The organism is Brucella anthropi ATCC 49188, assembly GCF_000017405.1.
Taxonomy (GTDB): domain Bacteria; phylum Pseudomonadota; class Alphaproteobacteria; order Rhizobiales; family Rhizobiaceae; genus Brucella; species Brucella anthropi.
Genome location: NC_009667.1, coordinates 2,777,193 through 2,834,863, shown reverse-complemented (window position 1 = coordinate 2,834,863; position 57,671 = coordinate 2,777,193). Strand labels below are relative to the sequence as shown.

Here is a 57,671-nt window from a genome sequence, read left to right as displayed (position 1 = left end):
GGGCTTTTTCCATTGTGCCGCGCGCCAACTTGCCGCCGCCTTGAAAATAAGTCACTTTCCGCGCGGACAAATCGTCGGAACAAGGGGAGGGAAGTCATGTCCGAGGAAAAAGTCGCCAAGGAAGTCGTGAAAGGCCCTGCATCCTATTTCCCGTCCATCGAGAAAAAATACGGGCAGCCTGTCCAGCATTGGCTTTCGCTGATCGAGCAGCGAAAGGGCGACAAGCATATGGAAATCGTCAACTGGCTGAAGTCGGAATTCGAGATGGGGCATGGCCATGCCAATGCCCTTGTCGCCTACGCCCTCGCCAAACCGGCGAAGGCGTGACACTGGCACCTTCTACCGTTTGAAGCCGCCGAGAATGCCGCGCACAAGTGCGCGGCCAAGCGAATTGCCGACCGAGCGGACAACGGACTTCATGGCCGTTTCCGCGACCGTCTGGCGACCGGAGCGGCGACCAGTACCAAGTGCGGTGCCGACGAGGTCGCCAAGGATACTACCGCCGCCTTCTTCCTCTTCCTTGGTCTTTTGCTGGGCTGCTGCAGCATTCTGCGCCTTGCGGGCCAGCATTTCGAAAGCGGAATCGCGATCCAGTACCTGATCGTACTGCCCGGCAACCGGGCTTGCGGCGATGATCTTCGCGCGTTCTTCCGGCGTCAGCGGGCCGATACGCGATGAAGGCGGGCGCATAAGCGTGCGCTGCACGATTGAAGGCACCCCCTTGGCTTGCAGCGTCGACACCAGTGCTTCGCCAGTGGCGAGATTGGTGATCGCCTGAAACGTGTTGAAATCCGGGTTCGGACGGAATGTATCGGCTGCCGTCTTCACGGCATTGGTTTCGCGCGGCGTATAGGCGCGAAGCGCGTGCTGCACGCGATTGCCGAGCTGCGCCAGAACGGTTTCCGGCACATCGAGCGGATTCTGCGTCACGAAATAAACGCCGACACCCTTGGAGCGGATCAGGCGCACCACCTGTTCGACACGGTCGACCAGAGCCTTCGGCGCTTCATCGAAGAGAAGATGGGCTTCATCGAAGAAGAAGACGAGCCGCGGCTTATCGGGATCGCCGACTTCCGGCAGTTCCTCGAAGAGTTCCGACATCAGCCAAAGCAGGAAAGTGGAATAGAGCCGCGGGCTCATCATCAGCTTGTCGGCAGCAAGCACGCTCACTACACCGCGCCCGTCGGTCGTGGTGCGCATCAGGTCTGAAATCTTGAGCGCTGGTTCCCCGAAGAATTTCGAGCCGCCCTGCTGGTCGAGGACCAGAAGCGAACGCTGGATTGCACCCACCGAAGCCTTGTTCACATTGCCGTACTTGCCCGAAAGTTCTGCCGAGCGCTCCGCCATTTCGGCGAGGATGGCTTGCAAGTCCTTCAGGTCCAGTAGCAGCAAGCCTTCTTCGTCCGCCAGGCGGAAGGCGATGTTCAGCACACCTTCCTGCGCCTCGGTCAGATTCATCAGGCGCGACAGGAGGAGCGGCCCCATTTCGGAAATGGTGGCGCGGACAGGGTGTCCCTGTTCGCCGAAAATATCCCAGAAGATCACAGGCGCCGCGCGCATTTCGTACGGATCGAGCTTCACTTCCGCTGCACGTTTGAGGAGGCCGTCATTTTGAACGCCGATCGCGCCAATGCCGGAAAGATCGCCTTTGATGTCGGCGCAGAAAACCGGAACGCCAGCCGCTGAAAAGCTTTCGGCCAGAACCTGCAGCGTGACCGTTTTACCCGTGCCGGTCGCGCCGGTGACGAGACCGTGCCGGTTGCCGTATTTCAGCGCTAGATATTCCGGCTGCTGGTAGGAGTCGTCAGGCTTGCGGCTCGCGCCAAGAAAAATAGCGTCTTCGGCAGTCATCAGGCAGCTTGCTCCCTCTGTTCAACTATAACTTATGATATAGAGCAAAATCCGGCCGGAGTGAAACGAGGATCGGTAAGATTATGCCGGATCGCGGCCCTCAACGCGCAGGATAGCCGTTTGGGTGCGACGGAATAGCTTCCAGGTAGGCAGCAATGGCATTGCGGTCGGCTTCGGCAAGGTGAGCCATGTTCGCAACCACATCGGTCATCGATCCGCCAAGCGAATCGAAATCCGGGGTAAAGCCGCTTTGCAGGGCGTAGGAGATGTCTTTCCCGCTCCAGCCGCCGATGCCCGCTTCATCCGGCGTGATGTTCGGCACGACGCCTTTTTTCCCGTCACTGCCGGTTTCAGGCGACAATGCTCCGGCGAGCCACTTGCTTGTGTCTACCCCCCCAATCGCATTGCGCGGTGTGTGACATTCGCCGCAATGGCCAAGGGCTTCAGTCAGATACTGGCCGCGCTTCACCTGGTCGGAAGCATTTGCGATTTCCACCGCAGGCTGGTCGGACAGGTAAAGCTGTTTCCAGAGGCCGAGCCCCCGTCGGACCGTGAAGGGGAAGGAAAGCTTGTGCGGCGCTGCGACATTATCGGAGGGCGGCAATGTTTTCATAAACGCAAAGAGATCGGCCACATCCTGGGGCTGCATTTTGGTATAAGAAGTGTAGGGGAACGATGGATAAAGATGTTCGTCCTGCTTGCCGACCCCCTTCAGCATCGCATTGGCAAAGTCCTGTATGGTCCATGTGCCGATACCTTGCTCTGACGGGGAAATATTGGGAGCGATGAATGTCCCGAAATCTGAAACCAGTTCATGTCCGCCTGCCAGAACCTTGCGTGCATCGCCGGAGGCACCTGGCGCGGCATGGCAGGAGGCACAGCCGCCTGCCCAGAAAACCTGTTCGCCCTTGATGGGATCGCCCGGCTTCATCGCGTCCAACACGGTCGCGTCCACCTTCTGCGGAGCGGTCAGAATCCAGAAGGCAGCGGCTCCAAGGACGACCACGGCGCCTGCGGCATATGCCAGTTTTCGGACCATTCCATCTGTTCCCGTGAGGCGGTTCCAGGACGAGCCAGACCGCTCTTATGACCGTTATTCAGCGTGACAGTTCCAAAGTACAGATGCACTGGAATTGCACCGCACTTTTGCTGCAAATTTTTTGCACACAGAGTGTTTCCGTTCGGTGTGCTCTCTGTCAACAGCGAAGATCAGTTCTTCTTGACGCGATAGGCTTGATGGCAGGAACCACAATTGGCGGCGACCTGCTGGAAGGCTGGCTTCAGCGCATCAAGATCCTGCGGTTTGGCAGCCAGTGCCGTAGCGGCGTCGGTCCGGAATTTTTCGACGTGCTTGACGAAGTCGTCTTTGGTTTCCCAGATTTTCGGCGAAGCTTCAGTATCGCCCTGATCCGAACCGGCCGGGAACAACGCATCCACATCCAGCTTCTTGGCATCGGCATCGATCTTTTCCAGCGCAGCAAGTGCTGTGGTGGCGTCGAATGGCTTCTCACCCTTGATCATCGGAGCAATTGACCCGACTGAGCGTCCAAGGTCCTTCATGATTGCCTGACGATCTGCGGTGACGTCAGCCTGTGCTGCGCCGGCGATCAATACAGCTGCAGAGCTGATAGTCAGGAAAAACAAACGCATGCGATCCTCCGCATTTAAAAATTGAACAGACTTCGTCCCTTGGTTCAAATATCCGATACAATCCGGGGCATTGCAATCATTGCGTCGGTTAAATCCCCAGTGCAGCAAGTATCATCCTGAATTTATAGGGATTATTACATAGGCTTCACGTTATCGTGAAAAACATGACTTAAATACTATTGTTTTATACTGATCGGTGTCATTATTTGTGCCGGTATACTCGGTTGGGCAGCCCAAAACAAAAAGGCCCCGGAACCCGGGGCCTTTTCGAGCATGTAAAGTTTGATCAGACGAACTGGCCGAGGCCCGGAATTGCACCGATGACGGCATCAACTGGTTCGTCACCAGCCTTTTCCTTGGCAAAGCGGATGGTTTCCTTGGCAACGCCGGAAATTTCACCCATGCCCAGACCAGCGCCCATGAGCTGGGAGCCGAGACCCATCACGCCGCCCATCAGGCCGGACAGGAAGCCGCCGCCCTTGACCTGCGCGATTGCTTCTTCAGCGCCGGGGAATGCTGCCAGAAGCTTCTGGACTTCCGCTGCCGGGCCTTCCTTCTGCAGGAAGGCGAGGATCATGCCGACTGCCTTTTCTGCCGTTGCCGCATCGATGCCAACTTTGGAGGTGATGCGTGCGATCAGTTCTTCCATGGAAACTCTCCCAAAAATCTTACGTTTACGTAATATGCATTCTCGCCTTCGCTTTGCAAGCCGCCATGAGCGAAAATATTAGAGCATGATTCCGAAAAGTGGGAACCGGTTTTCGGATAAAATCATGCTCAAACAAAAACTTGGAGCGAAACGACGATACACTTACAAACATCCCGCTCTAGGAGAATATGTCTCGTGATGTGACGAGATAATTACGCTGTTCGAATTTCCTGCAATTCGAGTTCCTCGATCATGACCTGCCGCATGACGAATTTCTGGATCTTGCCGGTTACGGTCATCGGAAACTGATCCACGAATCGGATATGGGCTGGAACCTTGTAATGCGCGATGCGCTGTCGGCAATATTCGGCCAGTTCCTCTTCGGAAAGCTGGCCATCCTTGTGCAGCTTGACCCAGGCGCAGATGATTTCGCCGAACTTTCGATCGGGAATGCCGAATATCTGGACGTCGCTGATCGCGGGATGGCTGAAGAGGAACTCTTCAATCTCGCGCGGGTAGATGTTCTCGCCGCCGCGAATGATGAGATCCTTGATGCGCCCGACGATGTTGCAATAGCCTTCCTCGTCTATCGTCGCGAGGTCTCCCGTGTGCATCCAGCCCGCATCATCTATGGCGCCGGCTGAACTTTCCGCATCGTTCCAGTAGCCGCGCATGACGCTGTAGCCCCGCGTCAGCAATTCGCCCTTTTCGCCACGCGGCACCACCTTGCCATCCGCATCGACGATCTTCACCTCCAGATGCGGATGGATGCGCCCGACGGTGGAAACGCGCCGTTCCAGTGGATCGGTCGTCGAACTCTGAAAGCTGACCGGGCTGGTTTCCGTCATGCCATAGGCGATGGTGATTTCGCTCTGGTGCATCTCGCTCACCACACGCCGCATCACTTCGATGGGGCAGGGCGATCCGGCCATGATGCCGGTGCGCAGGCTGGTGAGGTTGAAACGGCTGAAATCCGGGTGATCCAGCATCGCAATGAACATTGTCGGCACGCCATGAAGGCCGGTGCATTGCTCCTCTTCAACGGTCTGGAGCGTCAGGAGCGGATCGAAACTCTCGTTCGGGATCACCATGCAGGAACCATGGGTCACGCAGGCAAGATTGCCGAGCACCATGCCGAAGCAATGATAGAACGGCACCGGGATGCAGAGCCGGTCCTGTTCGGAAAGCTGCATCGCCTCGCCGACGAAAAACCCGTTATTGAGGATATTGTGATGCGAGAGCGTTGCGCCCTTCGGGCTGCCGGTCGTGCCGCTGGTGAACTGGATATTGATGGGATCGTCAAATTGCAGTTCTTCGGCAAGCTGCGCCAGTTCTTGCCCGGTGACTTCATCGCCGGATTGGGCGACATCGTCGAAATTCAGCATGCCCGGCGTCTGTTCCGCGCCGATCCGGATGACGCACCTTAGATTGGGAAGTCGCTCAGACATCACGTGGCCGGGGCGGGCTTCATCCAGTTCAGGCACGATGCTGCGCAGGATATCGATATAGTTGCTGGTTTTCAGTGACGGCGCGAGGATGAGTGCTGCGCATTCGACTTTCCCCAGCACATATTCCAGCTCATGCGCCCGATAGGCCGGGTTGATGTTGACGAGGATCAGACCCGCCTTTGCGCTCGCAAACTGGGTGAGAATCCATTCGAGATTGTTCGGCGACCATATGCCGAGACGTTCGCCGGGGCGAAGCCCGATGGCGAGGAAGCCTTCGGCAAGCCGATCGGTCAGTTGTTTGAGTTCGGAATAGGTCAGCCGGATATTCTGGTGCCGGACGATCACGGCAGGACGGTCGGGATATTTTTCCGCGATCTGGTCGAGATGCCGACCGATCGTATTGCCGATGAGAAGCTTGTCGCTCGCACCGTGTACATAACTGGCCTGCTGCATTTCCGATCCTCCCAAACCGAAGATGACGCCCGAAGGCGATGCATCAAGTGGTGGGAGGATGCCATCCGCAGAGCTTCGTGAAAACCGCAGTTTTTATGTTGAGGTTCAGCGCTTGGTGCAGCGCACCAGAGTGGCGGCACCGGCATTGGTGTATTTGCTCTGCATCGTGTAAAGCCATCCCTTGCATTCCGACATGCTGCTGAAGCACCGGACGCGGTCGATCGAAACCAGTCCGTCACCGCCAGTGATGAAGGGCGAGTCGTCCACGCCGCTGAACTGGCCGACGATGATGCCGCTGCCTCGTCTCGGCACGTTGCAGCGCTGGCCTGCATATTCGCTGACATCCTTGCGTACCTGCGCTTCAGCCGACATCGGCAGCGCGACAAGGCCGGAAACCGCAAGCGATGCGGAAGTTAGGCAAACAGCAATGACCTGACGCAACATCGGTCTCTCCTTAAGAAGAATAGATGTAAAACAATATTATAAGTGAAATAGCGCGTTCTTCCAGAGCATGTCTCCCGAAAGTGGGAACCGGTTTCGGGATAAAGACATGCGTAAAAAGAAGGAAGCATCGCACCCTTAAAACCTGGATGCGATGCTTGTTGTAAAGGATCAGAGCGTGTCGCCCGCCTTGCCTGTCACCTTGAGCGCGAAGGCATAGGTATAGGCGACTTCTTCCAGTCGCGAGAAGCGACCCGACGCGCCGGCATGACCCGCATCCATATTGATACGGAACAGGACGGGATGGTCGTCGGTCTTGAGCTCACGCAGTCTGGCGACCCACTTGGCAGGCTCCCAGTACGTGACGCGCGGATCGGTAAGGCCTGCCACGGCCAGAATGGCGGGATAGGCCTGACGGCTGACATTGTCGTAGGGCGAATAGCCGGCAATGATCCGGTAATCCGTTTCCGATGTGATCGGATTGCCCCATTCGGGCCATTCCGGCGGGGTCAATGGAAGAGTGTCGTCCAGCATCGTGTTCAGCACGTCAACGAATGGCACTTCGGCAATGATGCCGCCGAATGCGTCGGGGGCCATATTGGCAATCGCGCCCATCAGCATGCCGCCTGCCGAACCGCCATGCGCAACGATGCGGTCATGACTGGTGAAGCCTTCGGCAACGAGGTGCCTTGCGGCAGCGATGAAATCGGTGAACGTGTTCACCTTCTTGTCGCGCTTGCCGTTTTCATACCAGGCAAAACCCTTGTCCTTGCCGCCGCGGATATGCGCGATGGCGTAGACGAAGCCGCGATCCACGAGCGAGAGCCGCGACGTGCTGAAGCTTGCCGGAATGGTGATGCCATAGGAGCCGTAGCCATAAAGCAGGCAGGGCGCGGAGCCGTCGAGCTTTGTATCCTTGTGATAGAGCAGGGACACCGGCACCAGTTCACCATCCGAAGCCTTGGCGAACACCCGGCGCGTGACATAGTCATGCGCATTGTGACCGGAAGGAACTTCCTGCGTCTTCAAAAGCTTCCGCTCGCGCGTCCGCATATTGTAGTCGAAGAGCTGTTCCGGCGTCGTCATGGACGAATAGGAGAAGCGGATCACATCCGTATCATATTCGGCGCTGCCGTGAAGGCCGAGCGAATAGGCCTCCTCGTCGAAGGCGATGGCATGTTCCTCGCCGGTTTCGCGATCACGGATCACGATGCGCGGCAGGCCGTTATCGCGTTCCATCCAGACAAGATGATGCTTGTAGGCGGAGTGTGACAGGATCAGCCGCCCCGGCTTTTCCGCCACGACCTCGACCCAGTTTTCCGGCTGCGGTGTGGCAGCAGGCGCCTGGCATATCTTGAAATCCTTGGCGCCATCCGCATTGGTCAGGATGTAGAACACATCGCCACCCGGTGCGATGTCATATTCCGTACCGGTCTTGCGCTCCATGACGAGCTGCGGCTTTGCCGCCGGATCGCTGGCTGGAAGGAGCCAGCATTCCGACGTTTCATGGTCATGAATGTCGATGAAGATATAGTCGTCCAGCGCCGAGCCGCCGACACCGAGGAAGAAGCCTGGATCTTTCTCTTCGTAGATCAGGTGGTCCTCAGACTGGTCCGTGCCCACCTTGTGATAGAAAACCTTGGACGGTCGATGGTTCTCATCAAGGCGCGTATAGAAAAAGCCCTTGCTCTCCGCATCCCACGCACCGCCGCCATTCGTGTCGGTGACGATGTCTTCAAGGTCTTTCATGGACGACAGGTCGCGGACTTTCAGCTTGTAGAATTCCGAACCCTTGTCATCGTAACCCCAGATCAAAAGCTGGTGATCCGGCGCATGATCGGCTGATGCAAGGCGGAAATAGGCCTTGTCCTTGCCTTCGACGTCACCGTCGAGAAGGATGGTTTCCGTGCCGCCATCGCGTGGCGTGCGAATGAAATAGGGCTGCTCGCCGCCGGTGCGATAGGACACGCCATAGGCGAAAGGCCCATCCTTCGCGGGGACGGAGGAGTCGTCTTCCTTGATGCGTCCTCGCATTTCTGCGAACAGGCTTTTCTGTAGCGCTTCCGTGTCCTTCATCAGCGCTGCCTGATATGCATTCTCTGCTTCCAGATGCGTGCGAATTTCAGGGGACAGAACCGACGGGTCCTTGAATACTTCCTGCCAATTGTCCGCACGCAACCAAGCATAGTCGTCGGTGCGTGTGATCCCGTGGCGGGTGTCATTGACCGGATGTTTGGCTGCATGCGGTGGTTGAAGTTGGGGGGAGCTTTGAGACATCCACAATTCCGATGAAAACTGTTTCGATTTGCTGCAAGGCCGGTAAGCCGTGCCTTCTAGAGCATTTCCTGTTTTGATTGAATCATTGGAAATGCTCTATCTGTTTGTTTTTACGCATGTCTTTATCCCGAAACCGGTTCCCACATTCGGGAGACATGCTCTAGTGGATTGAATTTGACGTTTGAATCCCGGCTGACATAGATGCTGTTTCAAACGTCAAATTCGAAAAATCCACCAGATACATATACTTCCTAGTGGTCTTTTGGATACCAACATTTGCTCAGCGCTTGAACCGAGGGATGCAAATGTTGGAATCGGACCACTAGCGGGTGATAGTGATATTTATATAGTTGGCCGAAGTGGCGAAAGCGAGTTGATTTCGTTGAAATATATTTGAGCAATGCCTTTTTGAGGCCCGATTCTGTCGCCAAAAGCTACCTAGCGGAAACATGTTAGTCTTGGACTTCGTACAAGAAAACTTGAGGGAGAAAACTATTGCTAACGCAGTTCGAGCAAATTAAAGGAAGCACGGCTGTGAACTGCAGCTTCATCCATATCCTTCAATAAACGGCAGGGGCGGCAACGCGAACACATCGCGATTCAAAGTTTCCCCATCTTAGTAAGGTTGAGTTCGAGTTTTTCTATTTGATGATTCAAGAAGAAAGACTTGTTGTTAATGTAATGTGGTTTGACAATTCTATTGCAAATGACATTATCAACTGGTATTCGCAGCCGGGAACGGATGGGGCAGGGTTTAGGAATACGTAACGACGATGGCAGGCGGGGATCTCCAGTCGTCGATTACGCAACAATAAGAAGTAAAAAGGAAATACAATGGAAAATCTGGACACGCACGACGAAAGCGCGGAACTGCTTCTGAGCCTTACTGCAGATGTTGTCGCCGCATATGTCGGCAATAATTCGATTCGCGCTGGTGAACTGCCGCTGCTGATCGCTGAAGTACACGCTGCTTTCAAGCGTCACGTCGAACGCGAAGAAGCGCCTGTCGTTGTCGAGAAGCCGAAGCCTGCCGTCAATCCGAAGAAGTCGGTTCACGACGACTACATCATCTGCCTCGAAGACGGCAAGAAGTTCAAGTCGCTGAAGCGTCACCTGATGACCCATTACAACATGACGCCGGAACAGTACCGCGAAAAGTGGGATCTCGACCCGAACTATCCGATGGTCGCTCCGAACTACGCTGCTGCTCGCTCGCGCCTGGCTAAGAAGATGGGCCTGGGCCGCAAGCCTAAGGACGCTTAATCGCTCCGACTGTCGAGCGGACCGCGCTTTGCAGTGTCTGTTCTGAGAGCTTTATAGAAATGGCCAGTATCGTTGAGCTTACGCTCCTAGATGCTGGCCATTTTGTTTTGGATTTGAGCACGTCCGGAAGCGCATGGTCTTTTCAACCAATCCGGTCGAATGCTTGTTTTAGTGCAATGTGCCTGTTCAGGTCATAATTCCAGTTGCCGCACATTCCTTTCAGGCGCTCCCTTTCCATGAGACGCGTCAGACGCCGTTTGGTCCGTTCCTTCTCTTCCAGCGGGGCCTTGAGAACTTCATCGAGATCGATGCCGGCGATGATCTGCAAGGCAATGCGTTGCATTGCGGTCAGTTGATTCTGTTTTTGCCGGGCAAAAAATAGTGTGCGGGCTTGCTTCAGATCCGCGTCCATGGCGATCATTCCTCATTTCTTGATGCGAATGAGCATGAGCCACGCGAAATGTCGTTGGATAATATTCCTAGATTCTTTCTGATTTTTCTGTAAGATGGCCATCAAACGCGATGGATTCAAACGCGTTAATGCCGTTCTGGCAAGGCTTTAGCCTATGTTAGAGCTGTCGAAACTAACCGCAGACAGCAATTCCTTCTACGAAACTTATCCACACTTGCAATTTTCTCCGTATAAGAAGATATTCCTATTTTGGCGAGGAAAGATGAATGTCTTTGGAACTATCGGATGTCATTCATACACGGGCGGAAGCTTTCGAAGCATTGAAGTTGCTTGCGGTGCGGCATGGGCGAAGCCTTAACCTTGGAAGGGTGGAGGGTGTCGCCGACCGGTCGCGGGAGCAGCAGAACATAGCGCTGTGCGATGCCCTTATTGATCTGCTGGTGACTATGTTCGGTGTTTCCGGCGCGGAATTGCGGTCACCACTGCGGTGCAGGCGAGAGGTGGCGCGTGTGCGGCAGATCGGCATGTATGTCGCGCACACGGCTTTCGGGCTGGCCATGCGTGAAGTGGCTGCCGGATTTGCGCGAGACCGGACAACCGTAATGCATGCCTGCCATCTGGTGGAGGACATGCGCGACGATACGGAGTTCGATGCGATCGTCTCGACATTCGAACGCATTGCGCAAAGTGCTTTCACGGCCTGGAGGTTGGCGGCATGACCACCCAATTGTTAGCGTCCGAAGCGAGAATTATGCGCTTTCTGAAAAATGGCGGCTGCGAGGTTCAGGATTCCATTCGCGCTTCGCATGTCTTGCTTGCAACGGATCAGGGGACCATCGCTGCTTCCCGCGCCGAATTGGAGGCCATGCAGAAAAAGGGATTGCTGTATTGGAATGAGGAACGGCTTGTTTCATCGCAGCCCACTATCAAGCGCGCAAAGGAAGGCGGCAAGCCGTTGCGCAACCCGGCAAGAACCTTGCAGACGATTGACTATGAGCAGGGCGAAAAGATTGAGATCAATCCAGAGGAATCGCCTCTTGCGATGCTCTACAGGCGCAAGAATGCGAATGGTTCTTCCTTTATCTCGGAGAGCGAGTTCCTTGCCGGTGAAAGGCTGCGGGCCGACTTCACACGCGGATCGCTGATGCCGTCCGTCACCATGCGCTGGGACACCAGTGTTGGCGGCGGGCGCAGCGGGCCGGGCGGCATGGCAGAGCTGACCGATATCGCGCTGGCCAGCCGCATCCGCGTCGAGCGGGCGCTGGAAGCAGTCGGGCCGGAACTGAACGGCGTTCTGGTTGATGTCTGCTGCTTCCTGAAAGGGCTTGAAACCGTGGAACGTGAGCGGCAATGGCCCGTTCGTTCTGCCAAGATGCTGCTCAAGGTCGGTCTGGCCGCGCTGCACCGGCACTACAATCCTCAACTCGAAAAGGAGCGGGGCAGAGGCGCTGTCCTGCATTGGGGAGCAGACGACTACCGGCCGCAAATGCGTCCGCAGAATATGTGAGGTGGCGCACTCATTGACACCTTTCCGGGGCGGGGCTATCGCCTCTTTCTCAAAGGGACTTTGTGTCCGTTGGGGAAGTGGGGAGAAATCACATGAATTCGGTACGGGATCGGCTGGAAAGCATCCTGTCGCGTCTGGAAGCGCGGACAGCAAGCGAACACGTTTTCAGCAAGGTCTATGCACAGCAGGCGCGCGCTGAGGCTGACGCCGCCGATGCGCGTCTTCGTGATGGGCGCGCCCTTGGGCCGCTCGACGGGCGCATTGTTTCGATCAAGGATCTCTTCGATGTTGCCGGAGAGCCGACGCTTGCCGGTTCGGTTATTCGCCGCGATGCTGCCCCGGCGACACAGGATGCCAAGATTGTCAGCCGTCTGCGCGATGCGGGTGCGGTCATTGTCGGCAAGACCCAGATGACGGAGTTCGCCTTCACGCCGGTCGGCCTCAATCCGCATTACGGCGAGCCGGGCAATGCGATCGATCCGACGCGCGTTCCGGGCGGATCGTCGTCGGGTGCGGCAGTTTCGGCAGCGGAAGGAACAAGCGAGATCGCTATCGGTTCGGATACTGGGGGATCGGTGCGCATTCCGGCAGCGCTGAACGGCATTGTCGGCTTCAAGCCGACCGCCCGGCGCATTCCGCTCGACGGTGCGTTTCCGCTGGCGCCGTCGCTCGATTCCGTTGGTCCGCTGACCAGGACAGTAGCCGACGCCATTATAAGCGATGCGATTATGGCAGGCGAAACGCCCGTGTTGCCGAACGCCTTGCCGCTGAAGGGTCTGCGCATTGCACTGCCGAAAGGCTATCTTCTGGCCGATATGGAGCCCGACGTCGCAAAGCACTTCGAAGCAACGGTTGCGCTTCTTGAAAAGGCAGGAGCGATCATCGCCGATCTGGAAGTCGACGATCTGATCCAGCGCCTGCGTGAGGCAACCCGCGTTGGCTCAATCGCCGGGATCGAGGCAAGTCATATCCACGCATCGACCTGGCTTAGCGATCCTGACGCCAATGTCGATATTCGTGTGAAGCACCCGCTGTCCGTCCGCGTCAAGGTTCCGATGGAAACCTATCGCGGGATCATGGAAACACGCGCGACGCTTGTTCAGCAAATGGACGAGCGCCTGAGCGACTTCGATATGTTCGTAACGCCCGCTACGCCGATTGTTGCGCCGACGATTGCTTCGGTCAGCAATGACGAGGTTGAATATGACCGTGTGGAAGGGCTGCTGCTGCGTGACACGCAGGTCGGAAACCAGTTCGACCTGTGCAGCATCACCGTGCCCATGCCGGACATGACACTGCCGACCGGCTTCATGCTCAGCGCGCGCGGCGGCACGGATAAAAAGCTGCTCGCCGCAGCCTTGTCGGTTGAGAAACTTTTAGAGCCTGAATCAAAAAGCGGCATGTGAGTGCGAGAATGGTAATTTTCGAGTACCGGAGCGCAATGTACTTTTTGGTACATGAGCACCGGAACGCAGGTAAATTGCCATTTGCAGCCGCACAGGGCGACTTTTGGAACGGGTTCTTAGGCTGATTCTTTCGCCAGCTCTGCTTCGCGACGGATGCGTGCCACCATGGCGCGCAGGCCGTTGGAGCGCTGCGGCGTCAGATGTTCATCGAGGCCGAGCTTTTTTAAAATAGCTTCCGGGTCCACGGCGAGAATTTCTGAAGCCTTGTGGCCGGAATATAGTGCCAGCACGATGGCCACCAGACCACGCACGATATGCGCATCGGAATCGCCGAGAAACTCGATGACCGGATCGTTGCCGTCTTGCGGAAGCGTTTTCAGCCAGACCTGGCTGACGCAGCCCTGAACCTTGTGCGCAGCATCGCGTGCATCGTCGGGATAGGGCGGCAATTCCTTGCCGAGGTCGATGACATAGCGATAGCGGTCTTCCCAATCGTCGAGAAATTCGAAATCGGACATGATGCTATCGATGGTCGTGGTCATAATACTCGCCTGAAAGAAGTTTCTTGCCGCTTATATAGTCATGAAACGCTGCAAGGTCACGGAAAACTAGCGTTGAATTGAACCAGTCGGGCGACGGTCCAGTGCACGCAGGGCTTCTTCGCGCGATGTCGGGATGGGAATGCCGATTGCGGCCTGTGCAGGTGCGGCGACTGCCGGTTCCACTTTTGCAGGCGGTTGCGGCTTGGTGCCGAAACGGTCGCTCAGATATTCGAGCGCGGCGCGGCTTCCTTCCAGAAGGCCGCTCCCGGCGCTGGAAACAAGCGAGGTACCGTTCTGGCAGAAGGATGGGTTGTCGATGCACAGCTTGCCCAGTTCCACGGCGGTTTTGCCATTGGCGAGAAGCTGATCGATTGAATCCGGCTCCCGCTTCGTCTCGGCAATGGCTGGCTTCTTCTGCGGTTTGTTTTGCTCATCCGCAGGGAAGAAGCGCGGCATCACGATGAATGCCAACGACAACCAGAAAACGGATTTGATGAGAAAACGGATCATTGCCTTCTTGCGGTTGCGTGCCTTCGGTTTGCGTCAATGTCGGATGAATTGGAAAAGATTCCGTAACTGTTCGGTTTATTGGAGCGCATCGCGAAAAGTGTGAAACGGTTTTCGGACAAGATGCGCGTCATGGTAAAGCATTTGAACGTCAAAATTGTGCCGTGGCTGTGGTTTCGCCACCTGATCGCTACTCTCTGTTTACCATAGGCAGAAAAGCAGACCCGGCGCGTCACTTATCCGCTTTGGGCGGTCTCGTTTTATCGTTTCTTTAAAGCCTCGGCTGCAATCTGTTGCTGGCTGGGAGGGCGTCGTCACGGCGAACGGTTTTCCGGTTTTGACAATGCAAGAGTATTGAGTGAGTACGGCACGTTGAACGCCATTCTTTTGAAAACAGCCGAGACCGTCCGCATGAATGTGCAGGCGATCAGCCGTTTTTACGAACGTTTCTGCCGCCGTTGGGTATCCAGTCCCGATGCGGTCTCCATACGTGTTATCGGTTCGGTCATCACCGCGCCGGTCCTGCTTTGTGCGGCCGTGCTCGCTTCGGGTGTGACACCGGGCTTTACGGAATTTGCGATTCTTGCAGCAAGCTTTGCAGGCGTCGCCATGATCCTTTGCGCGCTGTCGCTGATGGGCATCGCCGCACCTGTTCTGGCTGGCCTGAACTTCGCTGCCTATGGCGCGGGTCTTGCTGCCGTTGGCGCTTTTTCTCATGGCAACGCGGTTTTGTGGTTGATGGCGGCTGGTCTGCCGCTTGAAGTCTGGTTTGCGACCCGCAAGCCTGCCGCCGCAGCAGCAGGCGCCGCATTCGCGGCCATGGTTCTCGGCTATTTTGCGACGGCAAGCGGTGGCCCCATTTCCGGCGGCAGCTATGTGTCCGTCGCTGTTCTGGTACTTTATGCGGCAAGCCTTGTTGCACGTGGTTATGCGAGCGCCGCCAAGCCCGCGCAGATCAAGGTCACCGCGCCGCAAGCCGCGGTTGCTGCGGGTGACCTGCAGTTCAGCCTCGATTCGGATGGCGTGGTTGCCTCGGTCGATATGAATTCGGCAAAGCTTCTGGGCGTACAGTCCAAAATGCTGGAAGGCACGGCGCTCATCGACCGTGTTCATGTCGCCGACCGTGTAGAATATCTTTCGCTTCTGGCCGATCTTCGCGCCGGTTCCGCTTCCAGCAAGGTCGATGTGCGCCTGCGTTCCATCGAAAATGGCGATACGGTCTTCCGCACTTATCGTCTCGAAGGTGCCGCAAGCGCTCGCGCTATCACGCTGGTTGGCCGCTCGCTCGAAGGCGAGCAGAAGCTTCTGGACGAGATTGCAACACTGAAAGCGGAGCTTGAATCGGAGCGCATCGGCAAGGGCCGTCTGCTTGCAGCCGTCAGCCATGAGCTGCGCACGCCGCTCAATTCGATCATCGGCTTTTCCGATATGCTGTCGCATGAAATGGGCGGCAAGCTGGCCAATGAGAAGCAGCGCGAATATGCAGGCCTCATTCACCAGTCCGGCCATTACCTGCTGGAACTCGTAAATGCTGTTCTCGACAATTCGCGTCTGGAAACCGGCAATTACAGCATCGACCCGCAGAATTTCGCTTTCCGTGACGCGGCTGAAATGTGCACCTCTGTCATGCTGCCGCAGGCTGAAAAGAAAGGCGTTGCCTTCTGCCACCGCGTCGGCGCAGGCATTGGTGAGCTGGTGGCGGATCGCCGCGCCATTCAGCAGATTCTGCTCAATCTGGCCAGTAATGCGGTGAAGTTCACACAAAGCGGCGGCTGCGTCACCATCGATGCAACCCGCGTGATGGCGAGCGGGCGTGCGATGCTGGAAATCAGTGTGTCGGATACGGGCATCGGCATCGAGCCGGAAGATATGCAGCGCATCGGCACGCCATTCGTGCGCGCCGACAATAACTATACGCGCGCGCAGGAGGGAAGTGGCCTCGGACTTTCTGTGGTCAAGGGGCTGGTGGAACTGCATCAGGGTAGCATGCAACTCAAGAGTTGCCCCGGCGAAGGCACGATCGTCACGATCCGCCTTCCGGTGGCAGGCCCGCAGGTTGTCATGGGAGAAGACGAATATCAGGAACTTGGCCCAGAGCTTGGCATGGTGATCGACATGCACCGTCACCAGGGGGAAAGGCGTAATGACTGGCAGAACGACGAAGACAACAGCCAAATCCGGGAGCAGAAAGATGCGCAAACCCGCAAAACGGCGTAGTCTCGGCTCGCGGCTCCTCCACTTTTTCTTCACATCGGCTTCGGCACTTGCAATTGCTGCCGGAGATTTCATCGTGCGCAACCCCGTCCTGACTGGCGGGGCAACTGCGTTTCTGGTGGTGATGAGTTTCGTCTCGGCTAACGCGCTCTGGTATCAGCCGGAGGCGCACAAGGCCGTATTCTTCAGCACAAGACCGGACTTTGTGTTCAAGCCGACTCCACGTGCAGTCCTGCCGGGCACGGCGGCGGCAAGTGACAATGCCCCGAAGCCCACCGAGACCGCCTCTGCCGAACCTGCAAACAATGAGACTGCCCAGCCGCTGGAAGCCGCCAGCCTGTCGGCGGACCGGCTGAACATGAGCGCATCGGTTGATGACATGCTGCCGGCACTTGCGCCCAACGCCGATCTCGAAATCGCACGGCTGCAGCAACGTCTTTCGACGCTTGGAATTTACAAGGGACCGGTGGATGGTTTCACCGGGCCGCAGACCCGCGAAGCGGTGGAACGCTGGCGCGCTTTGCAGCAGAAGCTCGGCGTGCAGGAAGCAAATATTCCGGCGCAGTTGCAGGCCGATGCCCAAAACAGTGCCCCGGCTCAGGACGATGTGGCAAAAGTCATCGAGGTAGCGGTTCCGACGCCGCGCCCGCAGCCCGCCGTTTTGAAGACGGAAACGGTTTCAAAACCGAAACCCGCTCTCGCTTCCTATGAAAAGCCCGTACCGAAAAAGCAGGTGGCGGCAACGCCCGCCGTGCAATCGGTGAAAGTGAGTTCGCAGGATATCATCCGCGTACAGGCCGGGTTGAAAGCATTCGGCAATGACACCGTGCCGGTGAACGGACAGCCGGGCAAGACGACACAGGAAGCGGTGCGCGAATTCCAGAAACTGTTCAGTATGCCGGTAACCGGCGAAATCGATGCGACGCTCATCACCAAGATGCGCGAGATCGGCCTGATAAGCTGATGGGTTTCCGATGCGCCTGACATCCGACTTCTGGGTTTCGGCTTTGATCCGCAAGGTTCAGGGCGAGGGCGGCTTTGCCTATCTTGCCCGTCGCGGATCGCCGGAGGCGGGCGCAATCTTCATCAAGGTAAGCTCACGCTTCGGCACCTGCGATCTATATTCGCCTGCGCCGCAAACTTCTTATGAAGAGGATAATGACGGCGAGCGCATGTTTCTGCGCATTCTGCACGATGCCGATGACATGGCGGCAAGTGACCGTATGGCGCGGGAAACCCGCTTCGACCCCGACCTGTGGCTGGTCGAACTGGAAGATATAGCCGATGCGTCGGCACTGTTCTCGATTTCGCAGGACGGAGAAGCCTTCTAAAACTTCTTCCTGATGAACTCTATTTCACCAATCGCTGAAGCGACGGGTGATCGGAATTGGCGGCGTCGGCGAGTGGCGTGTCGTCCTCGGCCATTTCACGCAATTTCCCACGCAGCATGGCCGACATGTCTTCCGCCTTCCAGCGCCGCACGAGCGCCATCGCTTTTTCGCGGTCGATGGAGCGATAAATATGCACAAACTCACGCAGGCTGTCGCGGTTGGTGTCGATAGGCCCCAGAATGGCAGTCATGACGAGATAGCATTCTGCAGGCGACAATCCGAGCGCCTTGAGTGCAATCGGCAGATGCGAATCCGGCCACTGTCCGATGATCGCGTCGGACCGTTCAAAGGACAGGTCGAGCGTATCGGCCAGCGCATTGCGGAAAAACTGGCTGTCGATCAGCAGTGCGGTATCGATGAGATGCTGTGAGCCGGTAGTTGCGCCAGCCTCGAAGAAAGGCTGTTGCAGCGCGCGCGCCAGTCGTTCGGAACTGTCTTCCTTCATCAGCGGCGCTCTGGCCGCAGAAAGGTCAGGTACATCCGGCCTTTCGAGCGGTTCGGCCTCGATATTGGCGAGATTTTCCTGAAGGGTCAGCGTGCGATCGATGACCGGATCGGCGAAACTGCGCAGCACGCCTTGCAAAAGAACGTCACCGGACTGGCGTCGCGCAATGGCGCGCGCATGGGCAAGACCGTTCTTGCCGATGATCTCGATGAGGTCGGAAGGGCGCAGAAGGGGAGAGCGCAACAGGATCGGTGCGGAGATTTCGACGGGGTCGTCGGCCAGCGTCAGAATAAGGCGGCGCGGTGCGTCCTCCAATTGTGCCAGCGCATTGGCCGCATGGCGCTTGCCGCGAGTGGAAGCGCATTGGAGAAGCGGCATGGCAAGATCTTCAAGCTGCTGCATATCCTGCCGTCCGGGGCGCGTGATACCCGCAAACGCCGAAATCGCGGCCGCCAGAAGGTCGTCCGCCTTGCTGCTCCCCGCTTTTGAATTCGACGGGCTCCGGTGGCCTGAAATATCCTCCAGGGCGCGGAACTGTTCATTTGTCACGCAGAATACTCCGGTAGGCACACAACTCACCCGCCCCAAATTGCAGATCACGCATCCGGCGGCAGCCGGTTGATGCGCAAATGCACCCCGCATGGGTCGGTATTCCGGATAGTAGCGTTGAAGCCTTAGCAACTCATTAACCGTGCCATAAAGAAACAGCATTTGGGTCGGGTATCTAGAGCCCTTCAAACGGCGCGCATTCCGCCTCCGCAAAGAAGCGCCGCACTTCCGTGTTCCACGTCGCGTCAGGCACGAAAACGCGCAGCACGGCGGCACCTTCGCCGATATTCTGCTCAATCAGGATGGAACGTGCATCGGCTTGCGAACCATCCGAGCGCAGACTTGCCATGCCGATGGGATCGGCAAGGATCAGATCGAGCTTGCGTTCGTTGGAAACGCTGTCGTTGAGGCTATAGAGATTGTCTCCGTTGGGCGCATAGATCGAGAGCGACCAATAGGGCACATTTGCCCCGGTCGTGATGTGCACGGGACCATCGGCAAGATCGAAGCGACAGGTGGCTTCCTGTACCAGCGGGTCGCTGTCGCTGACCGGGCCGGTCTTTTCGTCCAGCCTGTGGAAACGGTATGGCTCGCTTCCGGTTTCGATCCGCGACCAGGCGTTCTTGTCGGAATAGAAAGGAACGAGGAAAAGGACTGCGATATGCACAATCGCGGCACCGACGATGCCGAGGAGAACGAGGTGGAGAATTCTAGCCACGGCACGCCCCCTTGTTTGCACCCGGAACACGGGTGAGACCTGGCATCACCAGATCGGAGAGGCCGGAGGATGATGCCGCAGGCGTATCATAGAGCGTCATGACAAGAACGAAATCGCCGCTTCCTTCCACTGGCAACCAGTTGCCGGAAGCTGCATCGGGGCCGATGGTGATTGTGACGCTGCCGTCATCGTCATAAAGCACTTCGCGGGAATGCAGCGCTGCCTGCAGTCCTTCGCGCGGCGGGATCGGTTCGAGATCAGGTGAGGCGGGAAAGACGGTCCAGAATCGGGCCGGTGGCGTCAAGCCACTCAGGCGATAGGTGCAGCCGCGCCTGAGGGTGCGCCCGCTGTTGTCGCTGCGCGCATAGAATGGAAGACCTTCCGCCGTTCCAAGCGCCAGATAGGCTTTGCGGGCCGCGCGGGCCTTCGAATAGGGGTCGGCATCGGGTGTGCCTGCCGCCGGATAGGCGCTCCAGACCCCGACACGAAGTTCTCCGAAACCTTCAAACCGGTCGAGAACCTTGTCGACGCTCCAGATGCCGCCGCCAAGCGCCAGCACAAGCACAATCGCCGAGTTGAATATCCTTTTGAACATCGCCCCTCAGAGTACCGATATTTTCGTGCGTTCGGCGATCTTAGGCAGAGGCGGAGCCGCAAGGAAGCGGTCATGCAGTTCTTTGATAACTTTTGTCGACATGGGCGAGAGTATGCGCGGCGGTGCTGCCATGGTTTCTTCCGGCTTGGCATTTGCCACTTGCGGCTCGCTCTTCTTGGGCGGCGCCGGGAAAGGCGGAGTAACGCCGGGTATTGGCTTCAACTCGATATTCTGGTGCGCATAGGCCATCATGCGCTGCCAGGCCATGGCTGGCAGGATGCCGCCGGTCAGGTCTTTCATCGGCGTGAAATTATCATTGCCGAACCAGACAGCCGCCGTGAAATTGCCGGTGAAGCCGACGAACCATGCATCGCGATAGTTCTGTGTCGTGCCGGTCTTGCCACCCACCCGCGTCATCGGCAATGCCGCCCGGCGTCCGGTGCCGCGTTCGGGCACCTGCACCAGCATGGAATTCATTTCGAGTGCGGCCTTTTCCGACAGCGCCCTGTGCGGCTTCGGTGCATCGCGACCAAAGTCCCACAAAACCTTGCCTTCCGACGAAACGATCTGCGTAAATGCATGACGGTTACCGGCCATGCCCGCATTCGGAAACACGTTGAAGCCGGTGGCCTGATCCATCACCGTCATTTCCGATGTGCCGAGCACCATGGTCTTGTGTGACGAGATCGGCGATTCCACGCCCATCGCCTTGGTGAGGGCTACGATGGGGGCTGTGGTCAGATAATCGCGCGCCAGCCGCACCGGTACGCTGTTCAATGAACGGACAAGTGCGGTCGTCAGGTCCACACGACCGGCAAAACTGCGGCCGTAATTACGAGGCGACCAGTTACCCCAGCTGATCGGACCATCCGAAACGATGGTGCTGGGCGTCAGGCCCTTTTCCATCGCTGCCGCGTAGACATAGGGCTTGAAGGACGAACCGGCCTGCCGCAATGCCTTGGTGGCGCGGTTGAACTGGCTTTCGCCGTAGTCCCGCCCGCCAACAAGCGCACGGACAGACCCGTCATTGGCAATGACCACGGTCGCAGCTTCTGCAGCATTATAATCCTTGCCGAACTGGCGCAGATGATACTCCAGTGATTCCTCTGCCGCCTTCTGCAGGTTGCGGTCGAGCGTCGTGCGCACGATCAATGTGTGCTGTGGAATTTTGGCGGCGACCTTTTTCACCTCCTCGAAAGCCCAGTCGAGGAAGTAATCCGGGCTCTCATTCTTGGCGCGGTCGATGACGCTTGCCGGATGACGGCGTGCAACGGCCACTTGTCCGTCGCTCAGGAAGCCGCTTTCAACCATGTTGGAAAGCACGACATTGGCACGCGCACGCGCTGCGGGCAGATTGACATGCGGCGCAAACTTGGCGGGCGCCTTGAAAAGGCCGGCCAGCATCGCGGCTTGTGCCAGCGAGACATCCTTCACGCTTTTGCCGAAATAGAATTCCGAAGCGGCAGCAATACCGAAGGTTCCTCCGCCCATATAGGCGCGGTCGAGGTAAAGCTGCAGGATTTCCTTCTTGCTGAGATTGCTTTCCAGCCAGAGCGCGAGGAAGGCTTCCTTGATCTTGCGTTCGATGGTGCGCTCGTTGGAGAGAAAAAGGTTCTTGGCAAGCTGCTGCGTGATGGTCGAGCCGCCTTGCACGACACCATTGGCGCGCATGTTCTGGCTGAGTGCGCGAGTCAGGCCCCAGAAATCAATGCCGTAGTGGTCGAAGAAGCGCCGGTCCTCGGTGCCGAGCACAGCCTTGATGACGTGATCCGGCAATTCGTCGATGGGCACGGCCTGACGATGCAGAATGCCGCGCTGGCCGATTTCATTGCCGTAGCGATCGAGGAAGGTAACGGCATAATCGTCCTGCGCGCGCCAATCCTTCTTGGTTTCCTCGAAGGCAGGCAGGGCGAGGACGAGCATCAACACCGCACCGCCAACGCCGAGCGTAAACCCTTCATCGAGAACTTCGACCACGAAACGCCGGAAGCCGCGCACGCGAAAACGCCGTGAGAAAATGGTGATATTTTCCCACCACTCGCCGAGATTGTAGCGCAGGCTGTAGAGAGTGGAATCGATCCATGCGTCAAGCCCGATCAGGCGCGACGCCCTGAAGGGTTTGCGCTTCTCGCTTTCGGGGTCTTTATCTGCCGTTTTACGCATGAACACTGACTTCGGCATGGTTGGTTTCGGAGAAAGGCGAAATTACCGTTCCATCATAGCAGATAAATAAGCCACACCTCATGTGAAATGGTTAAGGCGCTCGCAGCTTTTTGGCGTCAGGAATAAAATCAATTATAGGAAAATAATCCTTGACTGCGTAACGCTGCTTTGCTAGGTTTCATATACAATCAAAGAGTTCTGACTAATCAGGTTTATCTCCCTTCGACGCATGCAAACATCACCCTGAAAAGCTGTGGAGGCTTTTCAGGGTGATGTCTTTTGAGTCCACTGGTCGAGGATAAAGTTTTTGCCGCAAAAATCGTAATGAGACATTGGCCAATTTGGGTCTTCTTCTCTTTGGACAACGAAAAGATGATCTCGCGCCGCGCCGCAAGTGCAACAAAACTCCCGATTAAACTCATGAGGCGGAGTTCAGTGGGGCAGTACACTTGCGGAGTAGTTTTCATAGACAGAAAAAATGCGATGCGGTTGGCATCTGGGTCTGCAACATGAAAGGAAACCATCATGATTGACCTTAAGGATGCAATATTTACCTCTGAGGTTACGTGGATCTGGTTCGCCAAGATGGCGGGTGCAATGGCAGGCTCTTTTATGTCGCTCGCCTATATGGCTCCGCGAGGAAAGCGAGAAGCTGCGATCCGTTTCGCGGTCGGCGTGATCTGTGGCATTGTTTTCGGTGGCGCAGCAGGCGTCAAGATTTCAGAAGTATTGGTTCTTGGAGGATTGCTTGGCCGGGAGGAACTGATGTTGATAGGATCCGCGGTTACAAGCTTGGCGGCGTGGTCGGTTCTCGGGGTTTTTCAGCATTTGTCCGAACGACTGAAACATGCGCCTATACCCGGGCTACTTCCTGAAGAAAAAGAAACGATGACGAATCCTGACGATGGATGAAATCGTAAAATACTGTTCTCGGTGTTCAAGAAGAGTTTGGCAGCCACCTTTCGGGAATCAAGTGTCCCCCTAGCTGTTTTGCTATAGAGGAAGCAAAAAGCAGTCAGACCTAGACACTTGTCGATATGTCAGAAGACAGACCGATCTCGTCCATGGCATTCCTGTTTAGTGTTGTATGGGTCTGGGCAAGGAACGGACATGTAGGTTCAGTCGTCCTCCGCATGTCGACAATAATTCCCCAGAAAGAAAGGCTCATTGGTTGAGATAGAGGATGGCCTTGGTCGATCCTGGTTCAACTGGTTTCGTTTCGTTTCGTTTTTTAATCATTCTCTAGTGCTTCCGGAACCGCAACCGTCTTGATCGATCAGGATGCTTTAACGGATATTCTGCTACAACAGGCGACCGCAATTGTCGGAATTGTTACGGTAATCGGTCGTATAGAAGGCACTTCACGCATTTCATAATTTCACAAAGCGTGATAGTCAGGGGCTGAATTTTCCTTTGGGCCCGGAAGAGGAATGGTTGTTCATGCATCGTTCAGCTGTGGGGCGCTATATAAGGCGGCATGATGAAACAAAATTCTGCACTCAAAGTTTTCGCGCTTCTAGCGGTTAGTATTGGCTTGCTGCCGGTCGATGCCGGTGCCTTGCCGATGACTGCGCCGCAGAAATCCAATCTCATTGTCGCTGCCGCCGGAGATTGTGCGGCGGTCGGCGAACAGGTGGCTGCCCAGCAGGGCGGTCAGCTTGCCAAGGCCACCGCCACGACTCAGAACGGGCGTCCCATGTGCGTGGTCGTGGTGCTTGTGCCAGGCCGCGATGGCGAGCGTCCACGCCGCGTTGAAGTGGCTGTTCCCGCTCAATAACTACAGCTTTTGCCGCTGTTTTTCGTAGATTGAGGGAGAATGTCCGCTTGCGTATCCTGATCGTTGAAGACGACAAGGACCTGAACCGGCAGCTTTCCGAAGCAATGGCTGCTGCCGGTTATGTGGTCGACCGTGCCTATGACGGCGAGGAAGGGCATTATCTCGGCGATACGGAGCCCTATGATGCTGTGGTGCTCGACATCGGCCTGCCGCGTATGGATGGCATCAGCGTCGTGGAGCGTTGGCGGCGCAGCGGGCGTACAATGCCTGTTCTCATGCTTACGGCCCGCGATCGCTGGAGCGACAAGGTTGCCGGTATTGACGCCGGAGCCGACGATTATGTGGCCAAGCCCTTTCATATCGAGGAAGTGCTTGCGCGGTTGCGCGCGCTGATCCGCCGCGCTGCGGGACATGCTTCGTCGGAACTCGTCTGCGGGCCGCTCTATCTTGATACGAAAACGTCGAAGGCAAGTGTCAACGGCGTTGCGCTCAAGCTTACCTCGCACGAATATCGGCTTCTGTCCTATCTGATGCACCATATGGATGAGGTGGTCTCGCGTACTGAACTGATCGAACATCTCTACGATCAGGATTTTGACCGCGATTCCAATACGATTGAAGTCTTTGTCGGTCGCTTGCGCAAGAAAATGGGTGTCGACCTGATCGAGACCGTGCGCGGCATGGGCTATCGCATCCGCTCTGAAGAGGGCGGGGACGAAACGAAAGGCGATGACAGCTGAAGCTTCTTAGCGTCTTTCCTCCGCTACGTTCGCTCGCAGTCCGCGTCGTTACTCTTTCGACGATCTGGGTCATCGTGGCACTTGTGGTGGTGGCGACTTTCATCGGCTCACTTTATGGCGAAGCTGCGCGCAGCAATTTTGAACGCCTGTTGACCGCCCACCTGTTCAGTCTGGTCGGTGCCGTCAGCACGTCGGGCGAGGGCTCCTTGCAGGGGCGCCCGGAACTGGGCGAATTACGCTATTCCAGCCCGCTCTCCGGTTGGTACTGGTCCGTCGATCCCGTCACGCCGAACCTGACCGGAAAATTGCAATCGCCATCGCTGATAGGGCGCATCGTACCTGAAATGCCGGTCTCGCAGGCACCCTTTGACAGTTCCTTCATGCGTAGCTACACCTTGCCCGGCCTCAACGGCGAGGAGCTCTTCATCGTTGAAACCGAAGTGGTTCTGGATACTGCCAATCGCGTTGCGCGTTTTCGTGTCATGGGCAATCTCAGCGAGGTTCTGAAGGAGATATCCGATTTCAGAACCAGCCTCGCGACCTATCTGGCGATTTTCGGCATCGGCAGTATCCTCATCAATGCCGCTGTGATCCTGTTCGGCCTGCGTCCGCTCGACAAGGTGCGTCAAGCGCTGGCCGATATTCGCGAGGGACGTTCGTCCAAGCTCGATGCGTCGCTGCCTGTCGAAATTGCGCCGCTCGCCAGTGAAATGAATGCGCTGATCGAAAACAATCGCCGTATTGTCGAACGGTCGCGAACGCAGGTCGGCAATCTCGCCCATTCTCTCAAAACCCCGCTTTCCGTGCTGGTCAATGAAGCACGGAGCATGGGTGGTGAACATGGACGCATTGTTCAGGAACAGAGCGAGGCGATGCAGGTGCAGATACAGCACTATCTGCAGCGCGCGCGCATTGCCGCGCAGCGTGGCAGTGTGGTGTTCCGTACACCTGTGACGCCGGTTCTCGAACGCATGCAGCGCGTCACGGCGAAACTCAATCCGGCTTTCAGCGTTAACTTCAGGAATGAACTGCCCAATGCGGTCTTTGCTGGCGAAAGGGAAGATCTGGAAGAGATCGTCGGGAATCTGCTGGAGAATGCGGGCAAATGGGGCCGCAAACGTATCAATATCGGGCTTGCCCCTATTTCTGGGGAGCAACGGCAGTTTGAAGTCCTGATAGAAGATGACGGTCCAGATCTGGCATCAGACAATATCGAGGCAGCGCTGAAGCGCGGCAGCCGCGTCGATGAAACAAAACCGGGAACGGGGCTTGGGCTGGCAATCGTGCAGGATACCGTTCGCGAATATGGCGGCAGCCTGCATCTGGGCAAGAGTGCGTTTGGTGGATTGGGTGTTCGGATCGTGTTGCCGCTGACGGAAGATTGAAGGTTGTTTTTGGTCGAAAGCCAACTAGAAGATAAACTGGAAAAGTCACATGCCGATATAGTGTGCATGCTAATTGTTTATGAAGGCCGGTTGTTATGATGATGGTATCCAGGTTTTCTCACCCAGTTTCAGTCGCTTCGATGATGCTTGCCGTGGCGCTCGCATTGTCAGCCTGTGGCACGACCGGCAAGGGCACTGGTCTTGCTTCGCTGGGCGGTGGTTCTACGGAACAGAAGCCCGAAACCAGCCTGTTGACGTCTCTTGGAAACGGTCTCCTTGGCAGCGCCGCAAATCAGCTGAACGCAGCCGACCGCAAGAAGGCCCTTGAGGCTGAATATCGTGCGCTTGAATATTCACCGGCAGGTAAGGCCGTATCCTGGAGCGGGAGCGGGTCGAATTCCGGCGACGTGACGGCGGCGCAGCCTTATCAGGTCGGCTCTCAGAATTGCCGCCAGTATTCGCACAGCTTCAACATCGGCGGGTCGCAGCAGACTTCCCGTGGAACAGCATGTCGCAATCCAGACGGCAGCTGGACTCCTCTGACGTAACTCTCGCGTCCTACCTTTGCGGCGAATTGCCCTAGGTAGCAACTTACTGCAGGTAGTAGTTGGTTTTTCCCTTGGCTGCGCTTAAGTCGTAGCCATGGGATTCTGGCTTATTGCAGCATTACTGACATTGGCAGCCACTCTGGCTGTTTTGTTGCCTCTCACGCGGCGCAAGCAGGCATTCTTGCCCGCTGAAAAGAACGATCTTGAGGTCTATCGGGATCAGTTGCGCGAGGTCGAAGCCGACGCTGCACGCGGCATGATCGACCCGCAGAGCGCCGAACAGGCACGCATCGAAATCTCGCGTCGCATTTTGAATGCTGAAAAGTCCGGCAAGGAAGCTGCGGAAGCCGCGGGCAAGGCAGTGCCGGGCCGGATGCTGGCTTTCATCGCCGTGCTTGCAGTGCCGCTGATCGCCTGGGGCATCTATCCGCTTTTCGGCAAACCGGACATGCCTTCCATGCCGCTCGCCGAACGGCTTTCGGCCAGTGCGAATCGCGGCTCTGTCGATGAACTGGTAGCGCGTGCCGAAGCGCATCTGGCGCAAAATCCGGGCGATGTGCGTGGATGGGACGTGCTGGCGCCGATCTATCTGCGGCTTGGTCGCGCCGCTGATGCCGTCAATGCCTATCGCAGCTCCATTCGCATCGCCGGTGAGAATTTCCCACGCGTTTTGGGATTGGGTGAAGCACTGGCAACCGCTTCGGGCGGCACCGTGACCGCCGAGGCTGAAGGCTTTTTCAAGAAAGCTGCCGATCTCGAACCGAATGATGTTCGCCCGCAGTTCTACCTCGCACAGGGCGAGATGCAGGACGGTCGTATGGATATAGCCGCCAATCGCCTGCAGGCGTTCCTCGACAAGGCGCCGGCCGATGCGCCGTGGCGCGGTCAGATCGAACAGGCTATCGCCCGGCTTCGTAACCCTGCTTCCAACGGTGCAAAGCAGCCGAAAGGGCCGACAGCGGATGATGTCGATGCCGCTTCGTCGCTCAGCCCGGAGGACCGGCAGGCGATGATCGAAGGCATGGTTCAACGTCTTGATGAAAGTCTTCGCCAGAATAGTGGGGATGTCGAAGGCTGGAAGCGTCTCGTGCGCTCCTATATGATCCTCAACCGTCGCGATGCAGCGCTGGACGCTCTCAATCGCGGCATGACAGCCCTTCAGGGCGAAAGCCGGACGAACTTGCAGAGTTTCGCAGCCGGTCTTGGACTGGAGACAGGGAACGCACAAAAATGAGCGCGACCGCAGAAGACAACGCACGTGGTGCCAAACCGGCGGGTAATTTTGCCCGAACCGTCAGCCAAAGAAAGCGCAAGCGCCTGTTCCTGATCGGCGGCGCACTGGCGGTTCTGGCCGTAGCGGTTGGATTGATGCTGATGGCCTTTAGTCAGGACATTCGCTTCTTCCGTACACCTGCCGACCTGACGGAACAGGATATGGCCTCCGGCTCGCGGTTCCGTCTCGGTGGCCTCGTCGAGGAAGGGTCCGTCAGCCGCGAGGGCAGCGAGCTGCGCTTTACAGTGACCGATACGATCAAGACCGTGAAGGTCGTGTTCGAGGGTATTCCGCCCGATCTCTTCCGCGAAGGACAGGGCGTTGTCGCCGAAGGGCGCTTCGGAGACGATGGCGTGTTCCGCGCCGATAATGTGCTGGCGAAGCACGATGAGAATTACGTTCCCAAGGACCTTGCCGACAGCCTGAAGGAAAAGGGCGTCTGGGAAGGCAAATAAAAACTAGGGCATTTCGTATCGGACCGGTGGTCCGGCAGATGCTTGATGGAGACTGCAGATGAGTGTCGAGATCGGCCATTTCGCTCTGGTTCTGGCACTGGCCCTGTCGATTGTCCAATCGATCGTGCCGGTGGTTGGTGCGCATCGCCGGGATACGCAGCTCATGTCAGTCGCGGCGCCGACGGCAATTGCAGTCTTCGCGTTGATCTGCCTTGCATCGGCGGTGCTTGTCCATGCCTATGTCGTGTCGGATTTCTCGGTCCTGAACGTGGTTGAGAACTCGCATTCGCAAAAGCCGCTCCTCTACAAAATCACGGGCGTCTGGGGCAATCACGAAGGCTCAATGCTGCTGTGGGTGTTCATTCTCACCTTTTTCAGTGCGCTGGTCGCTGCATTTTCTGGCAATCTGCCTGAAACATTGCGCGCCAATGTCCTTGCCGTGCAGGGCTGGATCGGTGTCGCATTTCTGGCATTCATTGTGTTCACCTCGAACCCGTTCACCCGCATTTTTCCGGCTCCGATGGAGGGCGGTGATCTCAATCCGATCCTTCAGGATATCGGTCTCGCGATCCATCCGCCGCTGCTCTATCTCGGCTATGTCGGTTTTTCGGTATGCTTTTCCTTTGCCGTAGCGGCACTGCTCGAGGGGCGTCTCGATGCTGCATGGGCGCGCTGGGTACGTCCGTGGGCCCTCGTGGCCTGGATGTTCCTGACTGGTGGCATCGCCATGGGTTCTTACTGGGCCTATTACGAGCTTGGCTGGGGCGGCTGGTGGTTCTGGGACCCGGTCGAAAACGCTTCGTTCATGCCGTGGCTGGTCGGCACCGCATTGCTTCATTCGGCTCTCGTGATGGAAAAACGCTCGGCGCTGAAAATCTGGACCGTGCTGCTTGCGATCCTCACTTTCTCGCTGTCGCTGCTTGGTACATTCCTTGTCCGCTCCGGTGTTCTGACCTCGGTTCACAGCTTCGCCACCGATCCGGGGCGCGGTCTTTTCATTCTGGCGATCCTTGCAATTTTCATTGGCGGATCGCTGTCGCTTTTCGCATTTCGCGTGCAGAGCCTGACGGCAGGCGGCATCTTCCACCCGATTTCGCGCGAAGGCGCGCTCGTCTTCAACAATCTGTTTCTGACGACCGCTGCCGCAACTGTGCTGATCGGTACGCTCTACCCGCTGCTGCTGGAAGTGATGACCGGCGACAAGATTTCCGTCGGCGCACCGTTCTTCAACATGACGTTCGGTCCGCTGATGATCCCGCTTCTTTTTGCGGTTCCCTTCGGCCCGCTGCTCGCCTGGAAACGCGGTGATCTTTACGGCGTGTCGCAGCGGCTGATGACAGCTTTCGCGCTCTCGCTTCTGGCTGCGGCGATCGTTCTGTGGAGCACATCGGCGAAATCGGTTCTCGCTGCCTGCGGTACCGGGCTTGCCGTATGGCTGATTTTCGGCAGCCTGACGGATCTTGTTCTCAAGTCTGGCATCGGCAAGGTATCCGCTGGCAAGGCAGTTGCGCGCTTCAAGGGTTTGCCACGTTCGGTCTTTGGCACGGCGCTCGCCCATATCGGGCTTGGCGTAACGCTGCTCGGTATTGTGAGCGTGACCACGTTTGGCACTGAGAATGTGTTGATCATGCGTCCGGGCGACACGGCCAAGGTGCAGAATTACACACTTCGCTTCGACGGCCTGCGCCCGCTGACCGGTTCGAATTTCACCGAAAACCGGGGCACTTTCACGCTGCTCGATTCCAGCTCGCGCAGTCTCGGGCAGATTGAGCCGTCCAAGCGCTTTTTCCCAGCACGCCAGATGCCAACAACTGAATCGGGCATCAAAACCCTGTGGTTCAGTCAGGTCTATGTCGCGCTTGGCGATGAACCGGGCGATGGATCAGCCGTCGTTCGCATCTGGTGGAAGCCTGACGTGACACTCATCTGGTATGGCGCTCTCGTGATGATGGTGGGTGCGCTGTTTTCCCTTGCAGATCGTCGCCTGCGGGTTGGCGCACCTTCGCGCAGTCGCAAGTCTGCGTCGAAAGAAGCGGAGGCCACAGCATGAGAAAGCGCTCGGCATTTGCGGCGCTCCTGCTCGGTGCTGCTCTGGCTATTCAAGGGACGGCGGCGTTCGCAGTCAATCCGGATGAAGTCCTGTCCGATCCGGCGCTTGAAAAGCGCGCGCGAACCATTTCCGGCGAACTGCGCTGCATGGTCTGCCAGAACGAATCCATCGACGATTCCAATGCCGAGCTTGCCCGCGATCTTCGCGTTCTCGTCCGTGACCGGCTGAAAGAAGGCGATAGCGACGAACAGGTCATGGATTTCATCGTCGACCGTTACGGCGAATTCGTGCTTCTGAAGCCGCGTCTCAATGCGCGCACAGTGCTTCTGTGGGGCTTTCCTGTCGCCGTGCTTCTGATCGGTGCGGTCGCGCTGGTTGTTGCCTTTCGCGGACGCAAACAGGCAGGCGAAGCGCCTAAACCGCTCACCGAAAGCGAAAAGGTGGAACTCGCGCGTCTGCTGGACGGAAAATAAGCGCTGGTCGCCTGCGGTTGTTATTCGTAACCTTACGAAACTTTCATGTTGTGGAAACGGAGCGGTAAGGTAGCCCTGACTATCTTACGCTCTATAAAGGTTTCACAGGTCCACGTTTCCTGAAGGATCAGGGACGGCCGGATTGCTGCTCGTAAGGAGAAATAAATGTCCAGAGCCAGGATTTCCAACTATCGCAAAGGCGTTGCCGCGATTGCACTATCGGCTGTTCTCGCCGGTGGTTTTGTCGCGACCGGCCCGCTCGGTGCGCTCAATGACGCCCGCGCGGAAGCCGTGCAGGTAACGCCACCACCGCAGGCTGCGGGTTTTGCCGATCTTGTTGAGAAGGTTCGTCCGGCTGTCGTCAGCGTTCGTGTAAAGAAGGACGTGCAGCAAACTGCTGATCGCGGTGGCAGTGGCCAGTTCTCGGGCCCTCCCGGGTTTGATCAGCTTCCGGACGATCATCCGCTGAAGCGCTTCTTCCGTGATTTCGGCATGGACCCGCGTGGCGATGCACGTCCCGACGCTCGCCCGGATCGCCGCGGCCCCGGCAAGCGTGGCCCGCGCCCCGGTCATGAACGTCCGGTCGCTCAGGGTTCCGGCTTCTTCATTTCCGAAGACGGCTATGTCGTAACCAACAATCACGTCGTTTCCGATGGCGATGCATATAGCGTTGTCATGGATGACGGCACGGAACTTGACGCGAAGCTGATCGGCACCGATCCGCGCACAGATCTGGCGGTGCTGAAGGTCAACGATCCGAAGCAGAAGTTCACCTATGTTGCATTTGGCGATGACAACAAGATTCGCGTCGGCGACTGGGTCGTGGCTGTCGGCAACCCGTTCGGCCTTGGCGGCACGGTGACGTCGGGTATTGTATCGGCTCGTGGCCGTGATATCGGCGCCGGTCCTTACGATGACTTCATCCAGATCGACGCGGCTGTGAACAAGGGTAATTCCGGTGGTCCGGCCTTCAACCTGTCTGGTCAGGTGATCGGCATCAACACCGCCATCTTCTCGCCTTCGGGCGGCAGCGTGGGCATTGCCTTCGCAATCCCAGCCTCGACCGCTAAGCAGGTTGTTGACCAGCTCATCAAGAAGGGCTCGGTGGAACGTGGCTGGATCGGTGTTCAGATTCAGCCGGTGACGAAGGATATTGCTGCTTCGCTCGGCCTTGCCGAAGAGAAGGGTGCAATCGTTGCGTCGCCGCAGAAGGACGGTCCTGCTGCCAAGGCGGGCATCCAGTCCGGTGATGTGATCACGGCTGTCAATGGCGAAACCGTGCAGGATCCGCGCGATCTGGCACGCAAGGTTGCTGGCATTGTTCCTGGCGAAAAGGCGGCACTCACCGTCTGGCGCAAGAACAAGGCCGAGGAAGTCGATATCACCATTGAAGCGATGCCGGGCGATCTCGGCAAGGCAGCCAGCGCCTTGGGCGACAATGGCGGTGGTCAGAACGAGGCCCTCGACTCCTATGGCCTGACCGTGACCCCGTCCGAAGACGGTAACGGCGTAGTGGTAACCGATGTCGATCCCGACAGCGATGCCTCCGATCGCGGTATCCGTTCCGGCGATATCATCATGAGCGTCAATAACCAGACGGTGAAGAGCGCCAAGGATATCAACAACGCCATCAGCGAAGCCGCCAAGTCGGGTCGCAAGGCAGTGCTGCTGCAATTGCAGAGCAACGATCAGAGCCGCTTTGTGGCCCTGCCGATCGATCAGGGATGATGACCGGCAGCCCCTTAAGGCTCTTAGCTATTCGATGCCAGGCGGTTCTCCGCCTGGCATCGCCTTATCATCAAACGGTATTATAAGTAGCGCCATGAAGATTCTCGTTATTGAAGATGACCGCGAAGCGGCCCGCTATCTGGAGAAGGCCTTCACCGAGGCCGGACATTCCGCCGATATCGCCGGAGACGGCGAAACCGGCTATACGCTGGCCGAGAATGGAAGCTACGATGTCCTCGTAGTCGACCGTATGCTGCCAAAGCGCGATGGCTTGTCCGTCGTGGCTGGTCTGCGCGCCAGGGGTATGGAAACCCCGGTCCTGATCCTTTCCGCGCTCGGCGAAGTGGATGACCGCGTCACGGGCTTGCGCGCCGGTGGTGACGACTACCTGACCAAACCCTATGCATTTTCCGAACTGTTGGCTCGCGTCGAGGTCCTGCAGCGTCGTTCCAGCCCGCGTGAGGCGGACACGATCTACCGCGTCGGTGATCTGGAGCTTGACCGGCTTGCGCATACTGCGCGCCGTCAGGATGTAGATATCACGCTTCAGCCCCGCGAGTTTCGTCTTCTCGAATATCTGATGCGCCATGCCGGACAGGTCGTCACGCGCACGATGTTGCTTGAAAACGTCTGGGATTATCACTTCGATCCGCAGACCAATGTGATCGACGTGCATATCTCGCGGCTGCGTTCGAAAATCGAGAAGGGCTTTGACGGTCCGCTGCTTCATACTGTGCGTGGCGCCGGTTACATGTTGAAGGCAGGGCGAGCGAAACAATCTGCAGCCGCCAAGGTGGATTGATGAGCCGCTTCTCAGCGCTCATGCGCACAACCGCTGTTCGACTATCAACGCTCTATCTGCTGCTCTTCATCGTGGGTGCGATAGCGTTGGTTTTCTACATGACCAATTTATCGGCCTCCATGCTGGCAGCGCAGACCCAGCAGTCGCTGGGCGAAGAAGTCGGCAGCATCGGCAAAAGCTATGCGCGAGGCGGCATCCCGCAGCTCGTGCGCACAATCGACTATCGTTCACGCCAGCCAGGTGCTTACCTCTATCTGGTGGCCGACCCGACAGGCCGCATCCTTGCAGGCAATGTTGAAAGCGTAGAACCCGGTGTTCTGGACACCGATGGCGTTATCGAGCGCGGGTTCAAATATCGGCGCTATGGCGAGCAGGGCACGGAAACGGAACATCGCGCCATTGCAGTCGTTATTGCATTGCCGAACGGCATGCGGCTTCTGGTCGGGCGCGATCTGGGTGAACCAGAACGGTTCCGCGATGTTATTCGCCAGTCGCTGATGCTGGCGCTGGGCATCATGGGTGTTGGCGCGCTCTTGATCTGGCTGGTAGTCGGGCGCCGTGCATTGAAGCGCATTGATGAGGTTTCGCGCGCGTCGCAGCGCATTATGGAAGGCGACTTGACCGGGAGGCTTCCGGTCAATGGCTCCGGTGACGAGTTCGATCGCCTGTCAAGCAATCTCAACGTCATGCTCGGCAAAATTCTGGAATTGAACGAGGGGCTGAAACAGGTCTCCGATAACATCGCACATGATCTTAAAACGCCGCTGACGCGTCTGCGTAACCGCGCGGAAGAAGCTCTTTCCGGCAAGAAGGCGGGGCCTGAATATCGTGAAGCGCTTGAAGATATCATTGGCGAGTCGGATCAACTGATCCGGACCTTCAACGCGATCCTGATGATTTCGCGTCTTGAAGCAGGTTATTCGTCCGAAAGTCTGGAGAATATGCCGGTAGCGCCGATCCTTCGCGACGTGGCCGAAATGTATGAGCCCGTTGCCGAGGACGTGGGCGTGAACCTGACACTTGGCGATCTCGATGAAGTTGCGCTTCATATCAATCGCGAACTGGTCGGGCAGACGATTTCCAATCTCGTGGACAATGCAATTAAATATGCGGGTGGTGATGAGCGGACCGCGACCGTGAGTCTTTCGATGGAACGTGATCCGAACTGGGTCCGCATCATCGTTGCCGATAACGGTCCCGGTATTCCTGAAGAAAAACGCGAACAGGCAACGGAACGTTTTGTCCGTCTTGAGGAAAGCCGCACACAGCCGGGCTCGGGACTCGGTTTAAGTCTTGCCAAGGCTGTGATGAAATTGCACGGTGGCGCACTTCGTCTTGAAGGCAATGATCCGGGCCTGCGCGCCGTGCTGGAGTTCCCGTTGCCATCGGACAAGGTCGAATAATGGCGTGACTTAAGAGGGGATCATGGCGGCAGAACACGCAACGGCACTATTCTTCGAGAGAGAGATCCGTGCTTTGACGCCGCTTGATCCCGCAAGGGCGGAAACCTTCCTGGCCGACCTTGCGGCGCGCGCCGGAGAAGAGGAACTTACAAGTGTCGTAGCCTTGTTGAAAAAGGCGGAAGCTGAAAGTTTCTTCTCCGCCGTTCTCGATCTTTCTCCATTCATTCGCGAAGCGCTGATCCGTCATCCGCGTATTCTTGATCGCATCGTCGCCAAGGCGCCGGAGGCTGCACTACAGGATATTCTGGCTGAAATCTCGGTCAGTGCTGCAAGTGCAGACGTGACGGAAGCCTCCCTCATGACCAGCCTGCGTGTTCTGAAACGTGAGGCGCATGTTCTTATCGCGCTTTGCGATCTCGCTGGCATTTTCAATACGGAAGCAACGACGGGCTGGCTCACTGATCTGGCGGAGGCCTGCACCGGCGCTGCCGTCCGGTTTCTGCTGCTTGATGCAGATAATGCGGGCAAGATCAAACTTCCTGACCGAAACCAGCCTGACAAGGACAGCGGCTGGATTGTTCTCGGCATGGGCAAGTTCGGTGCGCGTGAACTCAATTATTCGTCCGATATTGATCTCATCGTCTTCATCGATGAAACCAGACCGGCCATCGGCGATCCGTATGAATGCGTCGAAACTTTTTCACGGCTGACGCGCCGCCTTGTCCGCATCCTGCAGGATCGCACCGGCGATGGCTATGTCTTCCGCGTTGATCTTCGCCTGCGTCCGGACCCCGGTTCCACGCCGCTGGCCATTCCTGTCGGTGCAGCACTTCATTATTACGAAGGGCGCGGCCAGAACTGGGAACGCGCAGCCATGATCAAGGCCCGGCCCGTTGCGGGGGACCGCGAATCCGGAAAGCAGGTGCTGGCGGAGCTCTCCCCCTATGTCTGGCGCAAGTATCTCGACTATGCAGCCATTGCAGACGTGCACTCGATCAAGCGCCAGATTCACGCCCACAAGGGCCACGGCGATATTGCCGTGCGCGGGCATAATGTGAAGCTCGGACGCGGCGGCATCCGCGAAATCGAATTCTTCGTTCAGACGCAGCAGCTCATCGCTGGCGGACGATTTCCCGAATTGCGCGGCAACCAGACGGTGCCGATGCTCGCACGACTGGCGGAGCGGGGCTGGATCACCGAGAAGGCGCGCGATGCCTTGGCAAAGGAATATTATTTTCTTCGTGACGTCGAGCATCGCATCCAGATGATTGCCGATGAGCAGACGCATATTCTGCCGGAAGACGATGAAGGCTTTGCGCGTGTCGCTCATATGATGGGTTATGCTGATCCGGCGGCCTTTTCCGATGTTTTTCTCGATGCGCTCAAGGTCGTTGAAAAGCACTATGCGGCCCTGTTCGAGCAGGCTCCCGAACTTGGAAGCTCATCCGGCAATCTGGTCTTTACCGGCGATGTGGATGATCCGGGCACGCTGGAGACGCTCGCATCCATGGGCTATGAACGCCCGAGCGATATATGTCGCGTGATCCGCACGTGGCACTTCGGGCGTTATCGTGCCACACAATCGGCAGAAGCGCGCGAGCGTCTGACCGAGCTTACGCCCGCTCTACTCAAAGCCTTTGCCGAAACCAAGCGTGCGGATGAAGCACTCTTGCGTTTCGATGGTTTTCTAAAGGGCTTGCCCGCGGGCATCCAGCTGTTCAGCCTGTTGCAATCCAATCCCCGTCTCCTGAACCTCCTCGTGATGATCATGAGCGCTGCACCTCGGCTTGCCGAAATCATCACGCGCAACCCGCATGTTTTTGACGGTTTGCTCGATCCGGCGATTTTCTCGGAAATGCCGACACGCGCCTATCTGGAAGAACGCCTTCGCGTGTTTCTGGGACCTGCGACCGATTATGAGGAAGTGTTGGACCGGCTGCGCATCTTCGCTGCCGAACATCGTTTTCTGATCGGTATTCGCCTGCTCACAAGTGCCATTGATGGCGTGCGCGCTGGTCGCGCGTTTTCCGATCTGGCTGAACTGATGATCGGCAAGGCATTCGAGGTTGTCGAAGCCGAACTGGAACGACGCCACGGCAAGGTTAAGGGCGCCAAGGTGACTCTTCTGGCTATGGGCAAGCTTGGCAGTCGCGAACTCACCGCCGGTTCGGATGTCGATCTGATCCTGCTTTACGATCACGACAAGGAGACGGATGAATCAGACGGTGAAAAGCCGCTGGCTCCGTCGCAATATTATATTCGCCTGACCCAGCGGCTCATTGCGGCACTTTCTGCGCCAACGGCGGAGGGCGTGCTCTACGAAGTCGATATGCGGCTGCGCCCTTCCGGCAACAAGGGACCGGTTGCCACCCACATCGAATCCTTCAGCAAGTATCAGCGCAGCGAAGCATGGACATGGGAACACATGGCCTTGACCCGTGCGCGCCCGATTCATGGCGACGAGGCGTTTATGAATCACATCAGAAGCGAGATCGACGAGGTTCTTGTCTCTCCCCGTGACGTGAAGAAGATCGCCAAGGATGTGCGCGAGATGCGCGACCTCATCTATCAGGAAAAGCCGCCTGCCGATGATTGGGATTTCAAGCTGAAGCCCGGCGGCATTGTCGATCTGGAATTCATCGCCCAGTTTGCCGTGCTGGCAAACAAGCTCGACCGGAAACCGCGTCCCTTGGGTACAGAAGAAATCCTTTCGGCCCTCGACCCGTCTTTTGCTGATCCGGCGCTTGCCGATAGCCTTGTCGGCGCCCATCGCCTCTATACCAATCTGAGCCAGACGATCCGTCTGTGTCTTGGAAGCGATGCCAAACGTGAAGAATTCATACCCGGCATGATCGACCTGCTATGCCGTGCGGCCGACATGCCAGACATAAAGCGCGTCGAGCATCATCTGGCGGAAGTCGCCGTTGACGTGCGTACGAGTTTTGAGAAGCTTTTGAACATCTAGAGCATTTCCAGCAAAAGTGCGAAGCGGTTTTGCGTGGGATAATGCGATGAAACAAAGACTTAGAGCGGCTCCAGCAGCTCTGTTTTTAACTGGAGCCGTTCTAATCAGGCGGCGTGAATTTCGGCGCTGTGATTGCCTATATGACCTGGCTTGCGATCAGGGATGCAGACCGAAACCACGGTGCCAACGCCTTCGGTTGAGCGAATGCGAAGCCAGCCGCCGTGAAGCTCAGCCAGTGAACGGGTGATGGCAAGTCCGAGGCCGGAACCGGTATGGGTCTTGGTGAACTGGTTTTCCACCTGTTCGAAGGGCTGGCCGATTTTCTTGATTGCCGATTTTGGAATGCCGACACCGGTATCCTGAATAGTCATGAAGAGGGCTGAGCCGGTCTTTCGCGCCCGTACCGTGATCTGCCCGCCATAGGATGTGAACTTCACCGCATTGGAGAGAAGGTTTATGAGCACCTGCTTGATCGCGCGCCGGTCGGCATAGAGCTGCATTGCCTCTTCGATGCGTGTATTGACCGCAATATTCTTCTCATCCGCCTGCAGCGAAATCATGCGTACCGTTTCATTGATAAGCGGGCAGAGATCGATCTGCTCACGGTCGAGCGAGAAATGCCCGGCCTCAATCTTCGACATGTCGAGAATGTCATTGATGACATTAAGCAGGAAGTTGCCGCTTGTATGGATGTCGTTGATGTATTCCTCGTAACGGTCGGAACCGAGCGGGCCGAACGTGCCTGCCTGGATCATTTCCGAGAAACCGATGATCGCATTGAGCGGCGTGCGCAGCTCGTGAGACATATTGGCGAGGAATTCGGACTTGGCACGGTTCGCAGCCTCGGCGCGTTCCTTTTCCTGACCGTATTTGCGGGCAAGTTCGGACAGCTCGCGCACGCGGTCCCGTTCGCCTTTGCGCGCAATCGACAGGTCGTGAATGGTCGCCATCAGGCGGCGTTCGCTGTCGACCAGACGTTCCTGATGCAATTTGAGCTGGGTAATGTCCGTGCCAATGGAAACAAGGCCGCCGTCCTGCGTGCGACGTTCGTTGACCTGGAGCCAGCGGCCATCGCTGAGCTGGCGTTCAAAGGTCTGACCACCGGCGCGGTTATGTTCATTGGCCATGCGGCGTTCGAAAGTGAACGGGCGTGTATGGGCATCAACTTCGTTGCGCGGCACGCCGGGTTTCAGCGTCCAGACGGGAAGGCCAGCATATTCACTGAACTTGGAATTCGCCATGACGAGGCGATTGTTGGAATCCCACAGGATGAAGGCTTCCGAAATATTCTCGATGGCTTCGCGGATGCGCATGTCGGCTTCCGCCGTCTGCTGCGCAAAGCGGTGCTGTTCGCTGACGTCGAAAGCAATGCCGACCAGATGAAGATCGCCTTCGCTGGCGATCTCGGCGCGAACGCGCATCCACACCCATGAACCATCGGCATGGCGCATGCGGAAGACGCGGTCAACGTGCGAGATATCGCCCGCGGCAGCCTGTTCGGCGATGGAATAGAGGTCGCCATCTTCCGTGTTGATGATTGCAGCCACATCGCCGAAAGGCAGCACTGCATCCTGCGCTTCGTAGCCCAGCATCTCATACATGGAGCGCGACCAGTAAATGCGACCGCGTGCCATGTCCCAATCCCACAGGCCGCAGCGACCGCGCCCCAGCGCCAGATCGATACGGCGCTGGATCTGGCCGGAAAGGTCGTCGGCCTCGCGAGCTCGCGCCGCTTGGCTGAAATAGGCGTAAAGGATGGCGAACATCACGCCGGTTGTGCCTGCGAAGAGCGTCACATTGAGCGACACTGCCCGGCGCCATTCCGCAAAGATCGTGCTTTCCGGTTCGACGGCGATAACGGAATAGGGCAGGGTCATCGGCTTGGACAAGGCGCCAAAAGCCGGTTCGCCTTGCAGCATGACTTTCAGCACGCCTGCACGTTCTGCAAACAGGAATAGCGGCTGCGCTTCGGTAAGGATCGTATCGACCGGCTTGCCGGACAGATCGGATATCGGGCCGGATATTGCGACCACGGAGGATTGCGGGTCGATGACGGCAAGCGTCATGCCGGACGAGGACAGCCCACGCGAACGAAACTCGGCTATTGTGTCCTGAATATCCTTCGCGGCGATCTGTGCGCCCGCGTCGGTGCCGTTGGCAACACGTTCGATCATCTGTGCAAGATTGGCGGTTGCAGCCGACAGAAATGCCTTATGCTGTTGCTCGATATCTTCCCGCCACGCCAGCATCGAAAAGACGCGCGCTACGCCGAGAATAATCAGAAAGATAATGATGAGCGCTGGAACGAGGCGTCGCAGGATAGGCTCGATTGAGATGAACTTGCCATAGGCCGGACCAGCAAGAAGACTGACATGGCCCGAAAGCTTGCCTTTCCTACTTTTCCGACCGGATTCGCAATGCGTCCCCGCCGGCGCGCCATACGCGTCGGTGCTCGCCATATAATGGTCCCTCGTGAATTCCCTGCGAGTGAAGCGATTCGGAATACGCCACCTCCGAATGTCATCAATGAATCAAAAGTGATTCGCGCTGTCCAGCGAATTCGTTAACGAGGCGTAAAAATCAGGGTTTTCATCAGCCGATTTATTCATGAATCTCAAGCTCTTAAGTGGAATCGATATTGCATCTGATTCGCCTAAAGGCATGAAAAGACTCACGAAAGCTGACTGTCCACCGCCTCTGCGTTCATCAGCATGAAAAGGCTCGTTCCGATTGCCGGTTAAGCAGTCGGAGCGAGCAAATCATCACAACGATCAGGATAGGTCGCGAATCAGGCGAGAGTGCGGTCCACGATATCGCGCAGGTCGGTAGACAGTTTGCCCGCGCCCGAAATACGCGCCAGCGCTGCCCTTGCATGTTCGCGGCGGGTATCTTCAAGCGAACGCCAGGAGCGAAGCGCCGTCAGAAGCCGTGCGGCAAGCTGTGGATTTTCCGGATCGATGGACAGGATCGTATCTGCAAAGAACTCGTAGGCCGCACCATCCTTGCGGTTGAAGCCGGTTGGATTGGATGCCGAGAACGAACCAATCACCGAGCGGACGCGGTTTGGATTGTCGAGCGAGAAGAGGGCGTGTTTCGTAAGATCGCGCACGGCCAGCAAGGCTTCGTCGCCGGGACGGCTCGCCTGCACACTGAACCACTTGTCCATCACAAGACCATCCTTACCAAACTGGCGTTCGAAACTTGCCAGTGCGTCCTTTGCCTCGTTCGTATCACCAAAGCGGTGTACCAGCACGGCCAGTGCCGCGAAGCGGTCGGTCATATTATCCGCATTGGCGAACTGGCTGGTGGCCCGTTTCTGGCTTTTCTCGTGACGGCTCAGATAATCGAGCAGCACGTTCCGCAAGGCACGTTTGCCTGCCGCGCCTGCATCTGGCGAGAAGGCGCCGTCCTGTTTCAGGGCATCGTAGAGCGTGGTGAAATCGCCAGCATAACGGGCGGCAATGGCGTCCACGAAATGGTTTCGGCTGGCGAGAATCGCATCCGGATCGACATTGCTGCCCATTTCGCGCGCGATATCGCTTTCGCTCGGCAGCGTGAGGCAGAGCGCGCGGAAGGCTGGATCAAGCGTTTCGTCGGAAGCAACGTTTCCGGCAAGTTCGATGATTTTATCGTCAACTGCCGGTGCATGACCACCGCGGATACGCTTGGCGCCTTCAAGCAGAGCCTGGTTGAAAATTCCGGTCAATGCATGCCAGCGGGCGACCGGATCGCTGTCGTTCAGGGCCAGGAATGCACGATCATCGTCCGATAGGGGCGCCGACAGGTTTACGGGAGCCGAGAACCCGCGCAACAGCGACGGAACAGAGCGTTCCTTGATGCCATGAAAGACGATCGTTTCGGACGGACGATGCAGATGAATGACGTCGCCGCGCACGTCCCCACCTTCGACGGATGTTGGAACCATATCCTCGCCGTCTGACCCAATAAGACCGTAGGTGATCGGGATATGCATCGGTTTCTTGACCGATTGTCCGGGCGTTGCCCCCAGCGACTGTGCCAGTTCAATCGAGAAGGTTTCCTTCGCAGCATCGTAGGAGAAAGCAGCTTCCACCTTCGGGGTTCCGGCCTGATCGTACCAGAGCGCAAACTGTGAAAAGTCCTGACCGGAAACATCGGCGAAGACCTTGATGAAATCCTCGATTGTTGCGGCTTCCCCGTCATGGCGCTCGAAATAGAGGTCCATGCCCTTGCGGAATAGCTCAGGCCCAATGATTGTGCGGATCATGCGCACGACTTCCGAACCTTTTTCATAGACGGTCGCCGTATAGAAATTGTTGATCTCGCGATATTCGCGCGGGCGTACCGGATGGGCGAGTGGCCCGGCATCTTCCGGGAATTGCTGCGCCTTGAGAATTTTCACTTCGGCGATGCGCTTAACCGGGCGCGAGCGCTCATCGGCGGAGAATTCGTGATCGCGATAGACCGTCAGGCCTTCCTTGAGGCAGAGCTGGAACCAGTCGCGGCAGGTGATGCGGTTGCCGGTCCAGTTGTGGAAGTATTCATGTGCAATCACCGCCTCGATGCCCGCATAGTCAACGTCGGTAGCGGTTTCAGGGTCGGCCAGCACATATTTGTCGTTGAAGACGTTGAGCCCCTTGTTCTCCATCGCGCCCATGTTGAAATCGGAAACGGCAACGATGTTGAAGACGTCGAGATCATATTCGCGACCAAACTTCTCCTCATCCCAGCGCATGGAGCGTTTCAATGCATCCATCGCGTAGAGTGCGCGGCCTTCCTTGCCATGCTCGACATAGATCGCCAGATCGACCGGTTGTCCTGACTTCGTGGTGAAGTGATCCTTCACGACGCCGAGCGATCCGGCAACGAGCGCGAAGAGATAAGATGGTTTTGGGTGCGGGTCATGCCAGATGGCGAAATGCCGGTCCGGCGTGCCTTCGACCGATCCGCTCTCGACCGGATTGCCGTTGGACAGAAGAATAGGAGCGGCTTGTTCGTTAGCGTCAACCCGCACGGTATAGACTGACAGAACATCCGGGCGATCATAATAATAGGTAATGCGGCGGAAGCCTTCTGCCTCGCACTGCGTGCAATAGACGCCGCTTGAACGATAGAGGCCGGATAGCTGGCGGTTGGTGGTCGGATTGATTTCCGTCACGACTTCAAGCGTGAAGCGCTTGCCTTCTGGCAGGTCGCTGATTTCGAGCTGATCGGGCGTTGCGATATAGCTGTTGTCGGTGAGCTGCTTCCCGTCGATGGCGATGCTGACAAGTTTCAGTTCGTCACCATCGAGAATCAATGGCGTACCAGCTGCAGTGCCATCGCGACGCTCAATCGTGAGGGTCGCACGGACGATGGTTTTTTCCGGTTCCAGGGAGAAGTCCAGTTTCGTCTCGGGTATGGCGTATGGGGTCGGACGATAATCTTCGAGACGGAATGTCTGGCCGGTTTCAGTACGCATAGCGAAACTCTCTCCCTGAACTCTCATTGAACTCACGATGTTGGATTCGTACCTAAAATTGTCGCCAAGGGAAACTCAATTCCAGAACAACCAACTGGCCTTTTATGACCGGAGCATTTCCAGCAAAACTGCGAAGCGTCTGCGCGGGGAAATCAGTTCACTGGATTGATTTCTATTCCCGCTTCGATGCGTCGGATAATGCGACAAACAAACGACAGGCGCTTTGCCAAATAATTTTCAGCGGGACCTTTGTGCTACTGGTGCTGTCTCACAAACAGGAATAAGAAAACAGGCGCTCGAATATTTTGGGCGAACCTGCGCTTTGTGTTTTTAAGGAATTGCGTTGTGAACGCTCATGCGAGCGCGCCTGTCGAGGCTGCCCATCTTGAAACCAACCCGATGCTCGGCATCGGTCTCAAAATCGCTTCTGTTGCCGTTTTTGTCGCCATGTCCACCTTGTTGAAGGCGGCTGAAGGCGTGCCTGTCGGACAGTTGATCTTCTTCCGGTCGTTCTTCGCAATCTTCGCTATATTGCTCTATCTGGGGTGGCGCGGGCAGCTTTCTGGCGTGTTCCGCACCCAGAACGGTTTCAGCCATTTCTGGCGCGGACTGGTGGGTGTCTGTTCCATGTCGATGAGCTTTTTCGCTCTCACCAAGCTGCCGCTGCCCGAAGCAATCGCGATCAACTACGCTTCACCACTGATTACCGTCATTCTTGGCGCGGTCATCCTGCATGAAGTCGTGCGGTTTTATCGCTGGAGCGCGGTTCTCATCGGGCTTGGTGGCGTGATGGTTATCATCTGGCCGCGGCTGACGGTTTTTTCCGGCGGTAGTATGGGGCATGACGAGGCCATGGGTGCGTTCGCCGCTCTTGGTGCGGCTATCTTGTCTGCGGTGGCGATGATGCTTGTACGTCGCCTCGTGCAGACGGAACGCACCTCGACCATCGTGATCTACTTTTCCATATCCGCGAGCGTCATTTCCTTGGTGAGCTTTCCTTTTGGCTGGATCGTGCCGAACTGGTCGCAGCTTGCCATGCTGGTCGGTGCTGGTTTTGCCGGGGGCGTCGGCCAGATTCTTCTGACCGAGTGCTATCGCCATGCGCCGATGTCGACGATCGCGCCCTTCGAATACACGTCGATGCTGCTGGGACTAGCCATCGGCTTTCTGCTGTTCGGCGATATTCCGACCTTCGAAATGCTGGCCGGTAGTGCCATCGTCATGGCGGCAGGCGGTTTCATCATTTACCGCGAGCACAAGCTTTCGATTGCGCCCCACAAAGTCAACGCACCGCAGACGCAATGAATTCAGCTTTGACCGGGTGTGCCTTCTGCACGGGGATCGAGCTGCATGGTCTCCGGCGTGGACTGGCCGTCCGGCGTATGGAATTTGTACTCGGTCTTCTGGTCGCTGATCGCCGGGCGCTCGAAGCGACGGATGCGCCAAAAGGCATGCAGGCCGTATAAGCCGTAGGCGATGGCCATGGTTACGAAGAAGCCCGATGCGCCAATCAGATCCATCAACGGGCCGGAAAGGGCAGGCCCGATGACACTGCCCACGCCGTAAATAATCAGCAACCCGCCGGAGACCTTCACGAATTCGCTGGCATCTGCGTAGTCATTGGCGTGAGCGACGTTGAGGCTGTAGATCGGATAAATCACCGAACCGAACAGAAACATCATCGCGTAAAGCGCATAGGGCGAGGTGGGATGGAACAGCACCATCACCATCGACAAAGCAAAGCCGATGACACCGGCGATCACCATGACATAGCGACGATCGACAAAGTCCGATCCTCGTCCGAGCGGGTACTGGAAGATAGCGCCACCGATCATGGCGCAGGCAAGCATTGTGGCGATGCCGAAGGTGGAGAGGCCATTCATCTCACCGTAAATCGCGGCGAGGAAGTTCCAGGTGCCCGCAACGATACCTGCAATCAGCGAGCCAACAGCCGCAGCAGGTGACCGTCGATAAAGTCCCTTCAAATCGAGCGAAACCTGCGTCAGCGGATTGGGTGACTGCGCGCTTGAAAGGGCGGTTGGAAGGAGTGCGCTTGCATAGATGATGGCACAAATGATGAAGAGCGTCTGCGTTCCCGCATCGCCGAACGGCAGGATGTACTGCCCGCAGAGCAGGCCGAGCATAGTGATGATCATATAGATCGAAAAGATGCGACCGCGCGATTCATTGGTTACGCGCTCGTTCAGCCAGCTTTCAATAATCATATAGCTGCCTGCGAGCGAAAAGCCCGCAACGCCACGGAAGATCATCCATGCGACAGGATTGACGACCAGTGCGTGGAAAAGCAGCGCCATCGAAAGCAACGTCGCAAGCGAAGAGAAGACGCGAACATGCCCGACGCGCCGCACCAGATGCGGCACCACAATGCAGCCGATCGTGAAGGCGAGGGAATAGCTCGTACCCATCCAGCCGATGGTCGTGGTCGACCAGCCTTCCATGCCGCCCCGCAGGGGCAGAAGAATACCCGCAAGGCCACCGGCGAGCAGCATCAGAAAGGTGCTTGCAAGCAAAGCGGCTATGGGCAGGAGCTGGCCAGCCATGAAAAACTCCACAGTGAAATCCCATGGGGAAACTGAATTTAGGGCTACTTGTCGCCGAAAGGCGGTTTGGCAAGCGGCGAAATAGAACAAGTTTGCGGCATGTTGGTGACAATGCCGCCTGCGTCGCCTGCCGATGCCACTGAACTAAAAAGATTTCAACTCATCAATTCGGCCAATTTCAGCTTCACAGCCAGAAAATCGCGCCATGCAAAACGCTTTTGTGCCGGCGTTCGTAGAAGATAGGCCGGGTGCAGGGTCGGCATGACGGGAATTTCGAGGCCGTTGGGCGTACGATGAATTTTCCAGTTGCCGCGCAGGCGCAGGATGCCTTCCGTCGCGCCGGTGAGGGCCTTGCCCGCAGGACCGCCCAGGGCAACCAGAACTTTTGGTGAGGCAAGCTCGATCTGTCGTTCGATGAATGGCCGACAAAGTTCCGTCTCAAGCGGTGTCGGCGTACGGTTGCCGGGCGGACGCCACGGGATCGTGTTGGCGATGTAGACGCTTTCTCGCTTCAGGTCGATGGATTCGATCATGCGATTGAGAAGCTGTCCGGATTTTCCGACAAACGGCAATCCTTCCATATCCTCATCTCGTCCGGGCGCTTGACCGATGAACATGATGTCGGATGACGGATCACCATCGGCGAAACAAAGGTTCTTCGCCGTGAATTTCAGGTTGCAGCCGTCGAATGCCGCAAGCTTCTCCCGCAATTCTTCCAGCGTTGAAGCCTGTGCCGCCGCTTCGCGTGCGAGCGCAATCTGCGCCGTATCGGGAAGGTCGGCTGCGGCTTGAACAGGCTTGCTGGTGGGGGCGGGGGCCGGCGCTGGGCGCGGTTGTTGCTGCCGGGCGCGCTCAGGTGAATTCGGCATCTGCGCGGTTGGCTGCGAAGAGGCAGGGCGTTGAGGCTCTGCAAACCGGTCTATCGGCGTTTCGGAAAGCGGCATGTCAATGCCTGCCTCCGCATAGAAGCGGAGCAAACCTTCAATATCCAGCGGTTCGCGATTATCAGCCATTATCTACCTCACCTCTGAGGTGGCGAATTTTGCAGGTGAATGCAAGAGCCCGGTTTAGATTTAGGGTTCGTTTGGCCTGTTAGTGACAGTTCATACCCTGTTTGATGCGCATATAGCCAGGCAAGGTGCGAACATGGTCCTGACATGACACGAGGACATGCTTCTTCTACCATCACAAACAAATCTTCTTCGCGGCTTCTTGAATGGAATGAATTTGACGTTTACGTTAAGGTAAGTCAATTTGAGGACGTAGGACGCCTGTTTTGGACAATTGGACGCATTTGCGGCAGTCTCCAACTCTGCGACAGGGTAAGGCAGAATACGGGGAAACGGCGATCTTTTCGTACCGCCAGTGCTGACGGGCAGTCGGTTCATGGGTATTCGCGATTAGATCATGCACAAAAACAATTGGATGCGTCGTCTGGGCTACCTTAGTGAGAAGACGATGTTACACCGGACGGAGGGATGAATGTCTGAAGCCCCAGAATATGCAAACCAGGAGCTTCCCGAACGCGAGAGCATGGAATTCGACGTTGTGATCGTCGGCGCAGGCCCTGCGGGCCTTGCTGCGGCAATCCGTTTGAAGCAGGCGAATCCAGAGCTGTCTGTCGTCGTCCTCGAAAAGGGCGGGGAAGTCGGTGCGCATATTCTTTCCGGCGCTGTCGTTGATCCGGTGGGTATCGACCAGCTTCTGCCGGGCTGGCGCGAGGAAGAGGGGCACCCTTTCAAGACGCCGGTTACTGCCGATCATTTCCTCGTGCTGGGCCCCGCAGGTTCAGTACGCCTGCCGAATTTCGCCATGCCGCCTCTGATGAGCAATCATGGCAATTACATTGTGTCTCTGGGCAATGTCTGCCGCTGGCTCGGCACCAAAGCCGAAGAACTTGGCGTAGAAATCTATCCGGGTTTTGCAGCAACCGAGGTGCTCTACAATGACGAGGGCGCGGTCATCGGCGTCGCCACTGGCGATATGGGCGTCGAGCGCGACGGAACGCATGGGCCGAACTACACGCGCGGCATGGCGCTGCTCGGCAAATATACGCTGGTCGGCGAAGGCGCGCGCGGCTCGCTTGCCAAGCAGCTGATCACCAAGTTCAAGCTCGACGAAGGCCGTGAACCGGCGAAATACGGTATTGGCCTCAAGGAACTATGGCAGGTTGATCCTTCCAAGCACAAGCCGGGTCTGGTCCAGCACTCCTTCGGCTGGCCGCTCGACATGAAGACGGGCGGCGGCTCGTTCCTTTATCATCTGGAAGACAATATGGTTGCGGTCGGTTTCGTGCTGCATCTCAACTACAAGAACCCGTATCTGTCGCCGTTTGAAGAGTTCCAGCGTTTCAAGACGCATCCGGCCATCAAGGATGTCTTTGAGGGTAGCAAGCGTCTTTCCTATGGCGCACGTGCGATTACCGAAGGTGGCTTCCAGTCGGTGCCAAAGCTGTCGTTCCCGGGTGGAGCGCTCATCGGCTGCTCGGCTGGTCTGGTCAACGTGCCGCGCATCAAGGGCAGCCACAATGCGGTTCTTTCCGGCATTCTCGCTGCCGACAAGATCGCCGAGGCAATTACCGCAGGCCGCGCCAATGACGAGCCGGTCGAGATCGAGAACAATTGGCGTTCAAGCCTGATCGGCACGGATTTGAAGCGGGTGCGCAACGTCAAGCCGCTGTGGTCGAAGTTCGGCACGATTGCCGGCGTGGCGCTCGGTGGTCTCGATATGTGGACCAACCAGCTTTTCGGTTTCTCCATCTTTGGAACGCTGAAGCATGGCAAGACCGACGCGCAGTCGCTTGAGCCGGCTGCAAAACACGCGAAGATCGATTATCCGAAGCCGGATGGCGTTCTGACCTTTGATCGTCTGTCGTCGGTGTTCCTGTCGAACACGAACCATGACGAGAACGAGCCTGTGCATCTTCAGGTTCGCGACATGAAATTGCAGCAGACTTCCGAACACGACGTCTTCGCTGGTCCGTCGACGCGTTACTGCCCTGCGGGTGTTTATGAATGGGTGGATACCGACGGCAACTCCGCAGCTGATCCGCAGGCAAAGGATGTGCGGTTTGTCATCAACGCTCAGAACTGCGTGCACTGCAAGACTTGCGACATCAAGGACCCGAACCAGAATATCAACTGGGTGCCGCCACAAGGTGGTGAGGGACCTGTTTACGTGAACATGTAATGTTTACGTGATGACACGAGAAAAAGGCGGTCTGGGACCGCCTTTTTTATTGCAGCATGACGGACTGGGTTTCCGGTTCTTCTTCATCTGGCCGAACGGGTGGTGGAACGGAAAAATCGAGCCGCACTGGCAGATGATCGGAGCCGGCATCTTCGCGAGCCGAAACCTCCGCCCCTCCGATTTCAGGGCTTACGAGTATCTGATCAATCGGCAGGCCGATATAAGGAGCGAGCTTAACAGGCAGTAGGTGCGTCATCCACGTGCCGCCAATACCGGTCATATGGCGGGTGCCTGAGGCACGTTCGACGCGGCGAACGGCATTGCTCCACGGCGCTGCATTGAAGTCACCGGCGACGACCAGAGGGCCTTTCAGCTTCTGCAGTTCTGGTTCGATGTAGCGGAGTTGATAGGGCTGCCAGCGCGGCCATGGCCATGAAAAGTGCAGTGCTGCGACATGCACGGTCGTTCCGCCGAAATTGATCGGCGCAATTGCGAGCAAACCATCGCCGACACAGGCCGTCTGTGCATCTTCGCTGAAAGGCCGCTTCGAAAGGATGCCCACGCCCCATGTGTTGGGATCATCAGCACAATTGAGATGGTAGGGATAGGAGCCTTGGAGAATGGTGAGCCACTTGGTCCATTGGTCGCTCGCCTCCTCATAGGTGATGACGTCCGGCTTCTCCCGCGCGATCATCTGGAGAATGCGTTTCGGTTCGGGATTGTCTTCGCGCAAATTGATCTGGACGAGACGGTAGCGTGCGCCGCCTTGTTCCTGCGCATGGGCGCCGGTGGAGCCGCTCAGGAAATCACGTGCAGCACCAACAGTCGTGCTTAGAGCCATGACGGCAAAGAGTAGCAGCATCGCCGCCTCACGCCGCATCTTGGTGAAAAGCAAGGGAATGGTCAGCACTGCCAGCAGGACGGACAGATGAGCTCGAAAATGCGAAAAGGAATCGAGAGCCGGGTGCACCGCTCCAAGAAATCCCAGCACGAGCGGAACCGACAACGCGACAGCAGCCAGCAGCAACAGGAATGAAAGGTTTTCACGGCTTTTCGACATGAAATGCCTCTAGCTATCGAATACGGCGCGATGATGGAGGTGAAGGCAATTGGGAAGTTGGGAAATAAGGCAGTATGCTAAGAGCATCATATGTTGCTAACCAACATATGGCCCTACTGCCTTACTACCCTATTCCCCTAGTGTCACTGGAAAGCCGTCTCGTAGAAGCTGCGAAGCTTGCGGGAATGCAGCCGCTCATCCGGCATGGCCGCGATTTTTTCCATCGCGCGGATGCCGATGCGCAGATGCTGCGCCACCTGCCGCTTGTAGAATTCGGTCGCCATGCCCGGCAGTTTCAGTTCGCCGTGCAGCGGTTTGTCGGAAACACAGAGCAGGGTGCCGTAAGGCACACGGAAACGGAAACCATTGGCCGCAATTGTCGCTGACTCCATATCAAGTGCGACAGCACGCGCCTGCGAAAGACGCTGGACCGGGCCGCGCTGGTCGCGCAGTTCCCAGTTGCGATTATCGATGGTCGCGACCGTGCCGGTGCGCATAATCTGTTTCAAGTCATATCCCTCGAGACCGGTGATTTCCTCGACGGCTTCTTCCAGCGCAACCTGAATTTCCGCAAGTGCCGGCAATGGCACCCAGACGGGCAGATCGTCATCGAGAACATGATCCTCACGCATATAGGCGTGTGCCAAAACGTAATCGCCAAGCTGTTGGCTGTTGCGAAGGCCAGCGCAATGACCAAGCATCAACCAGGCGTGGGGGCGAAGCACCGCAATATGGTCGGTTATGGTCTTGGCGTTGGACGGTCCCACGCCAATATTGACCATCGTGATGCCCGAATGGTCGCCCCGTTGCAGGTGATAAGCTGGCATCTGCGGCAGTCGGGGCAGAGGGCTGCCACTGCTTGGTTCGGTCTCGCCCGCGCGCGTAATCAGATTGCCCGGTTCAACGAACTGTTCATAACCGCCGCCGCCTTCTGCCATCAATTCGCGCGCATAGGCGCAGAACTCGTCCATATAAAACTGGTAGTTTGTGAACAGCACGAAGTTCTGGAAATGCGCCGGGCTTGTCGCCGTGTAGTGCGCCAGCCGATGCAGTGAATAATCGACGCGCTGGGCAGTGAATGGTGCAAGCGGCATCGGTTCGCCGGGGGCGGGCTCGAAATCGGCATTGACGATCTTGTCGTCGGTCGCCGCCAGATCGGGTACATCGAACAGATCACGCAGCGGATGCGTGAAGGCGTTGGCGACGGAAGCCTCGACATAGGTGCCTTCCTTGAAGGCAAAATGGATCGGGATCGGCGTCGACGATTCCTTCACGGTCACGGTCACACCGTGATTGCGCATCAGGAGGCGAATCTGCTCGTTCAGATAATGATCGAACAAGTCGGGCCGCGTGATGTTTGCGGAATAATCACCTGGCGTCGAGACATGGCCATAGGCCAGCCGTGAATCCACATGAGCGAAGCTGGATGTGGATAGACAGATCTCGGGATAATAAGCGCGGTAACGCTGCGGTGGAATTTCGCCACGGGCAACCTTCTCGAACGCATCGCGCAGGAAAGCCGTGTTGCGATCATAGAGCTTTTGCAGGGCGGCAACCGCCGCACCGGCATCGGTGAAAACCTCCGGATCAACGGTCGAAGGCGTTTTGATCTCGGTCAAAAAAGGATGTTCGATTCGCTGTGTCATGGCCTAGTATAGCAGAGTCCATGACTGGTATATGACCCAGTTTATGCGACGCGTTGCAGGCTTACATAAAGCACGAGGCCGATGCCGCTCATCTGGGAATGCTGGCCAATCTGCGTGTAGGCGAAGGTGGCTGCCGGACCGGTGAAAATGGCGGTGAAAAAGAAAACCCGAAGGGCGATTGCGGCGATGGTCCGGGTTTTTTTCATGGCCGCTCTCCGACAGGCTTCTGGGTGAACGCGGCGACAGGTCCGATTACCGGTTGATCCCGGTAGAGGTTGTACCTCTGGTCAGCGAAAATGCTGGCAACAGCGGCAAAGCCAGCGATCATCAGGCAGACAATTGTTAAACGTCGAAGCATACCGGTTGGCCCCCAAAGCCGTAATGATTTCTGTTCTCCCTCATCAATTTAGCCATTGCGCCTGAACCCTCCCTGAGAGGGTCGTTCATGCGGCGTTCAAAAATATTGATGTTCCGTTTATTGCGGTGTGTGGCTCTTGTGCCTGCTGGAAAGGGACTTATGTTTTCCATCATTGGAATGCGGGAACATAAGTCCCGCTCAACGTCAGGATCAGCGGGAGAGAGCCCATGGCCGAACAGACCAAGCCCATCGAGTTGTATTATTGGCCGACACCGAACGGTTTCAAGATCAGCATTATGCTGGAAGAGCTGGGCGTTCCCTACGAGGTCAAGTATGTCAATATCGGCAAGGGCGATCAGTTTCAGCCGGACTTTTTGAAGATTGCTCCTAACAACCGTATGCCCGCCATCATCGATCCGGAAGGGCCGGGCGGCCAGCCGATCTCGGTGTTCGAGTCTGGAGCTATACTGCAGTATCTCGGGCGGAAGTTCGGTAAGTTCTATCCGACCGACGAACGCAAGCGCGTCGCAGTTGACGAATGGCTGATGTGGCAGATGGGTGGCCTCGGCCCGATGTCCGGGCAGGCCGGGCATTTCCGTGTCTATGCGCCGGAAAAGGTTCAGTACGGCATCGACCGCTATACCAACGAGGTTAACCGTCTCTATGGTGTGTTGAACACGCAGCTTGAAGGCAAGGAATACATTGCAGGCGAATATTCAATTGCCGACATGGCTTCGATCGGCTGGATCAATGCCCATAAGAACTACGACCAGAACCTGGATGATTTCCCGAATCTGAAGCGCTGGCATGAGACAATGAATGCGCGCCCTGCGGTTCAGCGTGGTCTGCTTGTCGGGAAAGAAGAGCGAGAAAAATCCAATCTGGCGACGGACAAGGAAGCCCAGAAAATTCTCTTTGGCCAAAAGGCACGCTGAATAAGCGATCAAAAGAAAGGGCAGCTTCGAGGCTGCCCTTTCTTATTCTGGATGCCACTGAATATTACTGGCGCGTGAGGCTCTCGCTCTTGCAGATCAGGCCGCCCATCACGCAGCCGGAAAGTGAAAGCGTGTTGCCCTTGACGCTGGCTTTGCCGGTATAGGTTTTGCCCTCGTCGAGCTTGTTGACCTCACCCTTGTAGCTGCCGCCCGTGCCTGACATCGTGCCGATGGACTTGCCCTTGTACTCGCCGGTCTGCACCGTACCGCAGAACTTGTTGGCGCCGCAGGACGCATAGCTGATGATCGTGCCGTTCGGGCGCTTCCACGTGCCGACGATCCCTTCGTCGGCAAGGGCAGGTGCGGCAAAAGTGGCTGCAAGCGTCATTCCAAGAATAAGTGTGCGGATCATTCTTTCCTCCCAAATCGCCGCCAGTCCCGGCTTTGCCGGTCGCAACGATGAAACCGCTGTGATGCGTTTTGAAGTTTGAGACAGAAGCCCTCCTCGAACATCCGTCAAGCTTACGCAAACGTAAACGTAAACCAGTTTTTGGCGAAGCGGAAGAGGGATATTTGTGTCTCGCTTGGCACCTGAAATACTGCCCTTTTTACACACACAGCCGCATTCGAATGTTGTCTATAGTTAGCAACTGGTTTCGTTCGACCGTGCGGATTTGAATCGAATTTTTGCAAAAATCAAGCAATCGGCGACACTTGCATGTTTAACAAAATCCCAAGTTTACCCCTTGTTCGGATTTTGTTGGTTGCTCGTTAAGCATCTGGTTTAACGCGCATTTCAACCCTTTCCCGTAGATTTGAGAGCATGAACGGAACGACAGAGACGGCAGTTTCAAAGCAATGAAATCAGGCTTTGAAAATAAAGACTGGACGGTTCTCGGGATTTAACAGGGACAGAGAAAAATGGCACAGTTTCAGAGCTTCTCGAATACGCACAACGCAGTCGCACAGGATCGCATTCTTCTCGAAATGGGCATGAAATTTGCCATCGGCCGTGATTGCGAGATCGACGTGGTGGAAGCCCACAAGTGGCTGAACATTGCCGCCATCCGCGGCAGCGAGAAGGCCGCCCGTATGCGCAATCAGGTGGCAGCGACGATGAGCAAGGGCGAACTGGCAGCAGCGCTGCGCGGTGCGCGTGAGTGGATGACCGCCCACTGACTGGCAAGATAGTCGTTATGAGAAAAGCCGCCTTCAAGGCGGCTTTTTTGTTGACTCAGCTTATACCGAGATACCGGCCCGGTTTGTGGTTGATTGCGATGATGAGGTTCATGGCAATCGCTCCGATCAGGGAAAGCACCATGTTTTCCCACGGGATAAAGAACAGCGAGATCAGCATGATAAGGACATCGAGGCCGAGCTGAAACCAGCCGGCTCTTATCCCATAAGCGTCCTGTAGATAGAGCGCCAATATATTGACGCCGCCGACGCCGGAGCGGTGCCGGAAAAGTGCCAGCACCCCCATACCCATCAGGGTGCCGCCCATGAGTGCTGCGAAGAGCGGATTGACGCTTGAGAAATCGACACTCATGGGCATCAGTCGAGCAAAGCCCGACATCATGGCCACTGCGACAAAGGTTCTGATGGTGAACGCCCAACCCATTCGACGCACGGCGAAATAATAGAATGGCAGATTGATCAGGAAATAGAGCAATCCGAATTCCGTGCCTGTTGCATACTGGATGAGAAGGGCGATACCAGCCGTGCTGCCGGTCATCAGCATAGCCTGACTATAAAGCGTAATGCCGAGCGCAATGAAGGACGTGCCGATCAGCATAGCCATCGCATCTTCATAGAGGCGGTGACGGTCTGATGCGGCAGCTTTCGACGCATCGATGAGCGGGGCGGCGTTATCAGCGATATCGGCCACGTGGAAACTCCAGAACAGCGAGAAGCCGGTAATCCGGCAAATAGATTACGGTGCCGGAATGAATTCCGGCTTGTCATGCATTCGCGCTGTGCAGAGGGTTGGGTCAAAGCACGCGGCGTCAAGTCTTGGGAGACGGTTAAATATAACAGCCGTTTCGACGCTTCGCACGGCTTGAAATATTGTTATTTCACGGTCGTGTTTGTAGATTTATCGCAATTGCGACGGCTGTTTGTTTTGATTTATTTCGTGCGTCATCTGCGCGAGGAAGCGTTTGACGTCAAGCGGGCTGCGCAAATGACGCTTGGCGAGATGCTGAGGCGCACCTTCCAGAAAGGCCAGTGCGCGAATGCGACCGTTCTTGCGATAGCCTGCCACCCATTTCAGGAAGCCCCAGTCGAAACGCTCCACACAACCTTCCGCCATATCCGGGCGTGAGCGTCCGTAATGGATTATGGTTCTTTTGAATACACGCCACAGGCGACGCACGGTCGATATATCGAGAAAAACGAGTATCGGCTCGCGATGCACGATAAATCATAGTTTCGCTATGATTGCCCTCGAATATCCATGTGTCCTGATCTGCTGCTTCGTTGGTAAGACGGCCGATCTCGTCACGCGGGCGCATTATCCAGCCCGGTTGCCAGTAGAGGGTATCGATATGAATGACCGGTAAGCCGGTAATCTCGCCTAGCCTACGCGCAAGGCTTGATTTTCCCGAACCGGCGCCGCCTATGATCATGATCCGCTCTATCACCTGCATCGTCTCCGGATTTTAACTCTGTTCGAATAAAAATCGGACATGAGGTAGGAAGTACTATAATTTTACTTCATGGCACCTGCATGACCATAACGAGCAAAGAAAGCCCGTTAGAAAATTTGTATTGAGCTGAAGGTAATATTCACCGAATGATTGACAGTCAACTTTGTGGAGCGCAATGTTGGCGTATAAACGGAACGGGTCAGAGCAACAATGACATCTACCGTTCCTCTATATTAGTAAGATCGCAAGGCGTAAAAGGTACCGAGTGATCGAAAGAGCTGCATTCGATAGGGAGTGACAAGATGTCAATTCGAACCATCACCGCCATGGCCGGCACCGCCATCATCATGAGTGCTGCTGCATTTGCCTTTTCATCGCCCGCCAACGCCCTGACGATGAAAGAATGTAGCGCAAAATATCAGTCTGCCAAAGATGCTGGCACGCTTGGCGACATGAAATGGAACGATTTCCGCAAGGCGCAATGTGGAGACGACGCAGATGCTGCCGCAGCACCGTCAGCTCCAGCCAAAAAGGCAACCAAGAGTGCAGCCGCCCCTGCCGCAGACGACAGTGCCAAGGGCCTGACAATGAAGGAATGTAGCGCGAAATATCAAGCTGCCAAAGATGCTGGCACGCTTGGCGGCATGAAATGGAACGATTTCCGCAAGGCGCAATGCGGTGCAAATGCCGCCGCAGCTCCTGCACCTGCTTCTCCAGCTAAGAAAACGGCAAAAAGCACTGCTGCTGATGACAGCGCCAAGGGCTTAACGATGAAGCAGTGCAGCGCCAAGTATCAGGCGGCAAAAGACGCTGGTGTTGACAATGTTGCAAAATGGAACGATTTCCGCAAGGCTGAATGCGGACCTGGTGCAGATCCAGTTGCCTTCAGCACCGACGGTACCAGTGAACCAACTGCCCCAACGGTTGCGGCGCCCAGAGGCGTCAAATTTCCAACGGCAGTTTCTGCAAAGTTTTCGAACGAATCAGCTGGCAAGGCTCGTATGCACACCTGCCTTGAGCAGTATTATAGGCTGAAAGATGCCAATGCATTGGGTGGTTTGAAGTGGATTCAAAAAGGTGGCGGTTACTACAGCCTCTGCAATGCACGCCTGAAAGGCAATTCCTGATCTGATCAGGACTATTCGAATAAGAAGGGGCCTATTGGCCCCTTCTTATTTGGTTCGTGAGAACCAGCCCGCGACCGCGACTGCGAGCCAGCCAAGTATCATCAACGATCCACCTGTCGGCGCGGCCATTGGAAAGAGCCGGTCGCCTATCATATCACGCATGAAGAGGTCGCCGCAGAATAAGGCGAGACCGATCACAAGTAATGCGCCGCCCAGATAAGCGGTACGGCTGAAAGGTACAATGAGAGATAGGACCAGAAATGCGGGCGCATGGCCGAGGAGCAGGGGAGCGATGTTGCCCAGATGGTTCTCTCCACCATGGGCGGCGCCCGCATAAGCGGCAATTGCAAGGGCACCGCACAGTCCGGCAAGCGTGCTGAAAAGAATGTTGGGATACTGGCTATCGGATCGAATCTGCATCTATGGCTCCACCGTTCAGGCAGTTTCACGAGTATCTGCGTGTTTGCGCGCATCCTCCAAAGCGGCGGGTAGGGCAGCTTCAAAGAGATCGAGCTGCTCATCGATGCCGACGCTCACGCGAATACAGCGGTCGAGAACCGGTGCCCCGGGTTTGCGCACGAAGATGTCACGCGCGATTAGCTCGTTGAGAACTGCTGTGGCGAATGC

At 56.8% G+C, this 57,671-nt stretch carries 52 protein-coding genes (1 of these 52 only partly in view); 26 read left to right on the top strand and 26 right to left on the bottom strand.

The features are described from left to right. The first annotated feature begins 96 nt into the window (after positions 1–96). Positions 97–327: a DUF4287 domain-containing protein gene (locus OANT_RS13995; protein WP_012092466.1), complete on the top strand. Its 231-nt coding sequence runs from the start codon at positions 97–99 to the stop codon at positions 325–327. Positions 328–339: 12 nt separating this feature from the next. On the opposite strand, the gene OANT_RS13990 is transcribed toward OANT_RS13995, so the two are convergent. From OANT_RS13990 to OANT_RS13960, 7 genes are all read right to left on the bottom strand, one after another. Next, the gene (locus OANT_RS13990; protein WP_012092465.1) at positions 340–1,851 is read right to left on the bottom strand and encodes a helicase HerA-like C-terminal domain-containing protein; all 1,512 of its coding nucleotides are present in this window, start codon (positions 1,849–1,851) and stop codon (positions 340–342) included. A gap of 100 nt (positions 1,852–1,951) precedes the next feature. Further along, on the bottom strand, positions 1,952–2,890 hold the full coding sequence (locus OANT_RS13985) for a c-type cytochrome (RefSeq protein ID WP_012092464.1): 939 nt from the start codon (positions 2,888–2,890) through the stop codon (positions 1,952–1,954). Positions 2,891–3,060: 170 nt separating this feature from the next. After that, positions 3,061–3,501 carry a c-type cytochrome gene (locus OANT_RS13980; protein WP_010661571.1) on the bottom strand — a complete coding sequence of 147 codons (441 nt, stop codon included), beginning with the start codon at positions 3,499–3,501 and terminating at the stop codon, positions 3,061–3,063. A 286-nt stretch (positions 3,502–3,787) separates the two neighbouring features. Beyond that, complete coding sequence (locus OANT_RS13975) at positions 3,788–4,150, bottom strand: DUF2267 domain-containing protein (protein ID WP_010661572.1); 363 nt, start codon at positions 4,148–4,150, stop codon at positions 3,788–3,790. Between the two features lie 212 nt (positions 4,151–4,362). After that, positions 4,363–6,051 carry an AMP-binding protein gene (locus OANT_RS13970; protein ID WP_012092463.1) on the bottom strand — a complete coding sequence of 563 codons (1,689 nt, stop codon included), beginning with the start codon at positions 6,049–6,051 and terminating at the stop codon, positions 4,363–4,365. 105 nt (positions 6,052–6,156) lie between these two features. Then, the gene (locus tag OANT_RS13965) at positions 6,157–6,495 is read right to left on the bottom strand and encodes a hypothetical protein (protein WP_012092462.1); all 339 of its coding nucleotides are present in this window, start codon (positions 6,493–6,495) and stop codon (positions 6,157–6,159) included. Positions 6,496–6,663: 168 nt separating this feature from the next. Further along, positions 6,664–8,769 (bottom strand): S9 family peptidase, encoded by a 2,106-nt coding sequence (locus OANT_RS13960; protein WP_012092461.1) that lies wholly within the window; start codon positions 8,767–8,769, stop codon positions 6,664–6,666. Positions 8,770–9,603: 834 nt separating this feature from the next. Here OANT_RS13960 and OANT_RS13955 point away from each other — a divergent pair. Further along, positions 9,604–10,032, top strand: a complete 429-nt coding sequence (locus OANT_RS13955; protein ID WP_010661576.1) for a Ros/MucR family transcriptional regulator — start codon at positions 9,604–9,606, stop codon at positions 10,030–10,032. 142 nt (positions 10,033–10,174) lie between these two features. Here the strand turns inward: OANT_RS13955 and OANT_RS13950 are convergent, their stop codons facing one another. Continuing rightward, on the bottom strand, positions 10,175–10,444 hold the full coding sequence (locus OANT_RS13950) for a hypothetical protein (RefSeq protein WP_012092460.1): 270 nt from the start codon (positions 10,442–10,444) through the stop codon (positions 10,175–10,177). Between the two features lie 272 nt (positions 10,445–10,716). Between OANT_RS13950 and OANT_RS13945 the strand changes: the two genes are divergently transcribed. The 3 genes from OANT_RS13945 to OANT_RS13935 all read left to right on the top strand — a co-directional run bounded on the left by OANT_RS13945 (position 10,717) and on the right by OANT_RS13935 (position 13,357). Beyond that, complete coding sequence (locus OANT_RS13945) at positions 10,717–11,163, top strand: helix-turn-helix domain-containing protein (protein WP_029925331.1); 447 nt, start codon at positions 10,717–10,719, stop codon at positions 11,161–11,163. Further along, positions 11,160–11,951 (top strand): DUF6456 domain-containing protein, encoded by a 792-nt coding sequence (locus OANT_RS13940; protein ID WP_012092458.1) that lies wholly within the window; start codon positions 11,160–11,162, stop codon positions 11,949–11,951. The genes OANT_RS13945 and OANT_RS13940 overlap by 4 nt, the downstream gene beginning before the upstream one ends. A 92-nt stretch (positions 11,952–12,043) precedes the next feature. Beyond that, positions 12,044–13,357 (top strand): amidase, encoded by a 1,314-nt coding sequence (locus OANT_RS13935; RefSeq protein WP_012092457.1) that lies wholly within the window; start codon positions 12,044–12,046, stop codon positions 13,355–13,357. Between the two features lie 116 nt (positions 13,358–13,473). Here the strand turns inward: OANT_RS13935 and OANT_RS13930 are convergent, their stop codons facing one another. Beyond that, positions 13,474–13,899 (bottom strand): SufE family protein, encoded by a 426-nt coding sequence (locus OANT_RS13930; protein WP_012092456.1) that lies wholly within the window; start codon positions 13,897–13,899, stop codon positions 13,474–13,476. A gap of 66 nt (positions 13,900–13,965) precedes the next feature. Further along, positions 13,966–14,409: a hypothetical protein gene (locus OANT_RS13925; protein ID WP_012092455.1), complete on the bottom strand. Its 444-nt coding sequence runs from the start codon at positions 14,407–14,409 to the stop codon at positions 13,966–13,968. Positions 14,410–14,778: 369 nt separating this feature from the next. Here OANT_RS13925 and OANT_RS13920 point away from each other — a divergent pair, with 369 nt between their 5' ends. From OANT_RS13920 to OANT_RS13910, 3 genes are read left to right on the top strand one after another with little or no spacing between them, the layout of a single operon-like run. Continuing rightward, the gene (locus OANT_RS13920) at positions 14,779–16,623 is read left to right on the top strand and encodes an ATP-binding protein (RefSeq protein ID WP_012092454.1); all 1,845 of its coding nucleotides are present in this window, start codon (positions 14,779–14,781) and stop codon (positions 16,621–16,623) included. After that, a complete protein-coding gene (locus OANT_RS13915; protein WP_012092453.1) occupies positions 16,598–17,584 on the top strand; it encodes a peptidoglycan-binding domain-containing protein in 987 nt (328 codons plus the stop codon). The genes OANT_RS13920 and OANT_RS13915 overlap by 26 nt, the downstream gene beginning before the upstream one ends. 10 nt (positions 17,585–17,594) lie before the next feature. Further along, positions 17,595–17,951: a DUF1491 family protein gene (locus OANT_RS13910; RefSeq protein ID WP_006472705.1), complete on the top strand. Its 357-nt coding sequence runs from the start codon at positions 17,595–17,597 to the stop codon at positions 17,949–17,951. Positions 17,952–17,970: 19 nt separating this feature from the next. Here the strand turns inward: OANT_RS13910 and OANT_RS13905 are convergent, their stop codons facing one another. The 4 genes from OANT_RS13905 to OANT_RS13890 all read right to left on the bottom strand — a co-directional run bounded on the left by OANT_RS13905 (position 17,971) and on the right by OANT_RS13890 (position 22,499). After that, the gene (locus OANT_RS13905) at positions 17,971–19,005 is read right to left on the bottom strand and encodes a DUF2336 domain-containing protein (protein ID WP_012092452.1); all 1,035 of its coding nucleotides are present in this window, start codon (positions 19,003–19,005) and stop codon (positions 17,971–17,973) included. Positions 19,006–19,180: 175 nt separating this feature from the next. Continuing rightward, on the bottom strand, positions 19,181–19,723 hold the full coding sequence (locus OANT_RS13900) for a DUF1254 domain-containing protein (protein ID WP_012092451.1): 543 nt from the start codon (positions 19,721–19,723) through the stop codon (positions 19,181–19,183). Next, positions 19,716–20,318 (bottom strand): DUF1214 domain-containing protein, encoded by a 603-nt coding sequence (locus OANT_RS13895; RefSeq protein WP_012092450.1) that lies wholly within the window; start codon positions 20,316–20,318, stop codon positions 19,716–19,718. Before OANT_RS13895 ends, OANT_RS13900 begins: the two co-directional genes overlap by 8 nt. Positions 20,319–20,324: 6 nt before the next feature. Further along, positions 20,325–22,499, bottom strand: a complete 2,175-nt coding sequence (locus OANT_RS13890) for a transglycosylase domain-containing protein (RefSeq protein WP_012092449.1) — start codon at positions 22,497–22,499, stop codon at positions 20,325–20,327. Between the two features lie 507 nt (positions 22,500–23,006). Here OANT_RS13890 and OANT_RS13880 point away from each other — a divergent pair. From OANT_RS13880 to OANT_RS13820, 13 genes are all read left to right on the top strand, one after another. Further along, positions 23,007–23,393: a DUF6107 family protein gene (locus OANT_RS13880; RefSeq protein WP_012092448.1), complete on the top strand. Its 387-nt coding sequence runs from the start codon at positions 23,007–23,009 to the stop codon at positions 23,391–23,393. Positions 23,394–23,961: 568 nt separating this feature from the next. Then, positions 23,962–24,258: a hypothetical protein gene (locus OANT_RS13875; RefSeq protein WP_010661592.1), complete on the top strand. Its 297-nt coding sequence runs from the start codon at positions 23,962–23,964 to the stop codon at positions 24,256–24,258. A 47-nt stretch (positions 24,259–24,305) separates the two neighbouring features. Further along, complete coding sequence (locus OANT_RS13870) at positions 24,306–24,998, top strand: response regulator transcription factor (protein ID WP_012092446.1); 693 nt, start codon at positions 24,306–24,308, stop codon at positions 24,996–24,998. A gap of 74 nt (positions 24,999–25,072) precedes the next feature. Further along, on the top strand, positions 25,073–26,383 hold the full coding sequence (locus tag OANT_RS13865) for an ATP-binding protein (RefSeq protein WP_012092445.1): 1,311 nt from the start codon (positions 25,073–25,075) through the stop codon (positions 26,381–26,383). Positions 26,384–26,478: 95 nt separating this feature from the next. Continuing rightward, the gene (locus OANT_RS13860) at positions 26,479–26,931 is read left to right on the top strand and encodes an RT0821/Lpp0805 family surface protein (RefSeq protein ID WP_012092444.1); all 453 of its coding nucleotides are present in this window, start codon (positions 26,479–26,481) and stop codon (positions 26,929–26,931) included. A gap of 94 nt (positions 26,932–27,025) precedes the next feature. After that, positions 27,026–28,165, top strand: a complete 1,140-nt coding sequence (gene ccmI / locus OANT_RS13855; protein WP_012092443.1) for a c-type cytochrome biogenesis protein CcmI — start codon at positions 27,026–27,028, stop codon at positions 28,163–28,165. Beyond that, the gene (ccmE, locus tag OANT_RS13850) at positions 28,162–28,659 is read left to right on the top strand and encodes a cytochrome c maturation protein CcmE (RefSeq protein ID WP_010661597.1); all 498 of its coding nucleotides are present in this window, start codon (positions 28,162–28,164) and stop codon (positions 28,657–28,659) included. Before ccmI ends, ccmE begins: the two co-directional genes overlap by 4 nt. A gap of 58 nt (positions 28,660–28,717) precedes the next feature. After that, positions 28,718–30,709, top strand: a complete 1,992-nt coding sequence (locus tag OANT_RS13845; protein WP_012092442.1) for a heme lyase CcmF/NrfE family subunit — start codon at positions 28,718–28,720, stop codon at positions 30,707–30,709. Beyond that, positions 30,706–31,182, top strand: a complete 477-nt coding sequence (locus OANT_RS13840; RefSeq protein ID WP_012092441.1) for a cytochrome c-type biogenesis protein — start codon at positions 30,706–30,708, stop codon at positions 31,180–31,182. The genes OANT_RS13845 and OANT_RS13840 overlap by 4 nt, the downstream gene beginning before the upstream one ends. A 165-nt stretch (positions 31,183–31,347) precedes the next feature. Further along, entirely contained in the window at positions 31,348–32,910 is a 1,563-nt protein-coding gene (locus OANT_RS13835; RefSeq protein WP_012092440.1) for a Do family serine endopeptidase, read from the top strand. A gap of 94 nt (positions 32,911–33,004) precedes the next feature. Continuing rightward, complete coding sequence (locus tag OANT_RS13830) at positions 33,005–33,712, top strand: response regulator transcription factor (RefSeq protein ID WP_010661601.1); 708 nt, start codon at positions 33,005–33,007, stop codon at positions 33,710–33,712. After that, a complete protein-coding gene (locus OANT_RS13825) occupies positions 33,709–35,115 on the top strand; it encodes a sensor histidine kinase (protein ID WP_172488790.1) in 1,407 nt (468 codons plus the stop codon). Before OANT_RS13830 ends, OANT_RS13825 begins: the two co-directional genes overlap by 4 nt. 22 nt (positions 35,116–35,137) lie before the next feature. Continuing rightward, a complete protein-coding gene (locus tag OANT_RS13820) occupies positions 35,138–38,080 on the top strand; it encodes a bifunctional [glutamine synthetase] adenylyltransferase/[glutamine synthetase]-adenylyl-L-tyrosine phosphorylase (protein WP_012092437.1) in 2,943 nt (980 codons plus the stop codon). A gap of 104 nt (positions 38,081–38,184) precedes the next feature. Here the strand turns inward: OANT_RS13820 and OANT_RS13815 are convergent, their stop codons facing one another. Then, on the bottom strand, positions 38,185–40,539 hold the full coding sequence (locus OANT_RS13815; RefSeq protein WP_012092436.1) for a PAS domain-containing sensor histidine kinase: 2,355 nt from the start codon (positions 40,537–40,539) through the stop codon (positions 38,185–38,187). A gap of 329 nt (positions 40,540–40,868) precedes the next feature. Beyond that, positions 40,869–43,520 carry an aminopeptidase N gene (pepN, locus tag OANT_RS13810; protein ID WP_012092435.1) on the bottom strand — a complete coding sequence of 884 codons (2,652 nt, stop codon included), beginning with the start codon at positions 43,518–43,520 and terminating at the stop codon, positions 40,869–40,871. A 399-nt stretch (positions 43,521–43,919) separates the two neighbouring features. On the opposite strand from pepN, the gene OANT_RS13805 reads away from it, so the two are divergent. Beyond that, positions 43,920–44,825: a DMT family transporter gene (locus OANT_RS13805; protein WP_275982702.1), complete on the top strand. Its 906-nt coding sequence runs from the start codon at positions 43,920–43,922 to the stop codon at positions 44,823–44,825. Between the two features lie 2 nt (positions 44,826–44,827). Here the strand turns inward: OANT_RS13805 and OANT_RS13800 are convergent, their stop codons facing one another. After that, positions 44,828–46,081 (bottom strand): MFS transporter, encoded by a 1,254-nt coding sequence (locus OANT_RS13800; RefSeq protein WP_010661607.1) that lies wholly within the window; start codon positions 46,079–46,081, stop codon positions 44,828–44,830. A gap of 155 nt (positions 46,082–46,236) precedes the next feature. Continuing rightward, on the bottom strand, positions 46,237–47,094 hold the full coding sequence (locus OANT_RS13795; protein WP_012092433.1) for a uracil-DNA glycosylase: 858 nt from the start codon (positions 47,092–47,094) through the stop codon (positions 46,237–46,239). A 469-nt stretch (positions 47,095–47,563) separates the two neighbouring features. Between OANT_RS13795 and OANT_RS13790 the strand changes: the two genes are divergently transcribed. Beyond that, complete coding sequence (locus tag OANT_RS13790) at positions 47,564–49,270, top strand: electron transfer flavoprotein-ubiquinone oxidoreductase (RefSeq protein ID WP_012092432.1); 1,707 nt, start codon at positions 47,564–47,566, stop codon at positions 49,268–49,270. Between the two features lie 46 nt (positions 49,271–49,316). On the opposite strand, the gene OANT_RS13785 is transcribed toward OANT_RS13790, so the two are convergent. The 3 genes from OANT_RS13785 to OANT_RS26910 form a co-directional block, all read right to left on the bottom strand. Further along, on the bottom strand, positions 49,317–50,330 hold the full coding sequence (locus tag OANT_RS13785; RefSeq protein WP_012092431.1) for an endonuclease/exonuclease/phosphatase family protein: 1,014 nt from the start codon (positions 50,328–50,330) through the stop codon (positions 49,317–49,319). Positions 50,331–50,473: 143 nt separating this feature from the next. After that, positions 50,474–51,976 (bottom strand): AMP nucleosidase, encoded by a 1,503-nt coding sequence (locus OANT_RS13780; protein WP_012092430.1) that lies wholly within the window; start codon positions 51,974–51,976, stop codon positions 50,474–50,476. Between the two features lie 41 nt (positions 51,977–52,017). After that, a complete protein-coding gene (locus OANT_RS26910) occupies positions 52,018–52,182 on the bottom strand; it encodes a hypothetical protein (RefSeq protein WP_162998228.1) in 165 nt (54 codons plus the stop codon). Positions 52,183–52,561: 379 nt separating this feature from the next. Between OANT_RS26910 and OANT_RS13775 the strand changes: the two genes are divergently transcribed. Continuing rightward, on the top strand, positions 52,562–53,269 hold the full coding sequence (locus OANT_RS13775; RefSeq protein ID WP_012092429.1) for a glutathione binding-like protein: 708 nt from the start codon (positions 52,562–52,564) through the stop codon (positions 53,267–53,269). A 64-nt stretch (positions 53,270–53,333) separates the two neighbouring features. Here the strand turns inward: OANT_RS13775 and OANT_RS13770 are convergent, their stop codons facing one another. Beyond that, a complete protein-coding gene (locus OANT_RS13770) occupies positions 53,334–53,681 on the bottom strand; it encodes a DUF2147 domain-containing protein (protein ID WP_010661613.1) in 348 nt (115 codons plus the stop codon). Between the two features lie 509 nt (positions 53,682–54,190). Between OANT_RS13770 and OANT_RS13765 the strand changes: the two genes are divergently transcribed. Next, a complete protein-coding gene (locus tag OANT_RS13765) occupies positions 54,191–54,448 on the top strand; it encodes a hypothetical protein (RefSeq protein WP_010661614.1) in 258 nt (85 codons plus the stop codon). Between the two features lie 55 nt (positions 54,449–54,503). Here OANT_RS13765 and OANT_RS13760 read toward each other — a convergent pair whose 3' ends face one another. Together OANT_RS13760 and OANT_RS27165 are read right to left on the bottom strand one after the other, a co-directional pair. Beyond that, a complete protein-coding gene (locus OANT_RS13760) occupies positions 54,504–55,157 on the bottom strand; it encodes a YitT family protein (RefSeq protein ID WP_012092428.1) in 654 nt (217 codons plus the stop codon). A 207-nt stretch (positions 55,158–55,364) separates the two neighbouring features. Continuing rightward, positions 55,365–55,685 (bottom strand): P-loop NTPase family protein, encoded by a 321-nt coding sequence (locus OANT_RS27165; RefSeq protein ID WP_235823002.1) that lies wholly within the window; start codon positions 55,683–55,685, stop codon positions 55,365–55,367. Positions 55,686–56,219: 534 nt separating this feature from the next. On the opposite strand from OANT_RS27165, the gene OANT_RS13750 reads away from it, so the two are divergent. Then, positions 56,220–57,044, top strand: coding sequence for a hypothetical protein (locus OANT_RS13750; protein WP_012092427.1), 825 nt, complete (start codon positions 56,220–56,222; stop codon positions 57,042–57,044). A gap of 45 nt (positions 57,045–57,089) precedes the next feature. Here the strand turns inward: OANT_RS13750 and OANT_RS13745 are convergent, their stop codons facing one another. Then, positions 57,090–57,464, bottom strand: coding sequence for a DUF423 domain-containing protein (locus tag OANT_RS13745; RefSeq protein WP_012092426.1), 375 nt, complete (start codon positions 57,462–57,464; stop codon positions 57,090–57,092). A 15-nt stretch (positions 57,465–57,479) separates the two neighbouring features. Next, positions 57,480–57,671, bottom strand: the 3' portion of a protein-coding gene (locus OANT_RS13740) for a pyridoxal phosphate-dependent aminotransferase (RefSeq protein ID WP_012092425.1). It continues 939 nt past the right edge of the window; the window shows 192 of its 1,131 coding nt (coding positions 940–1,131); the start codon falls outside the window, past its right edge — the gene reads right to left on this strand; it ends in the stop codon at positions 57,480–57,482.

What these genes read in the sequence shown, in the direction of transcription:
- OANT_RS13995 (WP_012092466.1), top strand. Translation starts at nt 97, where the DNA reads ATGTCCGAGGAAAAAGTCGCCAAGGAAGTCGTGAAAGGCCCTGCATCC.
- OANT_RS13990 (WP_012092465.1), bottom strand. Translation starts at nt 1,851, where the DNA reads ATGACTGCCGAAGACGCTATTTTTCTTGGCGCGAGCCGCAAGCCTGAC.
- OANT_RS13985 (WP_012092464.1), bottom strand. Translation starts at nt 2,890, where the DNA reads ATGGTCCGAAAACTGGCATATGCCGCAGGCGCCGTGGTCGTCCTTGGA.
- OANT_RS13980 (WP_010661571.1), bottom strand. Translation starts at nt 3,501, where the DNA reads ATGCGTTTGTTTTTCCTGACTATCAGCTCTGCAGCTGTATTGATCGCC.
- OANT_RS13975 (WP_010661572.1), bottom strand. Translation starts at nt 4,150, where the DNA reads ATGGAAGAACTGATCGCACGCATCACCTCCAAAGTTGGCATCGATGCG.
- OANT_RS13970 (WP_012092463.1), bottom strand. Translation starts at nt 6,051, where the DNA reads ATGCAGCAGGCCAGTTATGTACACGGTGCGAGCGACAAGCTTCTCATC.
- OANT_RS13965 (WP_012092462.1), bottom strand. Translation starts at nt 6,495, where the DNA reads ATGTTGCGTCAGGTCATTGCTGTTTGCCTAACTTCCGCATCGCTTGCG.
- OANT_RS13960 (WP_012092461.1), bottom strand. Translation starts at nt 8,769, where the DNA reads ATGTCTCAAAGCTCCCCCCAACTTCAACCACCGCATGCAGCCAAACAT.
- OANT_RS13955 (WP_010661576.1), top strand. Translation starts at nt 9,604, where the DNA reads ATGGAAAATCTGGACACGCACGACGAAAGCGCGGAACTGCTTCTGAGC.
- OANT_RS13950 (WP_012092460.1), bottom strand. Translation starts at nt 10,444, where the DNA reads ATGGACGCGGATCTGAAGCAAGCCCGCACACTATTTTTTGCCCGGCAA.
- OANT_RS13940 (WP_012092458.1), top strand. Translation starts at nt 11,160, where the DNA reads ATGACCACCCAATTGTTAGCGTCCGAAGCGAGAATTATGCGCTTTCTG.
- OANT_RS13935 (WP_012092457.1), top strand. Translation starts at nt 12,044, where the DNA reads ATGAATTCGGTACGGGATCGGCTGGAAAGCATCCTGTCGCGTCTGGAA.
- OANT_RS13930 (WP_012092456.1), bottom strand. Translation starts at nt 13,899, where the DNA reads ATGACCACGACCATCGATAGCATCATGTCCGATTTCGAATTTCTCGAC.
- OANT_RS13925 (WP_012092455.1), bottom strand. Translation starts at nt 14,409, where the DNA reads ATGATCCGTTTTCTCATCAAATCCGTTTTCTGGTTGTCGTTGGCATTC.
- OANT_RS13915 (WP_012092453.1), top strand. Translation starts at nt 16,598, where the DNA reads ATGCGCAAACCCGCAAAACGGCGTAGTCTCGGCTCGCGGCTCCTCCAC.
- OANT_RS13910 (WP_006472705.1), top strand. Translation starts at nt 17,595, where the DNA reads ATGCGCCTGACATCCGACTTCTGGGTTTCGGCTTTGATCCGCAAGGTT.
- OANT_RS13895 (WP_012092450.1), bottom strand. Translation starts at nt 20,318, where the DNA reads ATGTTCAAAAGGATATTCAACTCGGCGATTGTGCTTGTGCTGGCGCTT.
- OANT_RS13890 (WP_012092449.1), bottom strand. Translation starts at nt 22,499, where the DNA reads ATGCCGAAGTCAGTGTTCATGCGTAAAACGGCAGATAAAGACCCCGAA.
- OANT_RS13880 (WP_012092448.1), top strand. Translation starts at nt 23,007, where the DNA reads ATGATTGACCTTAAGGATGCAATATTTACCTCTGAGGTTACGTGGATC.
- OANT_RS13875 (WP_010661592.1), top strand. Translation starts at nt 23,962, where the DNA reads ATGAAACAAAATTCTGCACTCAAAGTTTTCGCGCTTCTAGCGGTTAGT.
- OANT_RS13860 (WP_012092444.1), top strand. Translation starts at nt 26,479, where the DNA reads ATGATGATGGTATCCAGGTTTTCTCACCCAGTTTCAGTCGCTTCGATG.
- ccmI (WP_012092443.1), top strand. Translation starts at nt 27,026, where the DNA reads ATGGGATTCTGGCTTATTGCAGCATTACTGACATTGGCAGCCACTCTG.
- ccmE (WP_010661597.1), top strand. Translation starts at nt 28,162, where the DNA reads ATGAGCGCGACCGCAGAAGACAACGCACGTGGTGCCAAACCGGCGGGT.
- OANT_RS13845 (WP_012092442.1), top strand. Translation starts at nt 28,718, where the DNA reads ATGAGTGTCGAGATCGGCCATTTCGCTCTGGTTCTGGCACTGGCCCTG.
- OANT_RS13840 (WP_012092441.1), top strand. Translation starts at nt 30,706, where the DNA reads ATGAGAAAGCGCTCGGCATTTGCGGCGCTCCTGCTCGGTGCTGCTCTG.
- OANT_RS13835 (WP_012092440.1), top strand. Translation starts at nt 31,348, where the DNA reads ATGTCCAGAGCCAGGATTTCCAACTATCGCAAAGGCGTTGCCGCGATT.
- OANT_RS13830 (WP_010661601.1), top strand. Translation starts at nt 33,005, where the DNA reads ATGAAGATTCTCGTTATTGAAGATGACCGCGAAGCGGCCCGCTATCTG.
- OANT_RS13820 (WP_012092437.1), top strand. Translation starts at nt 35,138, where the DNA reads ATGGCGGCAGAACACGCAACGGCACTATTCTTCGAGAGAGAGATCCGT.
- OANT_RS13815 (WP_012092436.1), bottom strand. Translation starts at nt 40,539, where the DNA reads ATGGCGAGCACCGACGCGTATGGCGCGCCGGCGGGGACGCATTGCGAA.
- pepN (WP_012092435.1), bottom strand. Translation starts at nt 43,520, where the DNA reads ATGCGTACTGAAACCGGCCAGACATTCCGTCTCGAAGATTATCGTCCG.
- OANT_RS13805 (WP_275982702.1), top strand. Translation starts at nt 43,920, where the DNA reads ATGCTCGGCATCGGTCTCAAAATCGCTTCTGTTGCCGTTTTTGTCGCC.
- OANT_RS13800 (WP_010661607.1), bottom strand. Translation starts at nt 46,081, where the DNA reads ATGGCTGGCCAGCTCCTGCCCATAGCCGCTTTGCTTGCAAGCACCTTT.
- OANT_RS13795 (WP_012092433.1), bottom strand. Translation starts at nt 47,094, where the DNA reads ATGGCTGATAATCGCGAACCGCTGGATATTGAAGGTTTGCTCCGCTTC.
- OANT_RS13790 (WP_012092432.1), top strand. Translation starts at nt 47,564, where the DNA reads ATGTCTGAAGCCCCAGAATATGCAAACCAGGAGCTTCCCGAACGCGAG.
- OANT_RS13785 (WP_012092431.1), bottom strand. Translation starts at nt 50,330, where the DNA reads ATGTCGAAAAGCCGTGAAAACCTTTCATTCCTGTTGCTGCTGGCTGCT.
- OANT_RS13780 (WP_012092430.1), bottom strand. Translation starts at nt 51,976, where the DNA reads ATGACACAGCGAATCGAACATCCTTTTTTGACCGAGATCAAAACGCCT.
- OANT_RS26910 (WP_162998228.1), bottom strand. Translation starts at nt 52,182, where the DNA reads ATGAAAAAAACCCGGACCATCGCCGCAATCGCCCTTCGGGTTTTCTTT.
- OANT_RS13775 (WP_012092429.1), top strand. Translation starts at nt 52,562, where the DNA reads ATGGCCGAACAGACCAAGCCCATCGAGTTGTATTATTGGCCGACACCG.
- OANT_RS13770 (WP_010661613.1), bottom strand. Translation starts at nt 53,681, where the DNA reads ATGATCCGCACACTTATTCTTGGAATGACGCTTGCAGCCACTTTTGCC.
- OANT_RS13765 (WP_010661614.1), top strand. Translation starts at nt 54,191, where the DNA reads ATGGCACAGTTTCAGAGCTTCTCGAATACGCACAACGCAGTCGCACAG.
- OANT_RS13750 (WP_012092427.1), top strand. Translation starts at nt 56,220, where the DNA reads ATGTCAATTCGAACCATCACCGCCATGGCCGGCACCGCCATCATCATG.
- OANT_RS13745 (WP_012092426.1), bottom strand. Translation starts at nt 57,464, where the DNA reads ATGCAGATTCGATCCGATAGCCAGTATCCCAACATTCTTTTCAGCACG.